The organism is Candidatus Pelagibacter communis, from assembly GCF_001179945.1.
Lineage (GTDB): Bacteria > Pseudomonadota > Alphaproteobacteria > Pelagibacterales > Pelagibacteraceae > Pelagilacustribacter > Pelagilacustribacter ubique_A.
The window spans coordinates 1-55,989 of record NZ_CVSG01000055.1; the positions used below are offsets into that span (position 1 = coordinate 1).

Below are 55,989 nucleotides of genomic sequence, written 5' to 3' on the forward strand. Positions count from 1 at the left end.
AGTTTACCATGATATTGGAAGAATTAAAAAGAGTTTTAAAAATAAAAAAAAACCAATTGTAATTGTGACAGGATGTGTAGCTCAAGCAGAGGGAGATATTCTTTTAGAAAGAGAAAAATATATCGATGCTGTCATTGGACCTCAATCTTTTCATAACTTTAATCAAATAATTAAAAACGTAGAGAAAAAAACCTTACAGGAAAACTCTACAGGTTTTGATGTTAAAGAAAAATTTGATACTTTAAATAACTATAAAAATTCTGACAGTAGTGTGTCATCCTTTTTAACAATTCAAGAGGGTTGCGATAAGTTTTGTAAGTTTTGTGTTGTTCCGTACACTAGAGGCGCAGAATATTCTAGACCTATTGATGAACTTATCAAAGAGGGTAAAAATTTAGCTAAAAACGGTGCAAAAGAAATTACTTTATTAGGTCAAAATGTTAATGCTTATAATTATAATCAAAAAAAACTTTCAACTCTTATTTCGAAAATGTCTGAGATAAAAGATATAAGAAGGATCAGATATTCTACATCGCACCCTAAAGACTTCACAGAAGATCTAATAAAAGCACATAGAAGTAATAATAAAAAGCTGATGCCATTAATTCACTTACCCGTTCAGAGTGGATCGAATAATATACTACAAGAAATGAACAGGAAACATACTGTACAAGATTATTTAGAAATAATCGATAAACTTAAAGCGGTAAATCCTAAAGTAAAGTTTTCTAGTGATTTTATTATTGGATATCCAGGGGAAACTGAAAATGATTTTAATGATACATTAAATTTACTAAACAAAATTGAATTTATAAATTGTTTTTCCTTTATATTTAGTCCTAGACCTGGAACTCCAGCATCTAACTTGACCGAAGTTGATTACAATGTATCAAAAAAAAGACTAATTATTTTTCAAAATGCCGCAGAAAAGATAAAATTAAAATATAAAAGAAGTCTTTTTAATAAAAGAGCTTTGGTATTATTCGAGAATAAACTAAAAAATAAAGATGGGTTTTTTGGTAGAGACGAATATTTGAATTCAGTAATTGTGAAAACGAAACAAAATTTAAGAGGAAAATTACAAGAAGTTAAAATCACAGGCGGTAATCAAAACACTTTATATGGTGAATTAGATCAAAAACTTAATGAAAGTAACTTTGCTGCATAACAATGTCTGAGATAAGTAAATTAGATCAAAATTTAGTAATTAAAAAAATAGATAACGAAACACTTAATCTACAAATAAATGATAATGAAATGCTAATGTCTCTTGTTGGACAATTTGATTTAAACTTAAAAGAACTTGCTAAACTTACCGAAACAAATGTATTTTTTAGAGGTAACTCAATAACGTGCAAAGGTAAAAACGAAAATATAAATGTTTTTTGTGAGGCAATTAAATTTCTTGCAGATAAATATTTTTTAACAAAAATTATCGAAAAGGAGGATATAATATTATCTGTGAAAAAAAATATTGAATTAGAAAAGTCTAATGTAAAATCATTTAAACAGTTGATTAAAACTCCAAGAAAATCTGTAATCGCAAGATCTGAAAAGCAATCGGATTACATCAAAGCTCTTAAAGAAAATGAAATTATTATGTCTTTAGGTCCTGCAGGAACAGGAAAAAGTTTCTTGGCTGTCTCAGTAGGTGTTTCAATGTTAATGGAAAAGAAAATTGAAAGAGTTATCTTGTCTCGACCTGCTGTAGAAGCTGGAGAGAAATTAGGTTTTTTACCTGGTGATATGAAGGAAAAAGTCGATCCTTACTTAAGGCCTTTATATGACGCTTTGTATGAACTTTTTGGAGCAGAAAAAATTGATAAAAAAATTGAAACAGGTGAAATTGAAATTGCACCCTTGGCATTTATGAGAGGGAGGACTTTGAAAAATTGTTTTGCAATATTGGATGAAGCTCAAAATGCAACAGAGACACAGATAAAAATGTTTTTAACCAGGATTGGCGAAAACTCAAAGCTAGTTGTAAATGGTGACCCTTCACAAATAGATTTAATAAACAAATCATCTTCAGGACTAATTAAATCCAAAAATATTCTTAAAGATTTGAAAGAAATAAAGATAATTGAATTCGATCACAATGATGTGGTGAGACATCCATTAGTGTCTAAGATTATTAGAGCATATCAGAAAAAAAGTATTGATGATAAAAATTAATACAATTTCCAATAATGAGACTTGGAAGAGGTATTTAAAAAATCCAAACATATTTATTGAAAATAAAATTCACAAGTTAAATAAAAATTTCAAAAAGTATAAAAAGATTAAAATATATTGCACGCTAGTCTTGACAGGTAACAATGAAATAAGAAAATTAAATAATAAATTTAGAAAAAAAAATAAAACTACTGATGTTTTATCTTTCCCTTTTTACACAAAAGATGAATTTAAAAAAAAAATTAAGAATGATAGAGAAATTTACTTGGGAGACATTGTAGTGAACTTAAACAAGATTAAGAATAAAAATGACAAAAATAATTTTATAGCAGAATTTAATAAACTTTGGATACATGGACTATTACATTTATTTGGATATGATCATAAAAAAGATTTAGATTTTCTAAAAATGACAAAAATAGAAAAAAAATTTATTTCATATTTAAATTAATTAATGGAAAGTTACCTTAATAATCGTTTTTATACATTATTTCTTTTCCCATTTGTTCTTGGAGCGGTTACAGTGTTTTCATTTCAGCCTTTTAATTTTAGCTTAATAAATTTTATAGTTCTCCCGATTTATTTTTACTTAGCTGTTTACATTAAAAAAAAATCAAAAAGTACTTACAGAAAAAAACCTTTTAGGAAAAATCTATTCATTTATGGAACAACTTTTGGCTTCGGGTATTTCATAAGTGGAATACATTGGATTACGCATTCTTTAACATTTGATGAAAGTTTTAAGATTTTAATTCCATTTGGATTAATATTCATTCCTTTATTTTTAAGCTTATTTTTTTCAATAATTACGTTACTCATTGGACCATTTTTGAAATTGAATTTTTTATCAATATTAATTTTTTCTGGAGGCCTAGCTTTTTCTGACTATCTTAGAGCAAAAATTCTAACGGGTTTTCCTTGGAATGTATGGATTTATAGTTTTTCATGGTCACCAGAGATAATTCAAATTTTAGATAAATTAGGTTTATTTGCTTTAAATCTAATTATTTTAACAATCTTTATGATTCCATCTGTATTATTTTTCAGGATTAGCCTAAGAAAGAAATTCCTTTATCTAAGTATTGCAGCTTTAATTATTTTTTCTTTTTTTATTTATGGCAACCATTCAATTAATAAAAATAATTTCTACTTAGAAAATATTGATAACAAATTTAATATAAAGGTCATCTCCCCCAACTTTAAACTAGAATACGGATTAAACGATAAAAAAATTGAGGAAAGATTGAATAGATTGATTAAAATTAGTGGATCAAGTAATGATCCCAAAACTTTATACATTTGGCCAGAAGGCGTTTTTAGTGGATACAGTTTTAACGAATTAAAACCGTTGAAAAAAATTATTTTTAAAAATTTCAAAAATGACCATTTAATTCTCTTTGGTGTTAATAGGTTTAATGTGCAAAAGAATGGATATTACAATAGTTTAGTAATTATCAATAATAGGATGGAAATAATAAAAGAGTATAACAAACAAAAACTAGTTCCTTTTGGGGAATTTTTACCGTTTCAGAACATATTGAATAATTTTGGATTAAAAAAGATAACCGAAGGTCATGGTTCTTTTTTAAAAGGAGAAAATCAAAAAAATTTGATATATGATAACCTAAATATTTTACCACTTATTTGTTACGAAATTATTTTTACAAAATTTGTTCAAAAGTCAGAATTAAACACCAATTTAATAGTAAATATTTCAGAAGATGGATGGTTTGGCGACTCAATTGGTCCATATCAGCATTTTGCAAAAACAATATTTAGAGCGATTGAGCAAAACTCCTTTTTGATAAGGTCAGCAAACAAAGGCATAACTGCTATTGTTGATAATAAAGGTAATGTTATAAAGAAATTAAACCCAAACGAAGCTGGAAATATTGAGTTAGAAGTCCCGCTAATTAAAAATGAGAAAAAAAATAAAAATGATTTGATATTTTTTGCTCTTTTAATTACATATATTTTAACTTTTCTAATATTGAAAAAAAATGACTACTAATAATTACTTATTTACAAGCGAGTCAGTTTCTGAGGGTCATCCAGACAAAGTAAGTGATAGAATTTCAGATATGGTTGTCGACACTTATCTCTCTATGGATCCAGTTTCACGAGTAGCTTGTGAAACTTTAACAACAACAAATAGAGTTGTGCTTGCTGGTGAGATTAGAGGGCCAAAAATAAATAATGAGGAACTCGAAAACAAAGTTAGAGATTGTATAAAAGATATAGGTTATGACCAAGAAGGCTTTAGTTGGAAAAATGCAAAAATTGAAAATCATCTACATGATCAGTCTAGTGATATTGCAATGGGAGTAGACTCAAAAGATAATAAAGACGAAGGAGCTGGTGACCAAGGACTAATGTTTGGTTACGCTTGTGATGAAACCGAGGATTTAATGCCAGCACCAATTCACTATTCACATAAAATATTAAGATTAATGGCTGAAGATAGGAAGAAAGGTAACTTAAAAGGAATTGAGCCCGACAATAAAAGTCAAGTAACGATGCTATACGAAAAAAATAAGCCAGTTAAAGTTACTTCAGTCGTTATTTCAACTCAGCATTCAAAAGATTTAAATCAGGAAAAAGTCAAAGAGTTAATAATTCCTTATATAAAAAAATCTATACCATCTAATTTTCTAGAAGGTTTAAAAACTAACGAAATATACATAAATCCTACAGGACAATTTATTATAGGTGGTCCAGATGGTGATACAGGGCTAACAGGTAGAAAAATAATTGTAGATACTTATGGAGGTTCAGCTCCTCATGGCGGAGGGGCCTTTTCAGGAAAAGATCCAACCAAAGTAGACAGATCAGCAGCATATGCAGCTAGATACTTAGCAAAAAATATAGTTTCATCTGGAGCTTCAAATAAATGTTTGATCCAAATAGCATACGCTATCGGTGTATCCAAACCGCTTTCTATTTTTGTAAAACTGGCCGAGGAAGACGAAGCAAAAGTGAAAAAGATTATGGAAATAATAAATAAGAACTTTGACTTGTCGCCAAGAGGTATCAGGGAAATGTTGAAATTAAATAATCCTATTTATCAAATCACATCTGCATATGGTCACTTTGGAAGAAAACCCACAAATAAAGGCGAGTTTACCTGGGAAAAAACAGATAAATCAAATTTATTCAAACTGTAATCTTGAAAAAAACCTAATTTTCTTCTAAAACTAGGAAAATTATTAATATTTCAAAATGGGCTTTAGCCCATTTTTTTTTAGGAGCATTAAAATGTTAAATAGAGGGCTAGATAAATTAGAACTTTTAAGGATTGTAGAGGCTGTTGCAAATGAAAAATCAATTGATAAAGAATTGGTAATAGACTCTATGGAAAGCGCTATTAAAAGAGCTGCGCTTACTAAATTTGGAAATGATAATAATATTGAAGTAAGCATCGACAGAGAAAGTGGTGATATAAAAATTCAAAAAGTCCTGGAAGTTGTGGAAACGGTTGAAGATAATGCAAGAGAAATCTCTTTAGAAGACGCTAAAAAGATAAACAAAAAAAAAGAATTAAAGGTTGGAGAAAAAATCTATGAAGAATTGCCTCAAATTGATTTTGGACGAATAGCCGCTCAAAGTGCCAAACAAGTTATTAGTAGCAGAGTAAGAGAGGCAGAGAAAAACAGACAATATGAAGATTTCATAGATAAACAAGGATTGATATTAAGCGGCATTATAAAAAGATTAGAATATGGAAATGTTATAATTGATCTTGGTAAAGCAGAAGGTGTAATTAAGAAAGATGAATTAATACCAAGAGAGATACTCAAAACTGGTGACAGAGTAAAGGCTTATTGTTACGAGGTAAAAAAAGAATTAAAAGGTCATCAAATTTTTTTATCAAGAGCTCACCCACAATTTTTAGCAAAACTATTTTTTCAGGAGGTTCCAGAAATTTATGAGGGAACTATTGAAATTAAATCCGTTGCTAGAGACCCTGGAAGTAGAGCAAAAATATGTGTTCATTCAAAGGACTCATCAATTGATCCAGTAGGGGCTTGTGTTGGGATGAGAGGTAGCAGAGTTCAGACTATAGTAAATGAACTACATGGTGAAAAAATAGACATTATAAAATGGACAGAAGATTTGCCGACATTAATTTCAGAGTCACTTTCTCCCGCAGAAATACAGCGTGTATTGATTGATCAAGAAAATAAGAGGATTGACATAATTTTGACTGAGGAAAATTTAAGCAAAGCTATAGGAAGAAGAGGACAAAACGTTAGATTAGCTTCAAAATTAACAAATTTTGAAATTGATATACTTACAGACAAAGAAGACTCTGAAAGACGCCAAGCAGAATTTAAAGATAGAACTGAAACTTTGATAAAAAATTTAGAGGTAGATGAAACATTAGGCCAGCTACTTGTTTCTGAAGGATTTATTTCTATTGAGGAAATAGCTCAATCAAAACCAGATGATATTTCTAAAATAGAAGCAATAGATGATGAAACTGCTGAAGAGTTAATAAACAGATCTAAAGAAACAATTATAAAAGAAAAAGAAGCTGTTTCACTAAAATTAAAAGAATTGGGTGTTGAAGAAAAACTTATAAATTTAAAAGGGATGACTCAGGGAATGTTAGTAATATTAGGTCAAAAAAATATAAAAAGATTAAGTGATTTCGCAGACCTTTCATCCGATGAGTTGATCGGAGGTTATGATGAAATTAAAGGAAAAAAAATAAGAATTGATGGCTATCTGGAAGAATTTTCTTTGTCTAGAAAAGAAGCTGATGAATTAATTATGTCAGCTAGGGAGATAGCTTACAAGTAATGTTATGGAAAAAGATAAAAAAAAAACACTCACTATTTCATCTAATTTAAAAAAAAAAATTGATACAAGTTCAATATCTTCATCTGGTAAAAAATCATTTTTTGTAGAAAAGAAAAAACCTTTTAAAACAGTCAAAGTAAATAGATCGAATAATCAAAACACTAATTTAAACCCTCAGAATAAAAAGAAAAATTTCGCTAGAAAATTTATTGAACAACAAGCAACAAAAGATTTTATCAAAAAAGACAATAAACCTGCTGGAAAAAGTAAACTAAAATTGAAGGGGCCGGTAGACAAAAGAGACTTTAAACTGACTGTTTCAAGAGCTTTAAATGTTGAGGAAATTGAAATAAAACAAAGAAGTTTAGCATCTGTCAAAAGAGCTAGATTGAAAGAGAAAAAAAATAAGCCTGAGGGAGAAGAAAAAAAAGAATTTAAAAAGGTTGTTAAAGAAGTAAAGATCCCAGAACAAATAACTATTCAAGAATTATCAAACCGAATGGCTGAGAAATCTAGTGAAATTTTAAAATTTCTTTTTAATATGAAAGTTGTGGCAACAATAAATCATAATATAGATAAAGATACTGCGGAATACATCGTAAAAGAATTTGGTCATAAACCAATTTTAGAGGACAAAACATTAGCTAAAACTGGAAAACAAAAAGAAAATATTTCAGGTGACGTAAAAAATAGACCCCCAGTTGTAACAATCATGGGCCACGTTGATCACGGTAAAACTTCACTATTAGACTCTTTACGCCAAAGTAATGTTGTTTCTGGAGAACATGGTGGGATTACTCAACATATCGGAGCTTACCAAGTGAAAACAAATGATGATAAGTTAATTACTTTTATTGATACGCCTGGTCATGCTGCATTTACTGAAATGAGAGCCAGAGGTTCAAAAATAACTGATATTGTAGTTTTAGTTGTAGCAGCTGATGACGGTATAAAACCACAAACTGTTGAAGCTATAAAACATGCTAAGGCTGCAAAAGTTCCAATCATAGTTGCAATTAACAAGTGTGATTTACCTGAAAAAAATATAAGTAAAATTAAAAATGAAATGATGCAATTTGAGTTAATAGCTGAAGAATTAAGTGGTGATACTCTTTTCGTAGAAGTGTCTGCGCTAAAAAAACAAAATTTGGATAAATTAAAAGAAAGCATTTTGCTTCAATCGGAAATACTTGACTTGAAAGCATCATACTCAGAAAAAGCGAGCGGTGTTGTAATAGAGTCAAAAATTGATAAAGGGAAAGGTCCAGTTTCAACTGTTTTAATTAGTAACGGTAAGTTAAAGAAAGGAGACTACTTTGTATGTGGTAATACATGGGGAAAAATAAGAGCAATGATTAATTACGAGGGAGCAATGATAGAAGAGGCTTTACCTTCGATGCCAGTTGAAATTTTAGGGATGAACAGTTCGGCATATGCTGGTGCTGAATTCTTAGTTACCCCAAATGAAGAAGCAGCAAAAGAAATTTCAAAAATTAAACAAGATGATAATTCTAAGAATAAACTTATAGCAAAAGACAAAACAACTCTTTTCGATAATATTAAAAGTAAAAATGAACTTAATATTATAATTAAGTCCGACGTCCAAGGCTCTAGTGAAGCCTTAAAAATGGCAATTGATAATATTAAACATGATGAAGTTGAGGCAAATATTATTTTATCGGATATTGGAATGATTAACGAGACAGATATTTCATTAGCAAAAGCCTCTAATGCCATCTTAGTTGGATTTAATGTTAAACCTAATAGAGAAGCAAAAAAATTAGCAGATAAAGAAAAGATAGAAATTAAATTTTTCAACATTATTTATGAGGCATTAGAATATATTGAAAAGTCTTTATCAGGTCTTCTAACTCCAGATATTAAAGAAACAGTGTTAGGCAGCGCGGAGATTCAAAAGGTTTTTAAAGTTTCAAGTGCCGGAAAGATAGCTGGCTCAAAAGTGATCAGCGGAGAAATTAAGAGTAAATCAAAAGCAAGAATAATTCGAGACGGTACGGTAGTATTCAGTGGTGAAATTTTAACTTTATTTAGAGAAAAAAATCAGGTTAAAGAAGTAGGAACTGGCTTAGAGTGTGGTATCAGTATAAAGGACTTTATTGATTTTAGAGAAAAAGATGTAATAGAATCCTACTTGTCTGAAAAAGTACAAAGGTCAATTTGATGGTTAATCAAACTTCTCAAAGGTCATTTAGTCAAAGACAACTAAGAGTGGGCGAGCTTGTAAAGCAAAACCTAGGTCAGTTATTTCTTAGAAATGAAGCTAAAATACCTTTAATCAATACTAAATTAATTACAGTAACAGAGGTCAGGATGACTCCAGACCTCAAAACAGCAAGAGTTTACGTAATTCCCTTAGGAGGAATAGACACGAAAGAGATTGTAAAAATCTTGACGGAATACTCGCATCTTGTTAGAAAAGCGCTATCTAAGAGGCTAGATATAAAGTTTCTTCCTAAGCTCACTTTTGTAGAAGATAACTCATTTGAATACGCTGAAAAGATCGAGAGAATAATTAAAGAGAATAAATATAATGATAAAGAAAAAAAAAGATATAATTAAATCATTAGCTACACACAAGAATGACGTCGGATCCACAGAAATTCAAATAGGATTGCTTACAGATAAGATCGCGAAACTTTCAGAACATTTTAAAAAATTCAAAAAGGATAAGCATTCTACTGTTGGCTTAACGAAATCAGTAAATAAAAGAAAAAAGCTTTTAGCATATTTAAAAAGGAAAAATACTGAGTCATACCAAAATGTTATAAAGCAACTTAACTTGAGGAAATAATGTTTAAAATACAGAAAGAAGAACTAGAGGTTAATGGTAAAAAATTAACTTTAGAGACTGGAAAAGTTGCACGTCAAGCGGATGGAGCGGTCATCGCAACTTTAGGTGAAACAGTAGTGATAGCAACAGCGGTTGGTGCTAAAAAAGTTGCAGAAGGCCAAGATTATTTTCCATTATCAGTAAACTATCAAGAAAAATACTATGCAGCGGGTAAAATACCAGGAGGGTATTTTAAAAGAGAGGCAAGGCCCACTGAAGCAGAAACTTTAATTTCAAGATTAATAGATAGACCGATAAGACCTTTGTTTCCATCTGGTTTTATGAATGAGGTGCAAGTGTTGCCCACAGTCTTATCTTACGACAATGAAAATCAGCCAGACATTTTATCAATTGTTGCATCTTCAGCTGCCTTGTCTATATCGGGTTTGCCATTTATGGGTCCCATAGCTGCGAGCAGAGTTGGATATAAAGATGGAAAGTTTTTGTTAAATCCATCAGTGGAACAACTCAGAGACTCCCAATTAGATTTAGTTGTTGCTGGAACTAAAAATGCAGTTTTAATGGTTGAATCTGAAACATCTGGTTTATCTGAAAAGGTAATGTTAGATGCAGTAAAATTTGGACATGAAAAATTTGTACCAATAATCGAAGCAATTGAAAAATTAGCAAAGAAAGTTGGAAAATCGAAGTGGGAGATTGAAGAAATAGATCATTCAGAAATTAAAAAGAAAATTTCAGTAAAATTTGAAAGCAATTTAAGAAGTGCTTTTAAAGAAATAGATAAGAAAAAAAGATCAACAGCTATTTCTGAAATAGAGAGCCAATGTAAAGAAATGTTTGTTGAAGATGAAAATATCACGGAAAATCAGGTAATGGGTCAGCTTAAATCTTTAGAAAAAGACATTGTAAGAACGGCAATTTTGAAAGAAAAGAAAAGAATAGATGGAAGAGGTTTAGCAGACGTAAGACAAATAAAATGTGAGGTCGGTGTTTTGCCAAGAACTCACGGGTCTGCCCTTTTTACTCGAGGAGAAACGCAAGCTCTAGTAGTAACCACGCTTGGAATGGCAGATGACGAACAAAGATTAGAAAGCCTTGAAGGCATGCAAAGATCAAATTTCATGCTGCACTATAATTTTCCACCATTTTCTGTTGGTGAATGTGGTAGGATTGGCACTGGCAGAAGAGAGATTGGGCACGGTAAACTGGCTTGGAGAGCAATAAATTCATCTTTACCATCTAAGGAAAATTTTCCATATACTCTTAGAGTAGTTTCAGAAATAACAGAGTCCAATGGATCCTCTTCTATGGCCACAGTTTGTGGTACTTCATTATCTTTAATGGATGCAGGCGTCCCAATAAAAGAACCAGTTGCTGGAATTGCCATGGGACTAATTAAGGAAGGCGAAGATTTTTCAGTACTTTCTGACATTTTAGGAGATGAAGATCATCTTGGTGATATGGATTTTAAAGTGGCCGGAACAAAAAATGGTATTACCTCACTTCAAATGGATATTAAAATTACAGGCATAACTTTTGAAATAATGGAAAAAGCTTTAGATCAAGCTAAAAAAGGAAGAGAACATATTTTAAGCGAGATGAATAAAGCTTTAAAAACTTCTAGAAAAGAGTTTTCAAAACACACCCCAAAAATGGAGACAATTAAAGTTGACAAGAAAGACATAGCCACAGTGATAGGCAAAGGCGGAGCTACAATTAGAGAGATTGTAGAGACCTCAGGAGCCAAAGTTGACGTTAAAGACACAGGCGAAGTGACAGTTGCTGCACCAGATGAAGCTTCAAGGAACAAAGCTATTGATTTCATCAAAAATTTAATTGCCAAACCAGAAATGGGTAAAATTTATAAGGGCAAAGTAGTGAAAATAATGGAATTTGGTGCTTTCGTTAACTTTTTAGGAAAACAAGATGGACTTGTACATATATCTGAACTTGCTGACAAACGTGTTGCAAAAGTTGGTGATGTTGTGAAAGAAGGAGATGAAGTTACTGTTAAAGTTGTTGGATTTGATAGAGGCAAAGTCAAACTATCAATGAAACAAGCGTCGGTATAATTTAAATAAAACCAATATCACTATCTATATATTGTATATTATCAAATTCATTAATTAAACGGTCAATAGAAGAGTCTTCTGAGTAGAAAGCAAAGTTAAGTTTTCTATTCCACGGAGTGTTAATATTAAATAATTTATTATTTTCTGAAATAAAACTTATAAAATTTATCTTATTTTTTTTAGCAAAGTTTAAAAAAAGGTTTGATAAATTTTTCTTTATTGGTTTTGAAACATAAATAATATTTAAAATTTTAAATCTATCTTTAATTTTAACCTCAGTAATAATATCTGTTCCTTTATAGCTGAAAATAAAAATATTCTTCTTTTCAGGATAATCCAACACACGCCATTTAAACCAGTTTTCATTTCTCACAATGCCTGATGATTTTTCTGATAATAATTTTTCACTCTCGTTTGCTATTCTAGAAATAGTTTGATTGTTTATATCTTCAAGTTTCAAATCTCCTAAATTATTAATATTTATCTCTGAAATCTTAGATCTTTTGAAAATTTGAACAAAATTAAGCAAGTTTGAAATTTTTATTTTTTTTAAAAATTTATTATTATAAGACCAACCCATTTTTTCAAAAATTTTTAAAGAAAGATCATTGCATAGTGTTATTTGAATTGGACAAATTTTCATCCATTCTTTCGTCAATAATTTTCCATATCCTAAAGATCTATATTTTTCTTTTACATAAAAATCTGTAAACCAGATACCAGTTTCTATTCTATCTTTGATTTTTAAATCATTTGCTATAAGACCTGCATGTCCACAAATCTCCTCATCAACTTCTAAAACGAGAGGTTCAAAACTTTTAAATCCAGGCCTATATCGCCAACTTAAAATATCTAGATTATTGTTTTTATAATTGAAAGACTCTTGGTAAAATTTAAATAATTTATTTTTGTCTATTTCAGATACTTTTTTTATATGAAATTTGCTCACTGTAAGATAAAATATAAATAATTATGTTTAATTCAATAAATAAAATTTTTTCTAAATATACCAGATTACTTATCCGAATGGACGATATATGCGAAAATATGAATTGGACATTAATGAATAAGTGTGAGCTACTATTTGATAAGTATAAAATTAAACCATTACTTGGTGTCATTCCAGCGAATAAAGATCCTGAACTATTAACTTATCCAAAAGAAGAATTATTTTGGGATAAAGTCACAAATTGGAAAAATAAGGGTTGGGAAATTACAATGCACGGATGCAATCATCTTTACACTCAAAAATCTGATAAAAATGATGTTTTCAATTATGGCGGTGACTCTGAATTTTATGGATTAGAATTTTCAAAACAATTGAGTAAAATTGAGTTAGGTTTATCTGAGTTTCAAAAAAGGCAAATAAAGATAAGAAGTTTTTTTGCTCCTAATCATATTTACGATCAAAATACGTTAGAGGCCTTAAAGAAAAAAGATATTAAAATAATTATAGACGGATATGGATTATTTCCTTTTTACAAAGATGATTTGCTTTTTATTCCTCAACTCTTTTACAGAGAAATATTTTTACCATTTGGCATTCAGTCTACTCAACTACATATTAATTATTGGGATGATAAAGACTTTGAAAGATTTAAAAATTTTATCATTAAACATCATAACAAAATAGTTGATTTGGATTATATAATAAATATTACAGACCCTAATCCTATTAAGAAAATAACAAATTTTATAGTTGAAAAATCTCTGAAAACAGTAAGATTGTTTAAGTAATATTTTTAGGATCTGGCATCCCTACTTTATTATATCCAGCGTCCACATAATGAATTTCACCAGTTACTCCTGCCGCTAAATTACTAAGTAGGTATAAAGCAGAATTACCTACATCGTGAATATCTACATTTCTTTTTAAAAATGAATGATCCTCATTCCATTTATATAAAAATTTTGCATCTCCAATAGCAGAAGCAGCTAAAGTTTTAATAGGGCCTGCACTAATCGCATTTACTCTAATTTTTTTTTTACCTAGATCTCTAGCTAAATATTTTACACTTGCCTCTAAAGCAGATTTACAAACTCCCATAACATTGTAATTTGGTATTGCCTTAGTGGACTCGTAGGTAAGTGTTAGTAGACTTCCTCCCTCTCTCATAATCTTTGCAGCCTCTTTAGATACTTCAGTGAATGAAAAACAAGAGATTAGCATACTTTTAAGAAAATTTTCTCTCGTGGTATTTAAATATTCACCGGATAACTCTGATTTATCTGAAAAGGCGACTGCGTGTACTACAAAATCTATTTCCCCCCATTTTGACTTAACATCTTCGAAAAGTTTAACAACTTCTTCTTTTTTTTCTACGTTGCAGCTGAAAGTTACATTTGAATTTAGTTTTTCTGCCAAAGGTATAACTCTTTTCTTTAATGCATCGCCTAGATATGTGAAAGCTAATTTTGCACCTGCCTCTGCAAGTTTTTGAGATATTCCCCAAGCTATTGACCGTTCATTGGCAACGCCCATTATAAGACCTTTCTTTCCTTCCATTAAACTCATTGTTTTACCTTTTCAAAAACCAATGTAGCATTTGTTCCACCAAAACCAAAACTATTAGACATTACTGCGTTTAGGTTTACGTCTCTTTCAACTTTAGTGATAATTGGATATTTTTTTGCAACGTCATCCATGTCGTTTATATTAGCAGATGCTGCAATAAAATTATTTTTCATCATAATTAAACTATAAATAGCTTCATGAGCTGAAGTAGCTCCAAGAGAATGCCCAGCAAGAGATTTAGTAGAGCTTATTTTAGGTTTGTAGTTGTTAAATACCTCACCAACAGCTTTTAATTCAGTTATATCTCCAACAGGTGTTGATGTTCCGTGAGTATTTATGTAATCAATTTTATTTTTTGCAGTACTCAATGCCATTTTCATACATCGGACCGCTCCTTCTCCTGATGGAGCAACCATATCATAACCGTCTGACGTAGCACCATAGCCTGTTAATTCTCCATAAATTTTTGCACCTCTTGATTTTGCATGTTCATATTCCTCTAAAACTAAAACACCACCACCACCTGAGATAACGAAACCATCTCGAGTTTTATCATAAGGCCTAGATGCTTTTTCAGGGGTATCATTATATTTTGATGATAAGGCTGTCATCGCATCAAACATCGCAGTCATTGCAAAATGAACTTCATCACTGCCACCCGCAAAAATAATTTTTTGTTTTCCTAGTTGAATTAATTCCATAGCGTTACCAATACAATGCCCGCTGGTTGCACACGCTGAGCTAATTGTATAATTAACTCCTTTTATTTTAAAAGGCACAGCAAGAGTTGCTGAGGCTGTACTAGACATTGTTCTTGGAACTACAAAAGGCCCCATTCTTTTTGGACTTTTTTCTCTAGTCTTGTCTGCTGCTAATATGACGTTTTCTATTGAAGGACCTCCTGATCCCATTATCATTCCGGTTGTTACATTGCTTACATCTTTTTCCTCAAGCCCAGAGTCTTTTACAGCTTCATTCATTGAAACATAATTATAAGCAGAGCCTGGCCCCATAAATCTTATAAATTTTCTGTCCACATGATCCTCTAGTTTAATATTTGGTTTTCCGTGAACATGACTTTTCAAATTATATTCCTTGTATTCCTCAGAAAATGTAATCCCTGATTTGGAATTTAGTAATGACTTATAAACTTCATCTTGATTATTTCCTAAACAAGAAACTACGCCTATTCCGGTAACTACAACTCTTTTCATGACTTGAATAATCCTACTTTAAGGTTTTCTGCAGTGTAAATTATTTTACCATCTGCACTCAAAATACCATTAGCTAATCCAACAGCAGTGCCTTCTTTTTTTAAAATTCTTTTCATATTTATTTCGTAGGTTGCCATTTTAATATTTTTTAATACCTCACCTGTGAATTTTACAGAATTTACTCCTAAAGCTCTACCTTTTCCTGGCTCACCTATCCAGCCTAAATAAAATCCAACTAACTGCCACATAGCGTCTAATCCAAGACAACCTGGCATAACTGGGTCTTTTTTAAAATGACAATCAAAAAACCATAGGTTGTCTTTAATATCAAGCTCCGCTTTAATAAAACCTTTTTTAAATTCACCTGTATCTTTTCTTATTTCTGTAATTCTATCAAACATCAACATTGGAGGTAATGGTAACTTAGCATTTCCCTCACCAAATAGTTTTCCTTCTCCACACGAAATTAACTCATCGTAATTGTAATTGTTTTTTTGCATGATTTAGAATTGTTTTACTTGATTTAGCAAAAGTTTCATATATATTTGTGTTTAGAATGATTATAAAGTAGATAAAAAAAGCGAACTAAAACGTGAAAACAATAGACATTTTAAAAAAATTAAGATCTTCTAGGTTAAGACCGACTAAACAAAGAGTTGAAATAGCTAAATTTTTATTTGAAAGAGAAAAGACGTTTCATTTTACAGTTGAAAGTTTAAATAAACTTTTAACAAAAAAATCGAATTCTAAAATCGCGCTAGCTACAATTTATAATACCGTCCACGCATTTAAAGCAGCAGGACATTTAAGTGAAGTTGAAGTAAGAGGAAACAAAACTTATTTTGACACTAATGTTTCAAACCACCACCATTTTTATGATAGCGAAACTTCAGAATTAATAGACATCGATGCGAATGATATAATCATTCAAAAACTTCCAAAAGCACCAAATGGCAAAAAAATTAAGAATGTTGAGGTATTTATAAATTTGAAAAATTGACAGTTTGTCGCTTGTTTTTCACTTTAGAATAATTATAAACTAGATTTATGAGTGTAGATTATAAAAAAAATAATAATGGTAAATGTCCAGTCATGCACGGTGGCGTTACTAAAGCAGGAGAGTCAAATACTGCCAGACTTTGGCCCAATAGTATAAATTTGGATATTTTACATCAACACGATACAAAAACGAATCCGCTTCCAGGATTCAATTATAAAAAAGAAGTTAAAAAATTAAATTTTAAAGCTTTAAAAAAAGATTTATTAAAGTTGATGACTGACAGCCAAGAGTGGTGGCCAGCAGATCTTGGAACTTACAGTGGATTAATGGTGAGACTAACTTGGCACCAGGTTGGTACTTATAGAGAATTCGACGGAAGACCTAATGTTGGATCACATAGATTCTCACCTCAAGATTCGTGGCCTGACAACACAAACTTGGATAAAGCTAGACGTCTTTTATGGCCGATTAAAAAAAAATACGGCAATAGATTAAGTTGGTCAGATTTAATGGTGCTAGCTGGTACTATGGCTTATGAGCATGCTGGATTTAAAACTTTTGGTTTTTCATTTGGTAGAGAGGATATTTGGGAGCCAGAAAAAGATGTTTACTGGGGAAAAGAAACAGTTCCATTAGCAGTTAACAGATACGGTGATCCACAAGATAGATCTTCATTGGAAGCACCTCTTGCAGCTTCTCATTTTCAATTAGTTTACGTGAATCCTCAAGGTGTTGAGGGGAAACCTGATCCGGTAAGAACCGCGATGGATGTCAGAGAAACCTTCGGAAGAATGGGAATGAATGATGTTGAGACTGCTGCACTTACAGTCGGAGGTCACTCTATTGGAAGAGCGCATGGTAATGGTAATCCTGACAATTTAGGGCCAGAACCTGCTGGAGCTGATATTCATGAACAAGGTTTTGGCTGGAACCAGGAAAATGGTACCGGAGCAAATCAAATTACATCAGGTCTCGAAGGGGCCTGGACAACAAATCCTGATAAGTGGGATCATCAATATTTAGATCTTTTACTTAATTATGAGTGGGAAAGTAAAAAAAGCCCTGCAGGCGCCTGGCAGTGGGAACCAATCAATCTTGAAGAGGAAAAAAAACCAAGAGACTTGGGAGATCCAAATAAAAAAGCCAGATTAATGTTTACTGACGCCGACATGGCAATGGCAATGGATCCAGAGTATAGAAAAATTTCAGAAAGATTTTATAAAGATCCTAAATTCTTTGAGGATTCCTTCGCACGAGCATGGTTCAAGTTAACTCATAGAACAATGGGAAATAAAGAAAACTATATTGGACCTTGGGCTCCTAAAGAAGATTTATATTGGCAAGGCAATGTTCCAAAACCTAAAAAGAAATATAACGTAGAGAGAGTAAAGAAAATGATTTCTTCATCAAAATTAAGTTCTAGTGATTTAATTACTACTGCCTGGGATAGTGCAAGAACATACAGAAGAACTGATAAAAGAGGTGGAGCTAATGGAGCAAGAATTCGTTTAGAACCAATGAACCAGTGGGAAGCAAACGAGCCAAAAAAACTCTCTAAAGTTTTAAAAGTGCTTGAGGGAATAGCTAAGAAAACTGGAGCGACAATTGCTGATACAATAGTATTAGCAGGAAATGTCGGCCTTGAAAAAGCTATTAAAAAAGCGGGTTCTAAAGCAAAAGTTCCATTTAACCCTGGAAGGGGTGATGCTTCACAAGATCATACTGAAATTAAAAGTTTCAAATGGTTAGAACCTCATCATGATGGTTTTAGAAACTATTTTAAAGGTGATTTTTCAGTAATGCCTGAGGAACTACTTTTAGAGAGAGCGTCTCTTATGGGTTTAACTGCACAGGAAATGACTTGTTTAGTAGGAGGAATGAGAGTGCTAGGAACAAATCATTCAACTGCCAAAGAAAAAGGTGTTATGACTGATAAAGTTGGAGCACTTACAAATGACTTTTTTGTAAATTTAGTTGACATGAAATATACTTGGAAACCAACTGGAAAAAACTCATACGATATAATTGACCGTAAAACTAATAAAGTTAAATTTACAGCCTCTAGAGCTGATTTAGTTCTAGGATCCAATTCTATTCTTAGATCCTATGCAGAAGTTTATGCACAAGACGACAATAAAGAAAAATTTATTAAAGATTTTATTAAAGTTTGGACAAAAATTATGAACGCAGATAGAGTTAACCTTAAAAAGTTAAATTAATATGGAAATTGTGAAAACACAAAACTTAGAAAAGTTAAATCAAAATATAAAAGATGATTTTTTTAAAGTTCCAAATTTAAAATTTGATATTGATAAATTAAAAGCTGATTTAAATATTGTATTAAAAAAAAAGAAATTCAACACTCTTGGAATTAAAAATTTTGGGGCCATTTCTATAAATCAAATTCCAGGTGATAAAAATTCTACAGAGGGTCACAATGTAAGAGGCACTTACTGGACTATACCTGATGAAAAAGGTAAAGAAGTAGAGAGAGACAAGGCTATTGATGAGTCAAAATATACAGAAATAGTTCCTGAGTTTAAAAATACATATTTTGAGGAAGTTTATAATACTTTAAGGAAACACTTTAAACTTGGAAGAGTAAGAATATTATTAAAAGAACCTAGATCAACTCTAAGTTGGCATAGAGATCCTGAGCCAAGACTCCATATTCCAATCATAACGAATAAAGGCTGCAGGATGGTCATCGAAGATGTTTGTAAGCACATGCCAGCAGATGGATCAGCAACTATTACAAACAACACTAAATATCACAACTTCTTTAATGGCGGTGAGCAAGATAGGATACATCTTGTAGCTTGTGTTTTAGAAAATCCGTTTAAAAATGGCAGAGTTCAATAAAGGAATATATCTTACTGTAAAAGATATTTATCAAAGCAACAAAGGATCCCTTTTACGAACCTTAATCTATACAATTGGACATTTTTTAATTGCCATAACAGTTTTAATGCTAATATCGAATGTTTCATTCATGATTGCTTTAACCGATGCAATAGTTGAACCGATTGCCAACGCGGTTTGGTATTTCGCGCTAGATAAAATCTGGTCAGCTAAGTACAAGAAATAACTTATAATAGACCCCACAAAATATCTTTTTTTACCCAACCTTTATATTTCTCTACACTTATCTTGCACCATTCATCTTTACATTTGTGAATCTTACATAATCTACCTTTTTTAAGAATTGCAAAAGGCTTGGAATAAATAGAAGGTTTATTAAAAATTAATTGATCGTCATCAATTGTAATAGCCGCTTTTTTTTTTGATAATTGTGAAATATGAATCCAACCAGTATTATTTTCATGATCTCTTATTTTCCTAAAATTCTCAGATTTCTCTAGGATTAAAACAGGTAAAAATTTTTTCTTATAAAATAGTTTGATAGGATATTCGAAAGACGGACCTTGTCTAAGATTTACTTTTTCATTTCTCAATGTTAAAAAATATTCATTTGCAAAAAGACTCTGAAATGAAAAATAAATAATAAAAAAAATATAAATAATTTTCAACATTTGTTTTTACATTTAGGATTGAAGGATAATTTTACTTTTCTTAAATTTATTTTAATTGAGTCAAAAATCATCATCTGGTTTTCTAAACCATTCTTTAATCCTATAATTGTTTTTAAAACTTCATTTGCTTGTAGTGAACCCAAAATTCCAGCTACAGGAGAGAAAATACCCTCTGTTTCACAATTTTTTTCTATAATAGGCTTATCTGGCATAAAGCACCTGTAACAGGATGTTTTTTTTTTAAAATTAAACTTATATAAATGACCGTCAAATTTACTGATTGCTGCAGAGATAAGTATTTTTTTTAATATTTTACATTCATCATTAATCAAGTATCTTGTTTCATAGTTGTCTGTTCCATCACAAATTATATCAAAACCTTTTATTACTGACTTTATATTTTTTGAAGTTATTTTTTTTTTAAATATTTTAATTCTTATTTTATTATTTATTCTATTAATACTAGATTTAGCCTGATCAACTTTGTACTTTCCTATATCATTAGAGGTAAATAACGTTTGTCTATTTAAATTACTAATTTCAACTTTATCTGGATCTACAATTCCTATCGTTCCAACTCCAGATGCCGCTAAATAGGTCAAAAGTGGACAACCTAAACCTCCAATACCGATTATTAATACTTTAGCGTTGAGTATTTTTTTTTGTCCAGCTAAACCAATATTTTTAAGAATTATTTGTTTCTCAAATCTTTTAAAATCTTTCAACCCTAATTGCATATATCATTTCAATCCAGTAGATCCAAATCCACCAGCACCTCTTTTTGTGTCGTCTAGATTATCTACTTCCTTAAACTTAGCTTTAACTATAGGGCACAATACCATCTGAGCGATACGTGCACCTTTCTCAATAACAAAAGTTTTATTACCCAAGTTTATTAATATCACTTTTAACTCACCTCTATAATCGGCGTCTATTGTCCCGGGTGAATTAAGAACAGATATCTGGCTTTTAGCAGCTAACCCTGATCTTGATCTAATTTGTATTTCAAAATTTTTAGGTATGGACACTGATATGCCAGTTGGAACAATTGATGTTTTTCCTGGTTCTATTTTTATCTGTTTTTCAATATTAGCTGAAAGATCCATACCTGATGAACCATTTGTCTCATATTTAGGTAACTCGATATTTTTTGAAAGTCTTTTAATTAAAACTTCTGTCATTAATTAAGAGTTTATCTAAGACTATTTCTGCTATTATATTGGCGATAAAACTTTTTCTACTTTTTTTTATAACTTTTATTTTTCCTGAATTGTCTATTATTGAAACTCTATTATAATCTGAATTAAGTCCGCTATCTTTTTTGGAAACATCGTTTGCAACTATAAGATCACAATTTTTTTGTCTTAATTTAGAAAATGCGTTTTTATTTAAATTTTCAGTTTCAGCCGCAAAACCTATTACTAGGCTTGGCCGGTGTTTGTTATTTTTACCTAAAAATTCAACTATATCTCTATTTTTCTCTAATTCAATTGATTTAAAATTAATTTTGCTTTTTTTAATTTTGATCTTACTTTTTTTAATTGGCTTAAAGTCTGCTACTGCAGCTGCACATACAGCAATATCTACTGGTAAACATTTTTTTACTTCTTCATACATCTCATTTGCTGTGATTATTTTTTTTGTTTTAATACCCTTTTTAGAAGAAAGATTTGAGGGCCCTGTAATTAAAGTTGTCTTTATACCTAACCTACTTAATGCCTCCGCTATTTCAAATCCTTGTTTACCACTTGACTCGTTTGAAATATACCTAACTGGATCCAAGTACTCCCTTGTTGGTCCAGCGGTTACTAAGGCTTTTAGATTTTTACTTTTAATAATATTTTTCTTATTAAAATATTTTTCAATAAAGGAGAAAATTTGTCTTGGACTCGACATTTTGCCCTCGCCATATTCTCCACAAGCCATCTCACCTTTTTCTGGTCCAATAAAAAGATAGCCATAATCTTTTAAAATTTTTACATTTTGTTGTGTCGCTTTGTGTATCCACATTCTCACATTCATAGCAGGGACTAATAAAATATCTTTATTTGATGCTAAAATTACTGTTGTTGCTAAATCTTCTGCTTTTCCGAGACACAACTTTGTCATAAAGTTTGCAGTTGTAGGTAATACAATTATTAAGTCGGCCCATCTTGATAATGAAATATGATCTATTTCTACCTCAGAGTCTTTGTCAAAAATATTCTCAAAAGTCTTACTTCTCGTAAGAGTAGAAACAGATAGAGGAGTGACAAATTCTTTACCACTTTTTGTTAGTATAGTTTTTACTTCATTGTTATTTTTTTTTAGCAATCTAATTAAATCTAATGATTTATAAGCCGCGATTCCTCCACCAATTATTATGAGTATTTTCTTATCTTTTATTTTCATAATTAATTAAAATACTAATAGAAAGACAATTACAACACCAAAAAAACTAATAACTATATTATTTCTAAAGTTTTTAATCTTCATTTGTTCTAATTCTAAATTTTTATTTGATCCAATTGCAAGATTTAATTTACCTTCAGACATTAATTTTAGAGCATAATCAGCTCTGTCCATTAATTCTGGCAGATCTGGAATTCGTTTGAGAATTTCAGAAGAGGTATTAATAGCAGTATCAATGGTAGACTTTGGACTTTTAATACTTTTAAGCCATTCCTCAAGAATAGGTCTTGATACCTCCCAAATATTTGTTTCAGGGTAAAGTTTTCTCGCAACTCCCTCTACAACAACCATTGTTTTTTGTAATAAAAGAAGAGAAGGTTGAGTAGGCATATTAAACTTCTCAGTAATTTCAAATAATTGAGCTAATAAGTTTCCACCAGAAATATCTTTAATAGATTGACCAAAAATTGGTTCACCTACGGATCTTAATGCTTGCGCAAACTCCTCTTTAGACGCATCTTGAGGAACAAGACCGGCTTGAAAATGGACTTCAGCAACTTTCACGTAGTCTCTTTTAATAAAACCGTACAAAATTTCTGCTAAAAATTTTCTATTGTTTTTATCTAAACGTCCCATTATTCCAAAATCTACAGGAATAACATTTCCTTTCGCGTCAACAAATAAATTTCCTTGATGCATATCACCGTGAAAAAAACCGTCTCTTACTGCCTGTGTTAAAAACAATTGTATTAAATTTTCTGCAAGTTTTTTAAGATCAACTCCAAGTTCGTTAATTTTTTTGATTTCCCTAATTGAAACACCTTCTACTTTATCTAAAGTCAATATTTTCTTAGTTGTATAATTCCAATAAATTTTTGGAACAATAAATCCTATATCATTTTTTGTGTTTTCATAGAGTTCATTAGCAGCAGCAGCTTCAAATCTTAAATCCATCTCGATATTTGTTATCTCTCTTAATAAATGAACCACCTCAATTAATTTTAATCTTTTTGCTTTGGGAAGTGTATTTTCAATTATATAAGCAAACAACATTAGAGCGTCTAATTCTTCATTAAATAATTTTTCTATTTCCGGCCTTAATATTTTTATGGCAACTTGTTTTTCCTTTCCTTCATAATTTATCCTAGCCAAATGCACTTGAGCAATTGAAGCGGCTGCAATTGGCTCACTTATTTCACTTATATCTTTAAAATAATTTTCACCAATTTCTTTTTTAATAATTTTCTTTGCGTCATATAGATCAAATGCGGGAACTTTATCTTGTAATTTTTCAAGATCTTTTGCTAATTCTTCACCAATAATATCTGGTCTAGTGGCTAGAAATTGTCCTAATTTTATAAAAGTTGTTCCCATTCCTTGAAGAGCAACGCAAAGCTTTTCACCAGAAGTTTTTTGCTTATCTTGTATTTCTGAATTCGTTCCTATAGATATTAAATTAAAAAATAAATTAATTACTGCTGGCAATTGATGTGTTTCATTAATTATGCCTACCGCTCCTGAAGTTGAAAATTTTCTAGCAATTTGAAATAATTTGAAGACTCTTTTAAACATTTATATTTTCCAACCTGAATGTATTGCCGAAACACCACAAGAGACATTTCTGTACTCTATGTTGGTAAATCCATTACATTTCATTAATTCAACTAGTTGTTCTTGGTTATAAAACTTTTTTATACTATCAACTAAATATTCGTATGGTTTTTCGGATCCCACAACAAATTTGCCAATTATAGGAATAGATTTTGAATATTGTTTGTAAAGAAAGTTTATTAGTTCATTATCTATTTTCGAAAATTCTAAACACATAAACCTGCCACCTGGTTTTAATACTCTTAAAGCTTCTTTTAAAGCAATATTTATATTCGATACATTTCTTAATCCATAACTTATCGAGTAATAATCAAAAGTATTATTTTTAACTGGAATTTTTTCAGCCTGTGAATTTATCCAATGAATTGTGCTATATCTTTTTAATTTAATCTTACCTTGTTCCAACATTTTTTTATTTGGCTCAACGCAAGTAATTTTTCCAGTTTCATTTGTTTTCTTAAAGAAAAGTTTAGCTATATCACCAGTTCCTGATGCAACATCAATTAATTTTGTATTGGGCTGTGGATTCATCCAATTAATGAACTTTTCTTTCCAAAGCCTATGTATACCCAGTGACATAATATCATTCATTAAGTCATATTTTTTATGAACATTAGAAAATACAGAATTGACTAATTTATTTTTATCTTGAATAGTACTTTTCATACCAGAATTATATGCCAGAATTACCTGAAGTTGAAGTTGTTAAAAGGTCCTTAAAGAAGAAAATCTTAAATTCGATTATTAAAAAGGTTCAAATCAAAGATCACAAATTAAGATATAAGGTAGAAAAAGAAATTGGCAACAAACTTGCAGGAAAAAAAATTAAGAGTATCAAAAGAAGATCTAAATTTTTAATTTTTGAAATTGATGAATCTTATTTAATGTTAGTCCATTTAGGTATGACTGGTAAGTTTTTTTTTATAGATCAAAACAAAGAAAAATTTAAAACTAGCTTTTATTATCTGCTTAACTATCAGAAGGATCAAAAACATAATCGGGTGATATTTTTTTTAAATAAAAATCGGAAACTAATTTATAATGATGTAAGAAAATTTGGATTTATAAAGTTATATGAGTTAAATAGAACAACAAGCATATCTCATTTGAATAATTTAGGGCCAGAACCACTTGAGAAAAAATGGAATTTTAAATATTTTAAAACTTATATCGCTAATAGAAAAAGAAATATTAAAAATATTTTAATGGACCAAAAATTTGTATCTGGATTAGGAAATATTTATGTAAATGAAATTTTATTTTTAAGTGGTGTAAGACCAAGTCGTGTAGTAAAAAAACTTAAGAATATTGAAATAGAAAGAATTATTAAATATTCAAAAATTATTTTAAAAGGCTCAATAAAACTTGGTGGCTCTACCATTAAAGATTTTTCTAGTGAAAATGGAAAAAAGGGGGTGTACCAACAATATTTTAAGATCTATGGAAGAAAAGATAAAAAATGTTCTAATATAGATTGTAACAACAGTGTAATTAAGACTAGTATTTCTAATAGGGCAACTTTTTTTTGTAAAAGATGTCAAAAATAATAAAGTTGACCGAAATAATTGAGACATATATATAATCGTGAAAATGCCTAATACAAAATCAGCTATCAGAAGAGTAAGAAGAGTCAAAAAGCAAGCTAAGACTAATAGGATTAGAAAAAGTAAGTATAAAAATGCAATCAAGCAAATGGAAACGCTGATTAAATCTAAAGACAAGGCTAAAATCAAAAATTACTTTCCGAATTTTCAATCAATTCTAATGCAGGTTGCTAAATCTGGAGTAGTAAACAAAAAAACTGCTTCAAGAAAAATTTCAAGAATATCAAAAAAAATTTAAACTACTTAAATTAAATTATTATTTAGTTTAAAAAACTATATTTATATTTTTTAGATTTTAAAAATCAAAATATAGTTTCATTTAAAAGTTGTAATTTTTTTTTTCTATTTAAACGATAAAGCTACAACCTAATTGGATTTAATTTTGATTTTTTAAAAAAAAATCTTGCAAATATTTTTAAAAGGGAGTTAAAACAGTCTCTCTACTTTTTTTATTTCAAATGGAAAAAAATAATAATATTAAAAAAAATCAAAATGTTTTTGTTTCAGAAGAAGAAAACACTTTAGATTGGCTGGAGGTTCAAAATGCATTTAAAAAGTCATTTGGTGGCGAAATTTATAACAGCTGGTTACAGAAAATCTCTTTAGTGAAAGAGTTCAATGATTATTTAATTTTAGGTGTCCCAACAAGATTTTTTAGGGATTGGATTGTTTCTAGATATTTAGACAAAATATTAGAACAGGTAAAAAGCTTCAAGTTAAGTTTAAACAGGATTGAATTTAAAATCATCGAGGAAGGCAAGAATTCGCAAGACATTATTAAGATTGATCAATTAAATAAAGTCACAGAAATAAAAGACTCGATACTAAACTACAATAGACTTAACCCAAATTTAAATTTTAACAGTTTTATCCAGGGAAAAAGTAATGACATCGCACTCTCATATTCAAAGAAAGTTTGTGAACATTTATCTAGATATAATCCACTTTATATCTGTGGAGGAGTAGGCCTAGGAAAAACTCATCTTTTAAATGCTATAGGATTAGAATTACAAGACGAAAATAACGTAATGTTTATCTCAGCTGAGAGGTTTATGTACCATTTTATTAAATCTATAAAAAAAAATGACATGGTAAATTTTAAAGATTTTTTTCGAAAATCATCAATTTTTATTATTGATGATATCCAATTTATAAGTGGAAAAGAAAGCCTTCAAGAAGAGTTTTTTCATACCTTCAATAGTTTGATGGACAAAGGCTCTCAAATAATTATATCAGCTGATAGAACTCCTATGAAACTTGATAGAGTTCAAGAAAGATTAAAATCAAGATTAGCTGGTGGACTAGTTGTAGATATAGAGTCTCCTGACTTAGAACTTAAACAGAAAATTATTAAGAAAAAAATTGAAGAAATTCAAAATCAATTTAAAGAAAATATTACATTAAATGACGAGGTTATAACGTACATTGCCTATGAAAGTAAAACAAACATAAGAGATCTGATTGGTATATTGAACAGAGTAGTAGCTTTCAGTAGGGTTCATAACAAAGTTTTAAATATTGCAGACTGTAAAAATATTTTAAAAGATGTATTCAATCAAATCAAAGTTATAACGGTTGATAAAATCCAAAACGTAGTATCTAATTATTTTAATATACCTTTAAGTGATATGTTATCACAGAGAAGATCGAGACCTTTAGCTAGACCGAGGCAAATAGCAATGTATCTTGCAAAAAAATTAACAACTAGATCATTACCCGAAATTGGCAGAAGGTTTGCAAATAGAGACCACACAACAGTTATTCATGCTGTTAAAACAATAACTAGATTATCAGAGCAAGATGATGAGATGAAAAAAAACATTAATCAAATTAAAAGTCTTTTGCTTGAGCAATAAAATGCAATTTTCTATTAAGAGAGATAAATTACTCAAATCTTTAAATATTGTTCAAGGCATAGTTGAAAAAAAAAATACACTACCAATATTGTCGAATGTTTTGATGCAATTAAAAGGTAAAAAGTTATCTATTGTAGCTACAGATCTTGATATTATTTTTCATGATGAAATAACTGATGTGAAAGTAATCAATGAAGGTAGTACCACTACTTCAGCAGCGATTCTCTACGATATATTAAGAAAAATATCGGCAGACTCAGAAATAAATTTCGACCTAAAATCAGAAAACAAGCTAAGTTTAAAGAGTGAAAATGCTGATTTTAACCTTAATTGTTTACCAACCGATAATTTCCCTACTTTCTCTGATGAATTTAATAGTAAAGAAATGTCCTTTGATAATCAGAGTTTTTTAAAACTATTAAACAAAACGAAAATTTCTATTTCTAATGATGATACTAGGCATTATTTGAATGGTGTTTTTTTTCACTTGACGGAGGGACACGGAAGATATTTTTTAACTGGGGTGGCAACAGATAGTCATCGACTATCTTCGAGTAGTCTGGAAATTAAAAATAATGATGAATTTCAACCCTTTATTTTGCCTAGAAAAACTGTCTTTCAATTATGCTCAATTCTTTCAGAAATAAATGAAAAGCTATTGATGCAGATATCAGAAAATAAAATAAAATTTATGATGGGAAATATGCAATTAATTTCAAAGGTAATTGACGGTAAATTTCCAGATTATAAAAAAGTCGTACCATCTGGTAATGATAAAGCTTTATTAGTTGGATCAAAAGATTTTATTAGTTCAATTGAAAGAGTAGCTAGTGTTTCACTGGATAGAAAAGAGGGTGTAAAAATGTCAATACAAAAGGACAATGTTCAACTTTCAGTAAATAGTGCTAATTCTGGAGAAGGAAATGAAAAAATCAAAGCTGAATTTAATTCAGAGAACTTGATTATAAGTTTTAATTCTAAATATTTACTTGATATCGCATCAGAGGTAGAAAATAAAAATTTAAAGTTAAATTTGAAAGACTCAACATCTCCAGTATTAATAGAGGATCTTTCAGACAAAAATAGTTTTTATGTTATTATGCCAATGAAAATTTGATTTTACCTAAAATCAAAACTTTTTTTATTTTTTGACCTAGAATCGTTGGTACTTAATAGTTCTAGATGCCTTATCATCTCTGGTGTTTCAAATTGAACAAAAAAAATGATACAATAACTAAATTCAAAATATACAAAAATGCCTAAAAATTCAGAATTAAATACAAATCCAAATTATGGTGCGGACTCAATCAAGGTCTTAAAAGGCTTAGAAGCTGTTAGAAAAAGACCAGGTATGTACATTGGCGATACCGACGATGGGTCTGGTTTACATCATATGGTTTTTGAAGTTGTTGACAATTCTATTGACGAAGCTTTAGCTGGATATTGTAAAAAAATCACTGTTACGATGAATGAAGATAATACAATTACCGTCGAAGACGACGGAAGAGGTATCCCTGTTGATATGCATAAAGGTGAAAAAATGTCAGCTGCAGAGGTAATAATGACACAATTACACGCTGGAGGTAAATTTGATCATGAGTCATACAAAGTTTCAGGAGGTCTGCACGGGGTAGGAGTTTCGGTTGTTAATGCACTGTCTGAAAAATTATCCCTTAACATTTATAGAGACGGAAAAGAGTATGAAATACTTTTTAAAAATGGAGAAACAATTAAACCTCTAAAAAAGAAAGGCTCCACCAAACAAAAAGGAACAAAGATTTGTTTTCTACCATCTAGGGAGGTCTTTTCATCTATAAAGTTTAGTGCTTCTATTTTAGAAAAAAGGATTAGGGAACTGGCATTTTTAAATAAAGGGGTTTCGATTATTTTAAATGACAAAACTGGAAAAAAAAACAAAGAAACTGTTCACAAGTATGACGGGGGTATAATCGAGTTTGTAAAATATATAAATAATAAAAAGCCTATTTTAGTAAATAAAAATGAGAAAGAAGTTTTCAAAAAACCTGTATACGTTACATCAATGAAAAACAATGTAGTTGTTGAGTGCTCATTTGAATGGAATGCAGGCTATTCCGAAGAGGTTTTAGCTTTTACAAATAATATTCCCCAAAAAGATGGAGGAACACATTTGTTAGGTTTTAGAAGCGCACTTACAAGAGTAATTAATAAGTATGCTTCAGATAAAAGTAAAAAAAATAAGGTTAGCTTGTCAGGTGATGACATTAAGGAAGGATTAACTTCCATACTTTCAATTAAAATGCCAGATCCAAAATTCTCCTCTCAAACAAAAGATAAATTAGTTTCTTCAGAAATTAGAAACATCGTAGAACATATTATCAGTGAAAAAGTTTCTACATGGTTTGATCAGAATCCTTCTGTAGCAAAAATTGTTATAGAAAAAATTACTCAAGCTGCAATGGCAAGAGAGGTAGCAAGGAAAGCAAGAGACAGTGTTAGAAGGAAAGGAACTTTTGAACTTTCTGGATTACCAGGTAAACTTGCTGATTGTCAAATTCAAAAGCGGGAAGGAACTGAACTATTTATTGTAGAGGGTGACTCTGCTGGTGGATCTGCTAAACAAGGAAGAGTAAGAGAATTTCAAGCAGTGCTTCCATTAAGAGGAAAAATTTTAAATACTTTTGTAAATGGGAAAAAAAATGGTGATGATCAATCCACAAAAGCTTTGTCAAAAATGATGTCTTCCTCTGAGATAGTTACTTTAATAAACGCCTTAGGGACAGGTTCTAAAGATTTTAATATTGATAATTTAAGATACGATAAAATTGTAATTATGACAGATGCTGACGTTGATGGGTCGCACATAAGAACATTGTTATTAACTTTTTTTAATAATTCCCCATTCAATCAATTAATTGAAAATGGTCATATTTATTTAGCTCAACCACCATTGTTTAAAGTTACTAAAGCCAATAAAAGTATTTATATAAAAGATGAAAAAAATTTAGAAAATTACATACTAGAAACATCAAAATTAAGCAAAAATATAAAGAGAGGATCATCAGATTACAAAAAATTCATACAGGAACAAAGAGAAAAACTTTCTATTCAAAGATTTAAAGGTTTAGGAGAAATGAATCCGGAGGAACTATGGGACACAACATTAAATCCTGATAATAGAACAATGTTAAGAGTTCAATATACTAAAGGAACAAAAGATAAATCTAAGGACGATCAGAAAATGATTGAGATTTTGATGGGTGACGAAGTCGCTCCTAGAAAGGATTTTATTACAAACAACGCCTTAGAAGTAGCTAATTTAGATATTTAATAAAGTAATGAATTTCTCCACTCTTTTCCGAACAAAAGAGAATTTAAGCTTAGATAAGAATACACTCACAATTTTAAGATATATAGCCATTTTTGGCCAGTTTTTAGCAATTGGTATTGTTTACTACCATCTAGATTTACCGTTTCCAATTTTAGAGTGTTATTTAATCATTTCACTTGGTTTGATCACAAATTTATATCTTCAATTTGGTATTAAAATTAATCAACTTAAAGATATTTATGCTGCTCCTTTTCTACTATTCGATCTAATACAGTTGAGTGCTCTTCTTTACTTAACAGGTGGAATATTTAATCCATTCTCTTTTTTATTAATTATTCCAGCTATAGTTTCTTCAACATTTTTAAGTATGGGAACAACAATAATTCTAGGTTTGATAACATCAATACTTTTATTAATTATCTCATTTTTTTATTTGCCATTGCCAGGTGAGGACATGAATTTATTACATTTCCCGAATTTTTATAAAATTGGAATTATTATATCTATTTTAATCGGTTTAATATTTCTTAGTTATTTTGGTATTCGATTTGCTGGAGAAAAAAAGAAAACAGAGGCAGCTTTTAAAAAACTTCAAGAAGTAATTTACAAAGAGTACGAATTGGAGTCTTTAGGAGGCCAAGCTGCTGCTGCTGCACATTCTCTTGGAACACCTTTAGCTACAATAAGTGTAGTAGCAAAAGAATTAAAGAAAGAAATCGGAGACAACGAGGACCTCTCTAAAGACATTGATCTGCTAATAAGTCAATCTAAGAGATGTAGTGAAATCTTAAAGAGAATTTCAAAAAAACAAATTGAGGAAGATAAATTTTTTAGTTCAACTAAATTAGAGAATTTACTTGAGGAAATAATAAATTCTTTTAAAGAAACATCTTCCAAGAATATAACTCTTGTATCCGATAAAGATAAAAACAAAATTGATATACAAAGATCTGCAGAAATGATCTATGGCTTAAGAAATTTTATCGGAAATGCGATTAAATTTTCAAAAAGTAAGGTTAATATTTTTTTGATTAGTAATGAAAAAGAAATTAAAATCGTAGTGAATGACGATGGCCCAGGTTTCCCCAAAGATATAATTGAAAAATTGGGAGAACCATATATTAAATCCAGATCATTAGAATTAAATTCAAATTCAGGCTTAGGCCTTGGAACTTTCTTAGGTAAAACTTTATTAGAGAGACAAAACGCCAAACTGTTATTTAAAGATGACAAAAATTTGGGCGGTGCTTCAGTAGTAATCAGTTGGTCACCAAAAAATATTTTACTTAACGCTTAAATTCAAAAGAGTAAGCAATAATCTTATAAGCTAATTTTGCTACTAAAAAATTATATGAATCAAATTTTTTTATTGGTGAAAGCTCATTAATATCTGCACCAACTATATTTGAAATTTGACAAACTTTCTTTATGATAAGCAAAACTTCGTCCCAAAACAACCCGCCTGGTTCTGGGGTTCCAGTTGCTGGCATGATACTTGCATCAAAAGCATCCACATCAAAAGTTATGTAAACTTGTTTGTTTTGAAATAAGTTATTTAATTTTTCAAGATCCCAATTTTTTTTATCTTTAGCCCAAAAAATCTCTATCCTACTTTTATTCTTATTATAAAAATCCATTTCAGATTTTGAAAGATTTCTGATACCAAAAGATACAACTTTTAAATTGTTAAAATCCAGGCATCTTTTAATTGCAGAAGCATGAGAAAATCTTTCTCCTTTATAACTTTCTCTTAGATCAGCATGAGCATCAAAATGAAGAAGGATTAATTCTTTGTGTCTTTTGGTAAATGGTTTAATAGATCCCGGAGTAATAGAGTGTTCACCTCCTAAGACTAATGGAAATTTCTTCTCAGAAAGTATCTTCTCATTTATTTCTGATAATTGATTTAAAGCATCATTTAATTTACTTTTAATTTTGAAAGGTTTTAAGGTTTGAATGCCTATTTCATCGTAGGGCTCTTTATCCAACTCTTCATCAAATAACTCTACTTGATGAGAGGCTTTAATTATTTCTTTTGGTCCATTCTTAGTTCCACTACCATAGCTTACGGTTTTTTCTAGACCAAATGGGACCACAACTACTTTCGACTTTGTTTTGTGATACGCATCAAATCCTAAAAAACCTTTTTTCTGATTTAAGTAGTTCATTTAAGACTCAAAAATTTGCGAAAAATTTCTTCTTGATCTCTTTTTCCAATTAGCTCTGTGATATGCATCACTTGCAATTAGTGGCAAAACACTCGTAGCCTCAGCAAATACCATTTGTTCTTTTGTAATATCAACTTTTCCCCAGGAGCTAGCTTCTTTTAACGTAGAGCTACTGCAGGCGCCATCTCTGGTGTCAGCAACAGTAATTTGTATAGCATATTTATGCATGTCAACCTTTTTGCCCAGTAATTCTGCACAAACTACTGTGTCTTGAATGAAATTTTTAGGCACCCCTCCACCAATCATCAACAGTCCTGATTGTTTTGATTGGAGTTTTATTTCAGTCAATTCTCTAAATTCCCTAATGGAGTCAATTGTAATATGTTTATGAGGGTTATTTTCTTGATGCATTACTAGTCCAAAACCAGCTGAACTGTCCGTGAAAGCTGGGCAAAATATCGGAACATTATTATCGTACGCTGTTTCTATTAATGAACTTTTTTTTTTAGAATTAGATTTAAGATATTTTCCTAACTCTAATATGAATTCTCTTGAAGTATAAGTTTTAGGTTTTAATGTATTAGCAATATCGCAAATAGTTTGATCACATGCTTGTAGCTCTTCTTCATCTATATAGGTATCATAGATTCTATCTATGTAGTTGTTTCTAAGCTCAGCATCATCTTGAAATTGAGAACCTTGATAATGTTTAAAGCCTAAAGCTTCAAAAAAATCCATATCAATAATAGAAGCCCCGGTAGCTACTATCGCATCAACCATGTTGTACTTTACTAAATCAGTATATAAATCCATACACCCACCAGCTGAGGTTGAACCTGCCAAAGTTAAAAAAATTGAACAATCCTTATCTGCAAGCATTTCATTGTATATAGATGCTGCTCTGGCTGTATCTCTAGAGGTGAAGGACATTTTACTCATCCCATCGATAATCTTACGAGCATCAAAAGATTTAATATCGATATGTTCAACTGGGGAATTAAGAAGAGATTTTTTGTTATGTCCGATGTTAGGACTATTTTTTTTATTCATTAAGCTACTAAAGAACCAACCTTATCATTTGTATTATCGTACATAGATATAATTGGTTTGTCACTTAATTCGTGAATTTCATTTGAATAAAAACCATTAAAGTTTGTTCTGAAAGTAAGACTGTAGGCTCCTAGCTGACCTAACTCTATATAGTCACCCTCTTTAATGTTATTTGGTAACAAAAAAGGACCTTTCATATAATCTAACCCATCACAAGTAGGTCCAAAAAAACTAAAAGCAGTAAGTTTTTTAGAGTGAGCCCTTCCGGATGTAATCATTTTTGAAGGTAAAACAAAATTTGGTGCTCCAGCATCAAATAAAGATCCATATGTTCCATCATTAATGTAAAGATTATTTTTTTTTCTTAAAATAACTTTAATAATTGTGGACCCACTTTCTGCGACTAGAGACCTTCCTGGCTCACAGATTATTTCAGGCAATTTATTAAGTTTTAAATTTTTTAATTCTTTTTTAATCTCGTCCATATAATTTATCAATGGCTCTGGATTAAGGTCTGGGTAAACAGAGGGAAAACCGCCTCCAACATTGATTGTGTCTGGAACTATCTTTGTCTTTTTTATAATATTTCCTATTTCACGTATGCCCTTAGAGTAAGAGATTTTATGCATGCATTGAGAACCTACATGAAAACTTATTCCAATTTTTCTTGAATGATCTTTACATAATCTCACTAATCCCAAAGCTTCAGATGGAAGAGCTCCAAATTTTCTAGATAAATCTATTTCTGCATGTTCATTTGAAATTGCAATTCTTACAAATAACTCTAAATCTTTTGCTCGGTTGGTAGCATCTAAAATTTTTCTTAATTCATCTTTACTATCCAGGGAGAAACTTTTTACACCGTAGTCGAAGTAAGCTGAAGAAATACTTTCTTTACTTTTAATCGTGTGCATAAAATGCAACTTTGAGTCTGATTTAATTTTTTTAATTAGTTTAATTTCATTTAAAGAGGCAACATCAAACTCATTGATACCGTTATTTATTATTTGTTTAATAATTTTTTCGTTTGGATTTGTTTTAACGGCGTATAGTATTTTCCCTGGAAAATTTTCTCTAAAAAATTTTACGGATTTTTTAATCTCGTTAAGCCGTATACAATATACGGGGTAATCTGGTTTCAGCGAGTTAACTAATTCGTTAACTGTCTTAAATTTTCCCATTTCATGTGTCCCTCGTTAAATTACACAAAGATTTTTTAAAAAATTTAATAAAAAAAACCTTATTTATTCCGCGTTTAAGGTTTTTTTTACTTTATGTAAAGAAAAAAAGGACATTTTTGTCGTGTTGAAATTTTGTCAACAGTACCCATATAGAGGCTGATGAGATCACAAAAAAATGTGCCTGAGCAGCTAAAATTGGACGACTTTGACGATAAATCATTGTTAATCCTGGATGATGACGATCCACTGAGAGGAAGGCTAGCTAGAGCCATGGAAAAGAAGGGTTTTCAGGTAAAAGAGGCAAAATCTGTAGCTGAGGGCTTAAATATAGCTAAGAGCTTCCCAACAGCATTTGCAGTGATAGATTTAAGACTTGAGGATGGTAATGGGCTTGATGTTGTTAAAGAACTCTTCAAAAATAAAAAAGAAAGTAGAATAGTGATGTTAACGGGATACGGGAATCTACCGACGGCTGTAGAGGCGGTAAAAGTTGGTGCCATAGACTATATCGCAAAACCAGTTGACGCTGATGACGTTGAAGCTGCACTTCTAGCATCTCCAGAGTCTAAAGCAAAGCCACCTGAAAATCCCATGTCAGCAGATAGAGTTAAATGGGAGCACATACACAGAGTATTTGAGTTATGCAATAGAAACGTGTCTGAAACAGCAAGAAGACTTAAGATGCATAGGAGAACATTGCAAAGAATCCTTTCTAAAAGATCTCCAAGATAATACTAGACGATTTTTCTTAACTTTTTAATTTGTTTAATAGCTAAAGTTGCAATTAGAATCTTTAATAGTTCAGCTAACAAGAAAGGTTGAGCGCCTAATTTAAATATTGGTTTATCCCATCCAATAAGATTTCCTAACCAAAGCATCCCAAATAAATAAATGAAACTTGTTGCAAAAGATAATTTAAAAAAAGTCTTAAATAAATTTTCATCGTATTTAAATTTTCCGGCTAAGTATACTGCAATAATAAATCCAACTAAGTAACCCATTGTAGGTCCTGTGAAATATACTATTCCTATTCCTTTTTCTGGAGTACCTGAAAAAACTGGCAAGCCTAAGATGCCTTCAAATAAATATAAAGAAATTGTGGCGAGGCCAAGCTTCCAACCAAAAGCAACTCCTATAAATAAAACAACAAATGTCTGCATTGTCATAGGTACCGGGTAAAAAGGAATTTTGATTTTTGATGATACTGCCAAAAGTATTGACCCCAGTAAGGCTATAAATAAATATTTTATTAGTTTGGTTTGTTTAAAACTTTTTACAAATTCCATAAATACAATTTAACTTTTTTTAATTTAAAATCTAGTGTTTTGTTAGTTGCACAAAAACATCTTCTAAATCACCATCTTCAGTAGAAATATCCTCAATTTTGATATTATTTTGATTTAAATAATTGGCTATTTCACCAAAATCTAATGAGTTTTTTTCATATGTAATTTCGATTGAATTTTTTGAGTTTATTTTGAAATTGATATCTTTCATCAATAGATTTTCATTTAAACTTATGTTTTTTACTTTTAAATTTATTTTTTTAGTCTTGATACGCTTTAATAAGTTCTCAGTAGTATCTAATGCAACTAAATTCCCTTTATCTATTATTGCAATTCGATCACACATCTGTTGGGCTTCAATGAGGTAATGTGTAGTCAATATTATTGTTACACCTTCTTTGTTAAGCTCTTTTACGTTTTCCCAAAGATTATTACGTAGTTCTACATCTACGCCTGCTGTAGGCTCATCTAAAACTAAAATTGGAGGTTGATGAACCATTGCTTTGGCTATAAGCAGTCTTCTTTTCATACCACCTGATAAATTTCTTGAGTAAGCGTTGGCTTTGTTTTCAAGGGCAACAATTTTAAGAATTAAATTAGTTATCCTATCTTTTTTTGCTATTCCATATAAACCAGCTTGAAGATCGAGAAGTTGCCTAGGACTAAAAAAAGCGTCTAAATTTACTTCTTGAGGAACAATGCCCACTGATGCTCTTACCTGGCGTGGATTTTTGTCTAAATCAAATCCCCATACATTCACTTTTCCACTCGTCTTAACAACTGTTCCACCTAGGATACTTAAAAATGTTGTTTTACCCGCTCCATTAGGTCCAAGAAGCCCGAATACCTCTCCTTGTCTAACTTCAAAATTCAATTCATTTAATGCTTTATTTGATTTTCCAGATTTAGTATTGGAATAAATTTTTGTAAGATTTTCAACAGATAGAGCAAATTTGTTCATACTTTTTTATAAATCGATTAGAATTCAATGTAATATGTATATATGACTTCTATAAAAAAAACAGATCATTTTTATCTAGTCGATGGCTCCGGATATATATTTAGAGCTTATTACGCTCTTCCCCCTCTCTCAAGAAAGAGCGATGGTCTTCCAACTGGAGCAGTGAGTGGTTTTTGCTCAATGCTTTTCAAATTATTAGAGGATGCAAGATCAGATGATACTAAGAACAAGCCTACTCATTTTGCAGTAATATTTGACTCAGCACGGAAAAATTTTAGAAATGAAATCTATAGTGAGTATAAAGCTAACAGAGCAGAAGCCCCTGATGATCTGGCTCCTCAATTTGAATATATAAGAAAATCAGTAGAAGCTTTTAATTTACCATCTGTAGAATTAATAAACTATGAGGCTGATGATCTCATTGCAACTTATGCAAAAAAAATTACAGAGCTTGGAGCTAAGGTTACTGTAATTTCATCAGATAAAGACTTAATGCAGTTAGTTTCTAGTAAAGTTAGATTGTTTGATCCTATGAAAAGTAAAGTGATAGGAGAAAAAGAAGTAATTGAAAAATTTGGAGTTAAACCAAATCAAGTAATAGATGTACAGTCTTTGGCTGGAGACAGCTCAGATAACATTCCAGGAGTTCCAGGCATAGGCATTAAGACAGCTGCTGAATTAATAAATAAGTATAAAACATTAGAAAATTTATTAAAAAAAGCTTCAGAAATACCTCAGAATAAAAGACGAGAAACGCTAATATCAAATAAAGATAAAGCTATGATTAGTAAACAATTAGTTACTTTAAAAAATGATGTTCCTTTAAAGCATGATGCTACTGATTTTATCATTAAGGCGATAAATAAAGATAAACTCTATAATTTTTTAAGAGATATGGAGTTTAATAGACTGCTCAGCCAAGCTATTAGTTTTTATGGTGAGTCAGGGAATAAAGATTTAAACGAAAAAACTCAAGCAAGAAAAAACGATAAGATAAATACCAAGAACTACAAAACTATTTCAAATGAAAAGCAGCTTGATGAATTAATACAAAAATTAAATGAAAAATCAGTTATAGCAGTTGATACTGAAACCTCATCGCTTAATCCACTGGAAGCAAACTTAGTTGGTATATCTTTATGTTATGATGCTAAACACTCTTATTATATTCCGCTAGAACACAAAGAAAAAACAGAACTAAAAAAAAATTTAGTTTTAAAAAAACTTAAATCAATTTTAGAGGACACAAGTATTAAAAAAGTTGGTCAAAATATAAAATATGATTTTATTATATTTAAAAATGAAAATATTGAATTAAACCCGATAGATGATACCATGTTGTTGTCGTATACATTAGATGCTGGAAATAATAGGCATAACATGGATACTTTATCTGAATTACACCTAGGACATAAATCTATATCTTATAAGGAAATAGTTGGAACAGGAAAAAAACAATTAAATTTTTCAGAAGTGGATCTGAAATCTGCTACAGAATATGCAGCTGAAGATGCAGATATAACTTTAAGGTTATATGAGCTTTTATCTGAGAGAATATTAAAGGAAAAGCTGGAAAAAATTTATGAAGTTTTTGAAAAACCAATGATAAAAATTCTAGCAAAGTTAGAAACTAGTGGAATAAAAGTAGACGACGTCTACTTAAAAAAGCTTTCAAAAAAGTTTGAAGAAAGATTAATAAAGATTGAAAAAGAAATTTATAAAATAACAGGTAAAAAATTTAATATTGGATCACCAAAACAATTAGGAGAAATTATTTATAACGAATTAAAGATAGCAAAATTAAAAAAAACAAAAAAAGGTAGTTTGGCTACTAGTGCTAAAATCTTAGAAGATTTGGCTATGACAGGACATAAATTTCCAAACTTAGTTTTAGAATGGCGTCAAGTTTCAAAATTAAAAAGTACCTACACAGATGCTTTGCAAGATCACATCAGTAAAAAAACAAAAAGAGTTCACACTTCTTTCTTATTAGCAGCTACTAATACCGGTAGGCTTGCTTCAAGTGATCCTAACTTACAAAACATTCCCATAAAAACTACAGATGGTAAAGAAATAAGAAAAGCCTTCGTTGCAGATAAAGATAGTTTACTTATCTCAGCAGATTATAATCAAATAGAGATGAGGATTCTTGCTGACATAGCCGATGTAAAAGAATTAAAGAAAGCTTTTAAAAACAATCAAGATATCCACTCTTTAACAGCTAGTCAGGTTTTTGATGTGCCAATTACTAAAGTGACAGATGATTTTAGACGAAAAGCAAAGGCAATTAATTTTGGAATTATTTATGGAATAACGCAATATGGTTTGGCAAAACAAATATCAGTTTCAAATGAAGAAGCTTTGAACTTTATTAATTCATACTTTAAAAAATTTCCTGAGATTAAAGATTATATGAATACAACGATTAAAACTTGTAGGAAACAGGGCTTTGTCACGAATATTTTTGGAAGAAGAATTCACTTAAGAGGAATTAATGATAAAAATTTTAGTGTACGAGCATTTCAGGAAAGAGCAGCAATTAATGCTCCAATACAAGGATCAGCTGCTGATATTATCAGGTTAGCAATGATAAAAATTGACAAAATTTTTGAAAAAAAGAAAAAGGCAAAAATGCTTTTACAAATACATGACGAACTTATTTTTGAGAGTTCAAAAAAAGATGAAACTGAAGTGAAAAAAATAGTTAAAGATGCGATGACATCAGTTTCAAGTTCAGAACATCATATGTTTTCAATACCATTAGAAGTTAGTATTAGTTCTGGAAACAATTGGGGAGAAGCCCATTAAACGCCTAAATTTTGACAATAAAATTAAGAAAATAAAATTATGACACATACAATTGCTTTAGTAGATGATGATAGAAACATACTCACTAGCATAAGTATGGCTTTAGAAAGAGAGGGATTTAAAGTTCAAACTTATATTGATGGTGAGACTGCTTTAATAGGATTAACTAGAAATCCACCTGACTTAGCGATATTAGACATCAAAATGCCTAGGATGGACGGAGAGGAGTTGCTTAAAAAACTCAAAAAAAAAATGTCAATTCCAATTATCTTTTTGACATCAAAAGATGATGAAGTTGATGAACTACTTGGCTTGAAGCTAGGAGCTGATGATTTTGTTAAAAAATCTGGAGGTTTTTCTACTAAAGTTTTAATTGAGAGAATAAGAGTTCAATTAAGAAAAAAAACTAACACTGTTGACGATACAAAAAATATTATTAGTCATGGAAAATTAAAACTGGATCCTGCCCAGCTAGAGTGTGAGTGGAATGGAAAAGCTTTGCCTGATAAGCTGACTACTACAGAATTTTTAATTGTCAAAGAATTGGCTAAAAGACCTGGCGTTATTAAAGAAAGAGCGCATTTAATGGATATAGCATATAAAGAGAATACAGAAATTGAAGATAGAACTATTGATAGTCATGTAAAAAGAATAAGAAAAAAGTTTAAAAAAGTAGATGAAAAGTTTTCTGCGATTGAAACTAGATATGGAAGTGGATATAGATGGAATGTTAGCTAATGAAACAAAAAAAATCAGCTTCTATTCTAAAGAAGTTTTTAATTATTAACCTTACAGTTTTTTCCGTTTTAGGACTTTTTACAATTATATATCTTGAAGCAATCCAACCAAATCTTGTAAAAGAAAGATCAGATAATCATAAAATAGTAATTAATAACACTAAAGATAATCTTGAGAGACTTAATATAGAGTACACTAAAGAGGGAATTAGAAATTTCTTGCTCTCTACTAGATTTTTATTTCAGAGTCTAGACCGTGTCCAATTTTATGATTTATCGGGAAATCTAATTGGCGATACAAACATTTTAGATTTGGATCAAAGTGTTTTTACAGGATCAGACATAATTTTTGAGGAAGCTTTAGGCAGTGAAACAATTAAGCCAGATATTGAAGAAAGACTTGAAGAAGAGGAAATAGATGAAATTAAAGATATTATTACAAATAAATATAATGATGAAATAATGACCGTATCAAACTACAAAAAAAATGATTTTTTTGTAAGTACGCTTAGTAAAATCAAATTTCAAAACAATGATATTGGCTATATTGTAGTCTCAGAGCAAGCAAATGATATCACCACCGCTGTGAAAGAGAGAAAAGCATTTATAATAAGAACTATGATTGCTGTTGCGATTGTGATTTTAATTTTTTCTCTATTTTTAAATAAATATATTCTTAAGCCAATTGGACTTTTGGTTAGGTTCAGTGATGGTGTCAAAAAAAAATCTAGTCAAACAATTGACATAAATAAAGTTTTTACCAGAAATGATGAAATTGGAAAACTCACACAATCAATTGATGAAATGACTAAAGAATTACAACAACGAACTAATAGAGCAGAAACATTTTCAAACGATCTAGCTCATGAAATAAGAAATCCACTCGCATCTTTAAAAAGTGCGTCAGAACTTTTAGACAAAACTACTGAAAAAAATGAGGGAGAAAAACTTCTTAAAATAATAAATCATGATGTTGAAAGAATAGAAAGATTAATAACAGATTACACTCAAATGTTAAAAGATGAAGCATCTTTATCTCGAGAAAAAATGAGTAAAATTAATTTAGTTGAAATTGTAAATAGTGTTGTGGAAGACTTTAACCAAGATCTTATAAATCAAAACAAAAAAATTAAGATAAATGTTTTTAATAAAATAAAAAATAAAAATGATTATTTTATATTCGGTATAAGCAATAGGTTAGAACAAGTTGTTGCTAATTTATTGGATAACTCAATCTCGTTTAGTAAAGATAACCAAAAAATTGAAATTGGTCTTGAAGAAACTTCTAGTAATTTACTAGTATCAGTTAAAGATGAGGGGCCTGGCTTTGCTGAAACTTCGCCTCAGAAAATTTTTAAACGTTTTTATAGCAATAGACCCGCGAGTTTTGGAAAACACTCAGGCTTAGGTTTAAATATTGTAAAAAATATTGTCCAATTACATAAAGGAACAATAGCAGCTTCAAATAGGATAAATACAAAAGGAGCTCAAGTTGAGGTTTTACTCCCTAAATTGTCCTAAGATTATTTCTTGCTAAGGTTTCTTTATGTTGATAATAACATCTTCAATATGGCTCAGGATTATAAAGTAAAAGATATTAATCAAGCAGATTTTGGAAGAAAAGAAATTTCTTTAGCAGAAACAGAAATGCCAGGACTAATGGCTCTCCGAAAGGAGTACAAAGGTAAAAAACCTCTAAAGGGCGCAAAAATCTTAGGCTGTCTTCATATGACAATACAAACTGCAGTTTTAATTGAGACTTTAGTTGAGTTAGGAGCAGAAGTTAGGTGGTCTTCATGTAATATTTTTTCAACGCAAGATCATGCAGCAGCCGCAATAGCCAAAGCGGGTATTCCTGTCTTTGCTTGGAAAGGTGAAACAGAAAAAGAATATTGGTGGTGCGTTAAGCAAACTATTGAAGGAAAAAAAGATTGGAAGCCAAATATGATTTTAGATGATGGTGGTGACCTTACATCTTTAATGCACAAAGAATATAAAGATTTATTAAAAGATGTTAAGGGTGTTTCAGAAGAAACTACAACAGGTGTTTTAGCACTTAAAAAGATGGAGACTAATAAAGAGCTACTAATTCCTGCCATAAATGTAAATGACTCAGTAACAAAATCTAAATTTGATAACCTCTATGGTTGTAGAGAAAGTTTAGTGGATGGAATTAAAAGAGCAACCGATGTAATGATGTCAGGTAAAGTAGCTATTGTCGCTGGGTTTGGAGATGTTGGCAAAGGAAGCGCTGCTTCTTTACGTCAAGCAGGCGCAAGAGTTATGGTAACCGAGACAGATCCGATCTGCGCGTTACAAGCTGCTATGGAAGGCTACGAAGTCGTTGTTATGGATGAAGCTATCAAGGATGCTGATATTGTTGTAACTGCAACAGGAAATAAAGATATAGTTACAGCTGATCATATGAGAGATATGAAAGATAGAGCAATACTTTGCAACATAGGTCACTTTGATAATGAAATTCAAGTTGAAGCATTAAAAAACTACAAATGGGATGAAATAAAACCTCAAGTGCATGAAATTGAATTACCTAGTAAGAAAAGAATCATTCTTTTAGCAGAAGGGAGATTGGTAAACTTGGGATGTGCTACAGGGCATCCTAGTTTTGTTATGAGCGCTTCATTTACAAATCAGGTAATTGCTCAAATAGAATTATGGAATAACTCAGATAAGTATGAGAAGAAAGTTTATGTACTTCCAAAACATCTCGATGAAAAAGTTGCAATGCTTCATTTAGAAAAAGTAGGTGCTAAATTAACTAAAATGTCAAAAGAACAAGCCGATTATATTAGCGTTAAACCATCAGGACCATTTAAACCAGATACTTACCGCTACTAAAATAGTAGCTAATGATTGTTAAATCTTTAGAACATCTAAATTCTTTATCACGAAAAATTGCGGACAAGCTAGCTAAAAACGATTGTATTTTTTTAATTGGTGAAATCGGTGTAGGAAAAACTACTTTTACAAGATATTTGATAAATTATTTACAAGAAAAAAGGGGGGAAAAGATTACCGAAGTACTTAGTCCCACTTTTAACTTACTCTACGAGTATGATCTGAAGGATATTAAGATTATGCATTATGATCTTTACAGAATAAGAGAAGAAAAAGAGTTAAAGCATTTAGGAATATTTTTAGATAAGCAAGATACAATTAAGATTATAGAATGGCCTCAACTCATTAATATTCCATTATCTGATAAGTTAGAAATATATATAGATTATGCTAAAAATGAAAAAGAGAGAGAGGTAAAATTTGTTGGCTCAGGAAAATGGAAAATTTTAAATGAATTATAAGCTTAAAAAAATTTCAGGAGATGCATCATTTAGAGAATTTTACAGATTACAGAAAGGTAAGAATACATCAATTATTGTTCAAGCAAATAAAGAAAAATTTAAAAATTTAATTACCTATATTGCTGTAAACAAGATTTTAACAAAATACAAAATATATGCACCTAAGTTAATTTCTAATCACTATGAACACAATATTATTGAAATCTCTGACTTGGGACAAAAATCATTTTACAATTCAATTATTAAAAAAAAAAATAAATTTAAAGATTACAAAGATTTAATTAAGATTCTTATAAAACTACAAAATATAAAGTTACAACGAAATTACCGTTTAGGAAAATTCAAAATTAATTTTCAAAATTATTCTATTAAGAATCTTCATAAGGAGTCTGATTTATTTTTTGATTGGTACTTAAAGTATTGTTTCAAAATTTCAAAACCAAAAAAAATTAAAGGTATTATTAAAAATGAATTAACAAAAATATATAAAAAACTTTATTTTCAAAATAATACTTTTGTACATAGAGATTTTCATGCATCAAATATAATGATAAATAAAAACAAACTAGGTTTAATAGATAGCCAGGATGCGATAATTGGAAATCCATTATATGATGTAGCTTCATTAATTGATGATGTGCGAATAAAATTACCTTCAAATTTACAGGAGAAATTATTAAATTTTTATTATAACAAATCCAAACTTAAAAAAGAGAAATACAAAAATTTAAAAAACGATTTTGAAATATTATCTGTTCAAAGAAATTTAAAAATTCTAGGAATATTCGTAAGACTTTTTAAAAGAGATGGCAAGCCAAATTATTTGAAATATTTACCTTACACTTGGAGTTTAATTGAGAGACGTCTCAAAAATCCTATTTTCAAAAAGCTTAACTTATTATTTAATAAACATTTAAAAATTAAAAAACTAAAAAAAATAAATAATTTATGAAAATAAAACATGGGATGATATTGACCGCCGGCCTAGGTAAGAGAATGCAACCTCTTACCAATAAAAAACCAAAACCATTATTAGAAGTAGGAGGTAGTACTCTTCTTGAAAGAGCAATTAATCTTCTAATCAATCATGGTGTAGAAGAGATAACAGTTAATACTCACCATCTTGCTGATCAAATAGAAAAATTTATCTCAGATTTTACATCAGAGGTTAAATTTAAAATATCAAATGAAAAAGATTTATTATTAGATACTGGTGGTGGTGTAAAAAAGGGAGCAAAAGAATTTAAGGATAATCCCTTTTTTGTAATAAATCCAGACACACTTTGGAGCAATAAATATTCTGAAGAAGTACAATCTTTAGAAAAAGAGTATTTTTCAAACAAAAGACCGTGTTTACTACTGGTAAAAAAGGAACTATCTTTGGATAATTCCTTTAAGGGTGACTTTAATTTAAACAATAATTTAATTTCTAAAGATGATCAGAACCAATATATTTTTACTGGTCTTCAAATAATGAAAAATGATCATTTAACCCTTTTTAATAAAAATATTTTTTCTATGAATGAAGTTTGGACAAAATTAATAAGTGAAAACAATCTGGGTGGATTCGAAAGTAATCAAAAATTTTACCATCTAAATACTGTAGAAATGTTTGAAAAAATATCTTCTTTAAGTCCTATTGATTAAAAATAATATTTTTTGCTCTAGTATCATCTAGATAATAATATTTTATAATTTTTAATTGATTATCAAATTCTATTATTAGTGGATTTCCTGTTGGAATTTCTAGTTCGTTAATCTTCGAATCTGAAATCCTAAAAAGATATTTACACAATGCTCTTAATGAATTTCCATGAGCCGATATCAAAATATTTTTTCCATTTTTCAAATTCTTATTTATTTCAATATCATAATAAGGGACCACTCTGTCGTAAGTATTCTTTAAAGACTCGGTTAAAGGAATTTTATTCTGAGGAATTCCACCGTTTAAAGGACTAAAATTTTCAAGGTATTTGCTATCTTTAGCCATAGGCGGAGGTGCTATGTCCCAAGATCTCCTGTAGCTTTTAAACTGTTCTTCACCAATTTTCTTTTTGGTTTCTTCTTTGTTCAGGCCTGTCAAAGATCCATAATGTCTTTCATTTAATTCCCAAGCAGTATTAAACTTCATTGATAAACCTATTGATTTTAAGATAATAGTAAGTGTTTCAATTGCTCTTTTAAGATAAGAGGTATAGCTAATATCAATTTTAATGTTTAATTTATTTAACAACTCACCTGATTTTTTTGCCTCTTCCCTGCCTTTATCTGAAAGATCAACATCGACCCATCCAGTAAACTTATTGTCTGCATTCCAGACGCTTTGACCGTGTCTTGTTAAAATAAGTTTACTCATATAAATTAAATAATGTAATTTGTACTATATTAAAATCTAAATGAAAAATAATATCTTCTTTTTTATAAAATATCTGTTCTATTTTTCATTTATAATTCTATTTATTTTATATTTATTCCCAGGAAGCCTAATCGGTTTTTTTCTTTATGGTGACTTAGGAAGGCAACCAGATCTTATTTCAAACCCGTTAGGAACATCTATAAATCATTTAATATTCTTTTTTTATCTTAGTATTTTAGGATTATTATTGAGAAACTATAATAAAAAAATTATTTACAGTTTCTCTTTTTTATTTTTGATTTCAATAATTTTAGAATTATTACATTATTTTATTCCTAATAGAGCATTTGAACTAAACGACTTATATGCAAATAGTTTAGGAGTATTGATGGCATATTTCATATTTAAAATTTTGAAAAAACTTAAAGATTAGATGTTCATACGTTTTATAATTATATTTTTAATTTTTGTTTCCAAAGCTACTGCTGAAGAAATATCAGGAATACCAAAAATTATAGATGGAGATACAGTCCACATAAATAACTATAAATTTAGATTAGAAGGTATAGATGCTCCGGAAATGAAACAACAATGTAAAAAAGAGTCTTTAAAAATTTCATCCACAATTGGTTTTTCAATCTACAAAGATTATAGCTGCGGGCAAGTTTCAAAAGCAAAATTAAAATCTAAAATAAATGGTTCTAAAATCAAATGTATATTTACATCAAAAGATAGGTACAAAAGATATATAGCAACTTGTTTTAAAGGAGAAATAAACTTAAATCAGTGGATGGTAAGAAATGGATACGCGATAGCATATAGAAGATACTCAGAAAAATATGTGTCAGATGAAGATTTTGCTAAAGAAAAAAAATTAGGATTATGGCAGGGGAAGTTTATGAATCCAGAAAAATGGAGAAAGCTTAACTAATTTTTAGTATAAATTACTTAGTGATTCATTTTCAAAAAATTATATTAATATTAATATCTTTTATTTTAGTTGCCTGTTCGTCAATTCCTAAAAATACTCAAAATAGTTGCGCTATCTTTGAGGAAAGATATTTGTGGTACAAACATTCTAAGGCTTCCTATGAAAAATGGGGAGCACCTATTCATTTACAACTAGCTTTTGTAAAAAAAGAAAGCGATTTTAATTGGCTTGCAAAACCTCCAAGAACTAAATTATTTAAAGTAATACCATTTAAAAGACCTTCATCTTCATTTGGATATTCTCAGGCTGTGAAGGGAACTTGGGAACAGTATAAAAGAGAAACAAACAATCCTTTAGCTACAAGAGCAAGGTTTAAAGACTCAGTAGATTTTATAGGTTGGTATATTTATAAAACAAATAAAATATTAAAAATTTCAAAAAAAGACCCTTATCGGCAATATTTAGCGTATTATAAGGGTTGGGGAGATTATAAAAATTATTCAAAAGATAAAAAAGCTATAATATATGCAAAGTCCGTGAAAGATATGGCAAGTAAATATAGAAAACAATTAACTCTCTGCAAAAAAAATCTAGATAAAAACAAATATATTATTTTTTAAGCTGTTTTTGTAACTCAATTTCAACAGCATCAATCCTCTTGGTTCCTCTTCCAACAATTGTGTAAACAGTAGGGATTACATAGAGAGTAAAAAATGTTGAGAATAACATTCCGCCAAATATTGTTATACCAACAGTTAATCGACTTGCAGCACCAGGCCCAGTTCCAAGAATAAGTGGTAAAACTCCTATAATTGTTGAGATACTTGTCATGAGAATAGGTCGGAGCCTAATAGCGGCAGCTTCAAATACAGCAACTTCTAAATTTTTTCCTTCCTTCCTCAACTGATTTGCAAATTCTACAATTAGGATACCGTTTTTTGCTGAGAGACCAATCAAAATTATTAATGCTATTTGACTATAAACATTCAATGAGGACCCAACTACAAGTAAACCAATTAATCCACCAAGGATAGCCATTGGCACAGTTAACATAATTGTCAATGGATGCCTCCAGCTTTCAAACTGAGCACTCATAGCAAGGTATGCAGTAATTAATGCTAAAGCAAATATTACATAAAGTTCAGTATTAGTTTTTTTATACTCTTCACTTTCACCTTTATAAGCAATTTTTGCTTGAGGTGTATTTTGTTCTACTACACCTACTAAAAACTTTAGAGCCTCATCAAGCGAATAGTCTCCTACAAGTCTTGCTGAGATAGTAACTGCTTTTTGTCTATTGTATCTTGCTAAGAATGGAGATTGTCCCTCTTCATCGTATGCAACTAAGTTTGACACAGAAACAAGCTTTCCATTATTTTTAGATCTTACAAAAACTTTACTTATACTATCTGGCTCTTGTCTATCTTTGATATCACCTTGCAAAATTATAGAATATTCCTTTCCATCCCTTGTAAAGTTTGTAACTCTTTTTGAACCAAAAATTGTTTCTATAGTTTTTCCAATATCTTCTGTTGAAACTCCTAAATCAGCGGCTTTTTTTTGATCTATCTTTACATTTAATTGAGGTTTGTTCAGATCAAAGTCATCTTGAATAGAAGTAAGACCAGGATTTTTTCTTGCCTCTTTTTTAATTATTTCCTTCCACTCAATCAATTGTTCATATGTATTACCTAAAACAACAAATTGTACTGGACTTTCTATTCCACCAGTCCTTATCCCTTGAGGCATTATTGGAAAAGCCAAAACACCCGGCACTCTAGTTATTTTTCCAAAGGACTCTCTCATTATCTCAACACCATGACGATCTCTTTTAGCCCAAGGTTCTAGAAGAACAATTATAAAACCGCTATTAACTTGTTTTGCCGACTTTCCAAAACCTGGAACTCGCATTATTAATTTTCTGTATTCACCTTTACCTACGCTTGGCAGTAACAATTCCTCAATTTCTTCTGCTCTATCTTTAGTAAAGTTAAAACCAGAACCTTGTGGAGCTTTTACAATAACAAAAAATGCCCCTCTGTCTTCAGGAGCAATTAATTCTTTTTTAGCAAAATTAAAAAAGAATATTGTTAATGCAAGAGTACCCAATAAAAAAATAGTTATTGTTTTTCTTTTCTTAATCCAATTTAATAGTGAAACTTTATAAAGATAAGTGAGATCTTTTAAATATTTCTCAAATTTTAAAACAATTTTTGATTTTTGCATATCTTTTTGCAAAAATTTGCTAGCTAACATTGGACTTAACGACAACGCAACAAAGCTAGAAATAATCACAGCTGATGCAAGAGTAATTGCTGTTTGAGTAAAAAGAACTCCTGTAATTCCTTTAATAAAAATTAAAGGAACAAAAACTGCTACCAATACAACAGTTGTGGCTATTATTGCGAAGGATACCTGCTTAGCACCTTTGTAAGCTGCAACTAAAGGTGTATCTCCTAACTCAATTCTTCTTACTATATTTTCAAGCATCACAATAGCATCATCAACTACAATACCGATAGCTAGTACTAAGGCCATCAAAGTAAAAAGGTTAATTGAAAAATCAAAAATATAAATTGATAAAAAAGTTGAGATTAATGAAACAGGCAAAGCTATTAAAGGGACAACCAAAGCTCTTAGGTTGCCTAAAAATAGATAAATAATAATCGTTACCAATATCAATGCAATGATCAGCGTTTTATAAACTTCTTTAATAGCAGATTTAATATAATTACTTCTATCAAACGAAACTTCTAAAGTAGTGCCTGGTGGTAAACTTGGTTTCAGCTCTTTTATCTTATTTTTGATCCCATTAGCTACAGCAATAGTGTTAGCGTCAGATTGTTGATATATCCCTATTCCAACAACTTGTTTTCCGTTACCTTTAAAAAGAGTTCTTGTTGACTCAGCTCCTAATTCGATTCTTGAAACATCTGACAAAGTTATGATTGAACCGTCCTTTGCTCTTTTTAGAGGTAGATTTTTATAATTCTCAACTTCTTTATAAGCTTTATCAAGTTTTATAGTTAGATCGATATCCCTCGACTCAATTCGCCCAGCTGGAAATTCTGTATTTTCACTTCTTAGGACCGCTTCGACTTCTTGAGTGGTTAGATCTCTTGCAGCTAAAGCGATTGGATCTAGCCAAACTCTCAGTGAAAGTTCTCTTTGACCACCAAGACGAACTCTTCCCACGCCATCAACAGTTGAAAAAGTGTCAGTTAAATATCTATCAGCATAATCAGTCAACTCTAAATCAGTCATTGTTTCAGAATTAAAAGATAACCACATAGTAGTCCTCATCCCTGCGCTTTGTTTAAAAATTTCAGGCTGTTCTGCTCCCTCCGGTAAATTATCTAAAACTCTTGATACTGAACTTCTTACATCGTTAGCAACATCATCTAAATCTAGACTAGTTTCAAAAGTGAGTGTAATTCTTGAGCTTTCATCCTCACTAAAAGAGTCAATCGTTTCTAAACCTGGTGTTCCTCCAACAAAATCTTCGATTTTTTGAGTTATTTGAGTGTCAACTATCTCTGCTGAGGCTCCCCTGTAATCAGTTTGAATAGTTACAACAGGAGGCTGGACATCTGGAAGCTCGTCAGTGGGAATTTCTTGAAAAGTGACAAGACCAAATATCACTAGTACTAAGCTCATTACTGATGCTACTACAGGTCTTTTTATAGATAAGTCTGTTAAAAACATTTAATTTTTAGGATTAATAATTTTTATTTTGGCATTATTTCTTACTTTTGAGACACCTTCTGCAATTACAAAGTCGCCTTCATTTATTCCGGAAATAACTGAAACCTTACCAAAATTTCTTTTACCTATTTTAATTTCTTTTTTTTCAGCAGTATCATTTTTTACTGTATAAACAAAAGCTGTGCTTCCTTGGATCGTTACAGCACTTTCAGGAACACCGATTTGATTTATTTCATCATATATAACTTTTACAGTCATTAATTGCCCTGGGATGATCTCGAAGCTTGAATTATCTACTAAAACTCTAGACAAAATTGATCTTGTGGAAGGATCTATCCTTGAACTGATTGTCTCAATTTCCCCTTTAAAAATTTTTTTAAATGCCGAACTCGTAATATCAACCCTCAGTCCCTTTTTAAGTATGCTTACATAATTTTCTGGAACTTTAATATCTATTACTATCTTTTTTAAATCGTCTAAAGTCACAATTAAACTTTCTGAGCCTAAAACACCTTGAGCAATTTCTCGTTTACCTAATTTTCCTTCAAAGTCAGCAATTATTTCTTCACCACTTTTAAGCCTTAAAATTACTTCACCTTTTTTTACGAATCTATTTTCAATATTCAATTTTCCAGAAATTTCACTTTCTTTTATTCTATAAGTCTTTGAATTTTGAGCAATGGCAGTTCCAAATGTTTCAATACTTTTATAAAACAAAGATTTTTCAACTTGTTCAACAATTACTCCTGGAGCAGGTCTTACACTAAATTTTTTCTTAAAGTGTAAACCTATAAAATGTCTTGCAGCTATAATTGTGAAAATAGCTATAAAAAAGATGATTAAAAAAACTTTTAATTTTGAAAATGTTTTCATTTTTTCTCTAGTCCGTACTCTGACCATGAGCCGTCATAGATAGTTGGTTTTTTACCACTTATGATAGAATTAGCTAGTCCTAAAATACATGCAGTAACACCAGATCCACATGTAAAAGCTATTTCTTTATCGTTATCTATTTCATTTTTGTCAAAAACATTGATCAACTCATCTCTTTTTTTAAAAGTACGATCTTCGTTTAATAGCAATTGGAAAGGCAAATTTTTAGAACCCTGAACATGACCACTTCTCAACCCTTGTCTTGGTTCCGGCTGTAGACCTAAAAATCTTTGTTTACTTCTAGCGTCTATTAGCTGAAATTTTTTTCTTATTATATTATCTTCAACTTGTTTTTTATCTATAACAATAGATCTGTCCTCTTTAGCTTTATAGTTTGTCCTAGAAATTTTTGTTGCCTCTTTTGAAGTTGGTCTTTTTTTCTTTTAACCACTTTTTAAAATCTCCATCTAACACTGAAACGAGATTGGTATCATGACCAAAGTAAATAAAGGTATACCAAACTCTACATGAACTGTAGACATCAGAATTGTTATAAATAATTATACGGTCAGAGTTTTTTAAACCTAGATTGGAAACAATTTCTTCCCATTTTTGTATTGACGGTAGCATATGAGGTATCGAAGTGTTTTGATCTGAATTCTTGTCAATATCAAAAAAAATTGAATTTTTTATATGATTTAACTTAAATTCCTCTTCAGCATTTCTATTTGAATTGGGCAAGCACCAGGTAGCATCTAGTATTTTTACTTGATTAATATTTTTTTCTAACCACTCTGTAGTAACAAGTTGTTTCATTATCTATTCTTTTCAAAATATTTTTGATGGTATTCTTCTGCTCTACAATAATTTTTGAGTTGAGAAATATTTGTTTGAATTTTTCCATTAAGCTCTTTATTAAAAATTTCTAGAACTTCTTTAGCTTCTTTTTTTTGATCTTCGTCTTCATAAAAAATTTCACTTCGATATTGAGTCCCAATATCAGGAAATTGCATATCTTTTTGAGTAGGATCGTGCATCTTGAAAAACAAATCTAAAATTTTTTTGAAAGAAATTACTTTCTCGTCAAAAGTTAATCTTACAACCTCAGCATGACCAGTATTTCCCTTGCAAACTTCTTCGTAGGATACTACAGGATTATGTCCACCAGCATAGCCTACCTCAGTATCAATAATACCTGGTTTGTTTTTAAAGTTTTCCTCAGGGCCCCAGAAGCACCCTAGTCCGAGTGTACATTTCTTCATAAGTTAATTATACAGTTAAAGAGGATATTAAATTGTTTACACGAAATCAATTAGGCGTATTGTACGGTATTGCATCAGTCGCGTGTTTTGCGATGATGGATGCAAGTGTAAAATGGTTAGATATGTTTCCTGTAGGTCAAGTTTTGTTTTCAAGATTCTTTTTTGGCTTAATACCAATTTTGATGCTTGTTCCTCGAAGTGAATTTAAAACGTTTTATAAAACAAGTAGACCTAAGTTACATGCCTTTAGAGCAATTACTGGCACGTTAGCAATTATTGCTTTATTTATAGCACTTCGAGAAATACCTTTAGCTGATGTTGTAAGCTTAACTTTTGGTGGCCCTATTTTCGTTACGTTAGGATCAATATTTTTTTTATCAGAAAAAGTTGGAATTAAAAGATGGCTTGCAGTGTTAATTGGATTTTTTGGAATGCTTCTTATTGTAAAACCTGCTTATGAAGAATTAAATATATATTATATTTTTCCAATAATATTTTGTATTTTTTTTGCTTGTGTCGCTTTAAGCATAAGAAGTCTTTCTTCAACAGAACCAAATTACAGAATAGCACTGTATTTCTCACTTTTAAGTATGATCGTGGGATTATTAACTTTACCATTTGGATGGGTAATGCCGAATAAATTTGAATTATTTCTTTTAATTTTTACAGGACTTGTTGGCTCAGTGGCTAATATACTTTTAACTGTTTCTTTAAGGTATGCCGAAGCTTCACTAGTAACTCCAACTAAATATTTAAATTTAGTTTTCGCGATTTTATTAGGTTATTTTATATGGAGTGAAATACCAAAACTTTTAACAATAGTTGGTGCTGGATTAATAATTATAAGTTCTGTGATTATTTTTATGAGAGAGTCTGAACTTAAAAAGAAGGTTGTAAGTTCTAGACCGTGAGAAATTATCCAAGTTATTGGTTAAAAGCTATTAAGATTTTATCAAGAAAAGATAAAGTTTTAAAAAATCTCATACTCAGATATGATGACAAGTTCTTAACAACTAGAAAAGATATCTTTTATTCTCTTTGCAAAAGTATAGTTGGTCAACAAATAAGTGTTTCGGCAGCAAATTCAGTATTTAAAAAGTTTCAGATAAAATCTAAAAAAATTAATCCAGTTAATGTATCTAAGTTGTCTTTATCTCAACTGAAATCTTGTGGTTTAAGTAGACAAAAAGCTTTGGGCATAAAAGAACTGTCAATTAAATTAATTAAAAAAGAATTTGATCCAAAATTGATTAATAAAATGAGTGATGAAGATGCAATAATTTATTTATCAAATCTTAGACAGATCGGAAGGTGGAGTGCTGAAATGATATTATTATTTACTTATAATCGATCAAATATATGGCCGTTGCAGGATATCGGTCTACTTAGAGCAATTTCTAATAACTATAAAAAGAAATATTATCCTCCAAAAAGTTTTTTGAATAAACTTTATAAAAAATTTACTCCTTATTGTTCAGTTGCCACATGGTACCTTTGGCGTAGTATTGATGATGAACCAATTCAGTATTAAGTCCCTTCAACTGTTTGGTGTTGTCGGTCTGCAAAACCCTTAAGAATCGAATGCGCAGCTTGGTATTCTTTTGAGTTATAAAAGTTATTCGCTTCATCATAGGATGGGAACTCAATTATAACTGTTCTTGGAGATTTATCCCCTTCATTAGATGTCGATCTACCGCCCCTAATTAGAAATTTACCTTTATATTTTTCAACTGCTGCTCTAGCTTTGACTGCATATTCTCTCAACTTTTCTTCATTATTTATATTTTTATAAACACACACTACATATCCTTTCATTTACAACTCCTTTAAAATAAATTAGCTTTCTACATGGCAGATAAACTTATCATTGATTGGAAAGAGTACAATCAAATCGTAGAGAAATTGGCCATACAAATTCATAAAAGTGGCTTTAAGCCTAATTTACTCATTGGAATTATGAGGGGCGGTGCTCCGATCATTGATGTATTGAGTCGTGTTTTTAAACTAAAATGTGCTTATTTAGCAGTAGAGTCCTATTCTGGTGAGGGCATTGAAGATCAGCAAGGAGATTTAGTTTTTTCAAGGGAAATGAGTTCAACCGTTCAAGAAATGAGTGGAAATATTCTATTATGTGATGATTTATCTGATACTGGAATTACATTAAATAGAAGTATCGATTGGTTAAAAAAATATCCACCTTTGATAGGGAAAATAAAAGAAATTAAAACAGCTGTTTTGTGGAAAAAAAAGGACTCAATTTTTGAACCTGATTTTTGCTCACAAAGATTAGAAAGCAATCCCTGGATTGTCCAACCGTTTGAGCATTATGAGGAGATTAAAGTTGAGGACTTAATAGAGAAACATCAGAAGAATTAAGGGCCAGAGTTACCCGGCCCTAAACTTTTAAGCTACGTAGAAACTTACTACGCTGAATACTGCAATTACCCAAATAGCT

General features: G+C 30.3%; 57 protein-coding genes. 35 read left to right on the plus strand and 22 right to left on the minus strand.

What is annotated here, in order from left to right; all coding sequences use genetic code 11:
* The 10 genes from miaB to pnp all read left to right on the plus strand — a co-directional run.
* Positions 1-1,168: tRNA (N6-isopentenyl adenosine(37)-C2)-methylthiotransferase MiaB (gene miaB, locus AMN78_RS01225; RefSeq protein WP_075533792.1), on the plus strand; the 1,168-nt coding region annotated here is incomplete at its 5' end.
* Positions 1,169-1,170: 2 nt separating this feature from the next.
* Positions 1,171-2,175, plus strand: a complete 1,005-nt coding sequence (locus AMN78_RS01230; protein ID WP_075533793.1) for a PhoH family protein — start codon at positions 1,171-1,173, stop codon at positions 2,173-2,175.
* Complete coding sequence (ybeY, locus tag AMN78_RS01235; protein ID WP_075533794.1) at positions 2,162-2,626, plus strand: rRNA maturation RNase YbeY; 465 nt, start codon at positions 2,162-2,164, stop codon at positions 2,624-2,626. The genes AMN78_RS01230 and ybeY overlap by 14 nt, the downstream gene beginning before the upstream one ends.
* A gap of 3 nt (positions 2,627-2,629) precedes the next feature.
* Positions 2,630-4,186, plus strand: coding sequence for an apolipoprotein N-acyltransferase (gene lnt / locus AMN78_RS01240; protein WP_075533795.1), 1,557 nt, complete (start codon positions 2,630-2,632; stop codon positions 4,184-4,186).
* Entirely contained in the window at positions 4,176-5,339 is a 1,164-nt protein-coding gene (gene metK, locus AMN78_RS01245) for a methionine adenosyltransferase (RefSeq protein WP_075533796.1), read from the plus strand. Before lnt ends, metK begins: the two co-directional genes overlap by 11 nt.
* A gap of 91 nt (positions 5,340-5,430) precedes the next feature.
* A complete protein-coding gene (gene nusA, locus AMN78_RS01250) occupies positions 5,431-6,978 on the plus strand; it encodes a transcription termination factor NusA (protein ID WP_075533797.1) in 1,548 nt (515 codons plus the stop codon).
* Between the two features lie 4 nt (positions 6,979-6,982).
* Complete coding sequence (infB, locus tag AMN78_RS01255) at positions 6,983-9,160, plus strand: translation initiation factor IF-2 (protein ID WP_075533798.1); 2,178 nt, start codon at positions 6,983-6,985, stop codon at positions 9,158-9,160.
* Positions 9,160-9,558, plus strand: a complete 399-nt coding sequence (gene rbfA, locus AMN78_RS01260) for a 30S ribosome-binding factor RbfA (RefSeq protein ID WP_075533799.1) — start codon at positions 9,160-9,162, stop codon at positions 9,556-9,558. The genes infB and rbfA overlap by 1 nt, the downstream gene beginning before the upstream one ends.
* The gene (gene rpsO, locus AMN78_RS01265; protein WP_075533800.1) at positions 9,530-9,790 is read left to right on the plus strand and encodes a 30S ribosomal protein S15; all 261 of its coding nucleotides are present in this window, start codon (positions 9,530-9,532) and stop codon (positions 9,788-9,790) included. The genes rbfA and rpsO overlap by 29 nt, the downstream gene beginning before the upstream one ends.
* Positions 9,790-11,862 carry a polyribonucleotide nucleotidyltransferase gene (gene pnp / locus AMN78_RS01270; protein ID WP_075533801.1) on the plus strand — a complete coding sequence of 691 codons (2,073 nt, stop codon included), beginning with the start codon at positions 9,790-9,792 and terminating at the stop codon, positions 11,860-11,862. Before rpsO ends, pnp begins: the two co-directional genes overlap by 1 nt.
* Position 11,863: 1 nt before the next feature.
* On the opposite strand, the gene AMN78_RS01275 is transcribed toward pnp, so the two are convergent.
* Positions 11,864-12,811: a GNAT family N-acetyltransferase gene (locus AMN78_RS01275; protein WP_075533802.1), complete on the minus strand. Its 948-nt coding sequence runs from the start codon at positions 12,809-12,811 to the stop codon at positions 11,864-11,866.
* A gap of 23 nt (positions 12,812-12,834) precedes the next feature.
* Here AMN78_RS01275 and AMN78_RS01280 point away from each other — a divergent pair, with 23 nt between their 5' ends.
* Positions 12,835-13,599, plus strand: coding sequence for a DUF2334 domain-containing protein (locus tag AMN78_RS01280; protein WP_082254517.1), 765 nt, complete (start codon positions 12,835-12,837; stop codon positions 13,597-13,599).
* On the opposite strand, the gene AMN78_RS01285 is transcribed toward AMN78_RS01280, so the two are convergent.
* The 3 genes from AMN78_RS01285 to fabA are packed head-to-tail and all read right to left on the minus strand — an operon-like array spanning position 13,592 to position 16,091.
* Positions 13,592-14,377, minus strand: coding sequence for an enoyl-ACP reductase FabI (locus AMN78_RS01285; protein WP_075533804.1), 786 nt, complete (start codon positions 14,375-14,377; stop codon positions 13,592-13,594). The two genes, AMN78_RS01280 and AMN78_RS01285, sit on opposite strands and share 8 nt — an antisense overlap.
* On the minus strand, positions 14,374-15,591 hold the full coding sequence (fabB, locus tag AMN78_RS01290; RefSeq protein ID WP_075533805.1) for a beta-ketoacyl-ACP synthase I: 1,218 nt from the start codon (positions 15,589-15,591) through the stop codon (positions 14,374-14,376). The genes AMN78_RS01285 and fabB overlap by 4 nt, the downstream gene beginning before the upstream one ends.
* On the minus strand, positions 15,588-16,091 hold the full coding sequence (gene fabA / locus AMN78_RS01295; RefSeq protein WP_075533806.1) for a bifunctional 3-hydroxydecanoyl-ACP dehydratase/trans-2-decenoyl-ACP isomerase: 504 nt from the start codon (positions 16,089-16,091) through the stop codon (positions 15,588-15,590). Before fabA ends, fabB begins: the two co-directional genes overlap by 4 nt.
* A 92-nt stretch (positions 16,092-16,183) precedes the next feature.
* On the opposite strand from fabA, the gene AMN78_RS01300 reads away from it, so the two are divergent.
* The 4 genes from AMN78_RS01300 to AMN78_RS04275 are packed head-to-tail and all read left to right on the plus strand — an operon-like array spanning position 16,184 to position 19,679.
* Positions 16,184-16,591, plus strand: coding sequence for a Fur family transcriptional regulator (locus AMN78_RS01300; RefSeq protein ID WP_075533807.1), 408 nt, complete (start codon positions 16,184-16,186; stop codon positions 16,589-16,591).
* A gap of 47 nt (positions 16,592-16,638) precedes the next feature.
* Positions 16,639-18,810, plus strand: a complete 2,172-nt coding sequence (katG, locus tag AMN78_RS01305) for a catalase/peroxidase HPI (RefSeq protein ID WP_075533808.1) — start codon at positions 16,639-16,641, stop codon at positions 18,808-18,810.
* Between the two features lie 10 nt (positions 18,811-18,820).
* On the plus strand, positions 18,821-19,453 hold the full coding sequence (locus tag AMN78_RS01310; RefSeq protein ID WP_256997683.1) for an aspartyl/asparaginyl beta-hydroxylase domain-containing protein: 633 nt from the start codon (positions 18,821-18,823) through the stop codon (positions 19,451-19,453).
* Entirely contained in the window at positions 19,437-19,679 is a 243-nt protein-coding gene (locus tag AMN78_RS04275) for a DUF2061 domain-containing protein (protein ID WP_075533810.1), read from the plus strand. The genes AMN78_RS01310 and AMN78_RS04275 overlap by 17 nt, the downstream gene beginning before the upstream one ends.
* Position 19,680: 1 nt before the next feature.
* Here the strand turns inward: AMN78_RS04275 and AMN78_RS01320 are convergent, their stop codons facing one another.
* The 6 genes from AMN78_RS01320 to ubiE all read right to left on the minus strand — a co-directional run bounded on the left by AMN78_RS01320 (position 19,681) and on the right by ubiE (position 24,792).
* Positions 19,681-20,046: an SH3 domain-containing protein gene (locus AMN78_RS01320; RefSeq protein WP_218836537.1), complete on the minus strand. Its 366-nt coding sequence runs from the start codon at positions 20,044-20,046 to the stop codon at positions 19,681-19,683.
* Between the two features lie 71 nt (positions 20,047-20,117).
* A complete protein-coding gene (locus AMN78_RS01325) occupies positions 20,118-20,861 on the minus strand; it encodes a HesA/MoeB/ThiF family protein (protein ID WP_075533812.1) in 744 nt (247 codons plus the stop codon).
* Positions 20,862-20,864: 3 nt separating this feature from the next.
* Positions 20,865-21,305 carry a dUTP diphosphatase gene (dut, locus tag AMN78_RS01330; protein WP_075533813.1) on the minus strand — a complete coding sequence of 147 codons (441 nt, stop codon included), beginning with the start codon at positions 21,303-21,305 and terminating at the stop codon, positions 20,865-20,867.
* Entirely contained in the window at positions 21,286-22,515 is a 1,230-nt protein-coding gene (coaBC, locus tag AMN78_RS01335; RefSeq protein WP_075533814.1) for a bifunctional phosphopantothenoylcysteine decarboxylase/phosphopantothenate--cysteine ligase CoaBC, read from the minus strand. Before coaBC ends, dut begins: the two co-directional genes overlap by 20 nt.
* Before the next feature lie 6 nt (positions 22,516-22,521).
* Positions 22,522-24,087: a 2-polyprenylphenol 6-hydroxylase gene (ubiB, locus tag AMN78_RS01340; protein WP_075533815.1), complete on the minus strand. Its 1,566-nt coding sequence runs from the start codon at positions 24,085-24,087 to the stop codon at positions 22,522-22,524.
* A complete protein-coding gene (ubiE, locus tag AMN78_RS01345; protein ID WP_075533816.1) occupies positions 24,088-24,792 on the minus strand; it encodes a bifunctional demethylmenaquinone methyltransferase/2-methoxy-6-polyprenyl-1,4-benzoquinol methylase UbiE in 705 nt (234 codons plus the stop codon).
* An 11-nt stretch (positions 24,793-24,803) separates the two neighbouring features.
* Between ubiE and mutM the strand changes: the two genes are divergently transcribed.
* From mutM to AMN78_RS01375, 6 genes are all read left to right on the plus strand, one after another.
* Entirely contained in the window at positions 24,804-25,673 is an 870-nt protein-coding gene (mutM, locus tag AMN78_RS01350) for a bifunctional DNA-formamidopyrimidine glycosylase/DNA-(apurinic or apyrimidinic site) lyase (RefSeq protein ID WP_075533817.1), read from the plus strand.
* Between the two features lie 43 nt (positions 25,674-25,716).
* On the plus strand, positions 25,717-25,968 hold the full coding sequence (gene rpsT / locus AMN78_RS01355; RefSeq protein WP_075533846.1) for a 30S ribosomal protein S20: 252 nt from the start codon (positions 25,717-25,719) through the stop codon (positions 25,966-25,968).
* A 220-nt stretch (positions 25,969-26,188) separates the two neighbouring features.
* A complete protein-coding gene (dnaA, locus tag AMN78_RS01360; RefSeq protein ID WP_075533818.1) occupies positions 26,189-27,586 on the plus strand; it encodes a chromosomal replication initiator protein DnaA in 1,398 nt (465 codons plus the stop codon).
* 1 nt (position 27,587) lies between these two features.
* Positions 27,588-28,703: a DNA polymerase III subunit beta gene (dnaN, locus tag AMN78_RS01365; protein ID WP_075533819.1), complete on the plus strand. Its 1,116-nt coding sequence runs from the start codon at positions 27,588-27,590 to the stop codon at positions 28,701-28,703.
* A 138-nt stretch (positions 28,704-28,841) separates the two neighbouring features.
* On the plus strand, positions 28,842-30,896 hold the full coding sequence (locus tag AMN78_RS01370) for a DNA gyrase subunit B (RefSeq protein WP_075533820.1): 2,055 nt from the start codon (positions 28,842-28,844) through the stop codon (positions 30,894-30,896).
* 7 nt (positions 30,897-30,903) lie between these two features.
* Positions 30,904-32,193: an ActS/PrrB/RegB family redox-sensitive histidine kinase gene (locus tag AMN78_RS01375; protein WP_075533821.1), complete on the plus strand. Its 1,290-nt coding sequence runs from the start codon at positions 30,904-30,906 to the stop codon at positions 32,191-32,193.
* On the opposite strand, the gene speB is transcribed toward AMN78_RS01375, so the two are convergent.
* From speB to AMN78_RS01390, 3 genes are read right to left on the minus strand one after another with little or no spacing between them, the layout of a single operon-like run.
* On the minus strand, positions 32,183-33,064 hold the full coding sequence (gene speB, locus AMN78_RS01380; protein WP_075533822.1) for an agmatinase: 882 nt from the start codon (positions 33,062-33,064) through the stop codon (positions 32,183-32,185). The genes AMN78_RS01375 and speB overlap by 11 nt on opposite strands.
* On the minus strand, positions 33,065-34,114 hold the full coding sequence (locus AMN78_RS01385; protein ID WP_075533823.1) for a 1,9-bis(guanidino)-5-aza-nonane synthase: 1,050 nt from the start codon (positions 34,112-34,114) through the stop codon (positions 33,065-33,067).
* Entirely contained in the window at positions 34,114-35,295 is a 1,182-nt protein-coding gene (locus AMN78_RS01390) for a type III PLP-dependent enzyme (protein WP_075533824.1), read from the minus strand. The genes AMN78_RS01385 and AMN78_RS01390 overlap by 1 nt, the downstream gene beginning before the upstream one ends.
* A 159-nt stretch (positions 35,296-35,454) precedes the next feature.
* On the opposite strand from AMN78_RS01390, the gene AMN78_RS01395 reads away from it, so the two are divergent.
* On the plus strand, positions 35,455-36,027 hold the full coding sequence (locus AMN78_RS01395; RefSeq protein WP_075533825.1) for an ActR/PrrA/RegA family redox response regulator transcription factor: 573 nt from the start codon (positions 35,455-35,457) through the stop codon (positions 36,025-36,027).
* Positions 36,028-36,029: 2 nt separating this feature from the next.
* Here the strand turns inward: AMN78_RS01395 and AMN78_RS01400 are convergent, their stop codons facing one another.
* Both AMN78_RS01400 and AMN78_RS01405 read right to left on the minus strand, forming a co-directional pair.
* Positions 36,030-36,581, minus strand: coding sequence for a biotin transporter BioY (locus tag AMN78_RS01400; RefSeq protein WP_075533826.1), 552 nt, complete (start codon positions 36,579-36,581; stop codon positions 36,030-36,032).
* Positions 36,582-36,612: 31 nt separating this feature from the next.
* Positions 36,613-37,542, minus strand: a complete 930-nt coding sequence (locus AMN78_RS01405) for an ABC transporter ATP-binding protein (RefSeq protein WP_075533827.1) — start codon at positions 37,540-37,542, stop codon at positions 36,613-36,615.
* A gap of 42 nt (positions 37,543-37,584) precedes the next feature.
* On the opposite strand from AMN78_RS01405, the gene polA reads away from it, so the two are divergent.
* From polA to AMN78_RS01440, 7 genes are read left to right on the plus strand one after another with little or no spacing between them, the layout of a single operon-like run.
* Complete coding sequence (polA, locus tag AMN78_RS01410) at positions 37,585-40,350, plus strand: DNA polymerase I (RefSeq protein ID WP_075533828.1); 2,766 nt, start codon at positions 37,585-37,587, stop codon at positions 40,348-40,350.
* 39 nt (positions 40,351-40,389) lie between these two features.
* Entirely contained in the window at positions 40,390-41,088 is a 699-nt protein-coding gene (locus AMN78_RS01415) for a response regulator transcription factor (RefSeq protein WP_075533829.1), read from the plus strand.
* Entirely contained in the window at positions 41,088-42,608 is a 1,521-nt protein-coding gene (locus AMN78_RS01420) for a sensor histidine kinase (RefSeq protein ID WP_075533830.1), read from the plus strand. The genes AMN78_RS01415 and AMN78_RS01420 overlap by 1 nt, the downstream gene beginning before the upstream one ends.
* Positions 42,609-42,656: 48 nt before the next feature.
* Complete coding sequence (gene ahcY / locus AMN78_RS01425) at positions 42,657-43,946, plus strand: adenosylhomocysteinase (RefSeq protein ID WP_075533831.1); 1,290 nt, start codon at positions 42,657-42,659, stop codon at positions 43,944-43,946.
* Between the two features lie 11 nt (positions 43,947-43,957).
* Complete coding sequence (gene tsaE, locus AMN78_RS01430) at positions 43,958-44,407, plus strand: tRNA (adenosine(37)-N6)-threonylcarbamoyltransferase complex ATPase subunit type 1 TsaE (RefSeq protein WP_075533832.1); 450 nt, start codon at positions 43,958-43,960, stop codon at positions 44,405-44,407.
* Positions 44,397-45,359, plus strand: a complete 963-nt coding sequence (locus AMN78_RS01435) for an aminoglycoside phosphotransferase family protein (RefSeq protein ID WP_075533833.1) — start codon at positions 44,397-44,399, stop codon at positions 45,357-45,359. Before tsaE ends, AMN78_RS01435 begins: the two co-directional genes overlap by 11 nt.
* Positions 45,356-46,054 carry a sugar phosphate nucleotidyltransferase gene (locus AMN78_RS01440; protein ID WP_075533834.1) on the plus strand — a complete coding sequence of 233 codons (699 nt, stop codon included), beginning with the start codon at positions 45,356-45,358 and terminating at the stop codon, positions 46,052-46,054. The genes AMN78_RS01435 and AMN78_RS01440 overlap by 4 nt, the downstream gene beginning before the upstream one ends.
* Here the strand turns inward: AMN78_RS01440 and AMN78_RS01445 are convergent.
* A complete protein-coding gene (locus AMN78_RS01445) occupies positions 46,044-46,763 on the minus strand; it encodes a 2,3-bisphosphoglycerate-dependent phosphoglycerate mutase (protein WP_075533835.1) in 720 nt (239 codons plus the stop codon). The two genes, AMN78_RS01440 and AMN78_RS01445, sit on opposite strands and share 11 nt — an antisense overlap.
* 40 nt (positions 46,764-46,803) lie before the next feature.
* Here AMN78_RS01445 and AMN78_RS01450 point away from each other — a divergent pair, with 40 nt between their 5' ends.
* The 3 genes from AMN78_RS01450 to AMN78_RS01460 are packed head-to-tail and all read left to right on the plus strand — an operon-like array spanning position 46,804 to position 48,314.
* Positions 46,804-47,196, plus strand: a complete 393-nt coding sequence (locus AMN78_RS01450) for a VanZ family protein (protein ID WP_075533836.1) — start codon at positions 46,804-46,806, stop codon at positions 47,194-47,196.
* Positions 47,197-47,694: a thermonuclease family protein gene (locus AMN78_RS01455; protein WP_075533837.1), complete on the plus strand. Its 498-nt coding sequence runs from the start codon at positions 47,197-47,199 to the stop codon at positions 47,692-47,694.
* Between the two features lie 20 nt (positions 47,695-47,714).
* Entirely contained in the window at positions 47,715-48,314 is a 600-nt protein-coding gene (locus AMN78_RS01460; RefSeq protein ID WP_102133223.1) for a transglycosylase SLT domain-containing protein, read from the plus strand.
* On the opposite strand, the gene AMN78_RS01465 is transcribed toward AMN78_RS01460, so the two are convergent.
* Genes AMN78_RS01465 through msrA form a run of 5 tightly spaced genes read right to left on the minus strand, consistent with a single transcriptional unit; the run spans position 48,304 to position 53,534 of the window.
* Entirely contained in the window at positions 48,304-51,399 is a 3,096-nt protein-coding gene (locus tag AMN78_RS01465; RefSeq protein ID WP_075533839.1) for an efflux RND transporter permease subunit, read from the minus strand. The two genes, AMN78_RS01460 and AMN78_RS01465, sit on opposite strands and share 11 nt — an antisense overlap.
* The gene (locus tag AMN78_RS01470) at positions 51,400-52,272 is read right to left on the minus strand and encodes an efflux RND transporter periplasmic adaptor subunit (RefSeq protein ID WP_075533840.1); all 873 of its coding nucleotides are present in this window, start codon (positions 52,270-52,272) and stop codon (positions 51,400-51,402) included.
* Positions 52,269-52,679: a rhodanese-like domain-containing protein gene (locus tag AMN78_RS04230; RefSeq protein WP_306452607.1), complete on the minus strand. Its 411-nt coding sequence runs from the start codon at positions 52,677-52,679 to the stop codon at positions 52,269-52,271. Before AMN78_RS04230 ends, AMN78_RS01470 begins: the two co-directional genes overlap by 4 nt.
* Positions 52,672-53,088 carry a rhodanese-like domain-containing protein gene (locus tag AMN78_RS04235; protein ID WP_256997684.1) on the minus strand — a complete coding sequence of 139 codons (417 nt, stop codon included), beginning with the start codon at positions 53,086-53,088 and terminating at the stop codon, positions 52,672-52,674. The genes AMN78_RS04230 and AMN78_RS04235 overlap by 8 nt, the downstream gene beginning before the upstream one ends.
* Positions 53,088-53,534, minus strand: coding sequence for a peptide-methionine (S)-S-oxide reductase MsrA (gene msrA, locus AMN78_RS01480; RefSeq protein ID WP_075533841.1), 447 nt, complete (start codon positions 53,532-53,534; stop codon positions 53,088-53,090). The genes AMN78_RS04235 and msrA overlap by 1 nt, the downstream gene beginning before the upstream one ends.
* 32 nt (positions 53,535-53,566) lie before the next feature.
* Between msrA and AMN78_RS01485 the strand changes: the two genes are divergently transcribed.
* Both AMN78_RS01485 and AMN78_RS01490 read left to right on the plus strand, forming a co-directional pair.
* The gene (locus tag AMN78_RS01485) at positions 53,567-54,445 is read left to right on the plus strand and encodes a DMT family transporter (protein WP_075533842.1); all 879 of its coding nucleotides are present in this window, start codon (positions 53,567-53,569) and stop codon (positions 54,443-54,445) included.
* Positions 54,442-55,065 carry a DNA-3-methyladenine glycosylase family protein gene (locus tag AMN78_RS01490; protein WP_075533843.1) on the plus strand — a complete coding sequence of 208 codons (624 nt, stop codon included), beginning with the start codon at positions 54,442-54,444 and terminating at the stop codon, positions 55,063-55,065. Before AMN78_RS01485 ends, AMN78_RS01490 begins: the two co-directional genes overlap by 4 nt.
* Here the strand turns inward: AMN78_RS01490 and AMN78_RS01495 are convergent.
* Positions 55,062-55,349: a DUF1330 domain-containing protein gene (locus AMN78_RS01495; protein ID WP_075533844.1), complete on the minus strand. Its 288-nt coding sequence runs from the start codon at positions 55,347-55,349 to the stop codon at positions 55,062-55,064. The two genes, AMN78_RS01490 and AMN78_RS01495, sit on opposite strands and share 4 nt — an antisense overlap.
* 33 nt (positions 55,350-55,382) lie before the next feature.
* On the opposite strand from AMN78_RS01495, the gene AMN78_RS01500 reads away from it, so the two are divergent.
* Positions 55,383-55,910, plus strand: a complete 528-nt coding sequence (locus AMN78_RS01500; RefSeq protein ID WP_075533845.1) for a phosphoribosyltransferase — start codon at positions 55,383-55,385, stop codon at positions 55,908-55,910.
* Positions 55,911-55,989: the final 79 nt, after the last annotated feature.

What these genes read in the sequence shown, in the direction of transcription:
- AMN78_RS01230 (WP_075533793.1), top strand. Translation starts at nt 1,171, where the DNA reads ATGTCTGAGATAAGTAAATTAGATCAAAATTTAGTAATTAAAAAAATA.
- ybeY (WP_075533794.1), top strand. Translation starts at nt 2,162, where the DNA reads ATGATAAAAATTAATACAATTTCCAATAATGAGACTTGGAAGAGGTAT.
- lnt (WP_075533795.1), top strand. Translation starts at nt 2,630, where the DNA reads ATGGAAAGTTACCTTAATAATCGTTTTTATACATTATTTCTTTTCCCA.
- metK (WP_075533796.1), top strand. Translation starts at nt 4,176, where the DNA reads ATGACTACTAATAATTACTTATTTACAAGCGAGTCAGTTTCTGAGGGT.
- nusA (WP_075533797.1), top strand. Translation starts at nt 5,431, where the DNA reads ATGTTAAATAGAGGGCTAGATAAATTAGAACTTTTAAGGATTGTAGAG.
- infB (WP_075533798.1), top strand. Translation starts at nt 6,983, where the DNA reads ATGGAAAAAGATAAAAAAAAAACACTCACTATTTCATCTAATTTAAAA.
- rbfA (WP_075533799.1), top strand. Translation starts at nt 9,160, where the DNA reads ATGGTTAATCAAACTTCTCAAAGGTCATTTAGTCAAAGACAACTAAGA.
- rpsO (WP_075533800.1), top strand. Translation starts at nt 9,530, where the DNA reads ATGATAAAGAAAAAAAAAGATATAATTAAATCATTAGCTACACACAAG.
- pnp (WP_075533801.1), top strand. Translation starts at nt 9,790, where the DNA reads ATGTTTAAAATACAGAAAGAAGAACTAGAGGTTAATGGTAAAAAATTA.
- AMN78_RS01280 (WP_082254517.1), top strand. Translation starts at nt 12,835, where the DNA reads ATGTTTAATTCAATAAATAAAATTTTTTCTAAATATACCAGATTACTT.
- AMN78_RS01285 (WP_075533804.1), bottom strand. Translation starts at nt 14,377, where the DNA reads ATGAGTTTAATGGAAGGAAAGAAAGGTCTTATAATGGGCGTTGCCAAT.
- fabB (WP_075533805.1), bottom strand. Translation starts at nt 15,591, where the DNA reads ATGAAAAGAGTTGTAGTTACCGGAATAGGCGTAGTTTCTTGTTTAGGA.
- fabA (WP_075533806.1), bottom strand. Translation starts at nt 16,091, where the DNA reads ATGCAAAAAAACAATTACAATTACGATGAGTTAATTTCGTGTGGAGAA.
- katG (WP_075533808.1), top strand. Translation starts at nt 16,639, where the DNA reads ATGAGTGTAGATTATAAAAAAAATAATAATGGTAAATGTCCAGTCATG.
- AMN78_RS04275 (WP_075533810.1), top strand. Translation starts at nt 19,437, where the DNA reads ATGGCAGAGTTCAATAAAGGAATATATCTTACTGTAAAAGATATTTAT.
- AMN78_RS01325 (WP_075533812.1), bottom strand. Translation starts at nt 20,861, where the DNA reads ATGCAATTAGGGTTGAAAGATTTTAAAAGATTTGAGAAACAAATAATT.
- dut (WP_075533813.1), bottom strand. Translation starts at nt 21,305, where the DNA reads ATGACAGAAGTTTTAATTAAAAGACTTTCAAAAAATATCGAGTTACCT.
- coaBC (WP_075533814.1), bottom strand. Translation starts at nt 22,515, where the DNA reads ATGAAAATAAAAGATAAGAAAATACTCATAATAATTGGTGGAGGAATC.
- ubiB (WP_075533815.1), bottom strand. Translation starts at nt 24,087, where the DNA reads ATGTTTAAAAGAGTCTTCAAATTATTTCAAATTGCTAGAAAATTTTCA.
- ubiE (WP_075533816.1), bottom strand. Translation starts at nt 24,792, where the DNA reads ATGAAAAGTACTATTCAAGATAAAAATAAATTAGTCAATTCTGTATTT.
- mutM (WP_075533817.1), top strand. Translation starts at nt 24,804, where the DNA reads ATGCCAGAATTACCTGAAGTTGAAGTTGTTAAAAGGTCCTTAAAGAAG.
- rpsT (WP_075533846.1), top strand. Translation starts at nt 25,717, where the DNA reads ATGCCTAATACAAAATCAGCTATCAGAAGAGTAAGAAGAGTCAAAAAG.
- dnaA (WP_075533818.1), top strand. Translation starts at nt 26,189, where the DNA reads ATGGAAAAAAATAATAATATTAAAAAAAATCAAAATGTTTTTGTTTCA.
- dnaN (WP_075533819.1), top strand. Translation starts at nt 27,588, where the DNA reads ATGCAATTTTCTATTAAGAGAGATAAATTACTCAAATCTTTAAATATT.
- AMN78_RS01370 (WP_075533820.1), top strand. Translation starts at nt 28,842, where the DNA reads ATGCCTAAAAATTCAGAATTAAATACAAATCCAAATTATGGTGCGGAC.
- AMN78_RS01375 (WP_075533821.1), top strand. Translation starts at nt 30,904, where the DNA reads ATGAATTTCTCCACTCTTTTCCGAACAAAAGAGAATTTAAGCTTAGAT.
- speB (WP_075533822.1), bottom strand. Translation starts at nt 33,064, where the DNA reads ATGAACTACTTAAATCAGAAAAAAGGTTTTTTAGGATTTGATGCGTAT.
- AMN78_RS01385 (WP_075533823.1), bottom strand. Translation starts at nt 34,114, where the DNA reads ATGAATAAAAAAAATAGTCCTAACATCGGACATAACAAAAAATCTCTT.
- AMN78_RS01390 (WP_075533824.1), bottom strand. Translation starts at nt 35,295, where the DNA reads ATGGGAAAATTTAAGACAGTTAACGAATTAGTTAACTCGCTGAAACCA.
- AMN78_RS01395 (WP_075533825.1), top strand. Translation starts at nt 35,455, where the DNA reads ATGAGATCACAAAAAAATGTGCCTGAGCAGCTAAAATTGGACGACTTT.
- AMN78_RS01400 (WP_075533826.1), bottom strand. Translation starts at nt 36,581, where the DNA reads ATGGAATTTGTAAAAAGTTTTAAACAAACCAAACTAATAAAATATTTA.
- AMN78_RS01405 (WP_075533827.1), bottom strand. Translation starts at nt 37,542, where the DNA reads ATGAACAAATTTGCTCTATCTGTTGAAAATCTTACAAAAATTTATTCC.
- polA (WP_075533828.1), top strand. Translation starts at nt 37,585, where the DNA reads ATGACTTCTATAAAAAAAACAGATCATTTTTATCTAGTCGATGGCTCC.
- AMN78_RS01415 (WP_075533829.1), top strand. Translation starts at nt 40,390, where the DNA reads ATGACACATACAATTGCTTTAGTAGATGATGATAGAAACATACTCACT.
- AMN78_RS01420 (WP_075533830.1), top strand. Translation starts at nt 41,088, where the DNA reads ATGAAACAAAAAAAATCAGCTTCTATTCTAAAGAAGTTTTTAATTATT.
- ahcY (WP_075533831.1), top strand. Translation starts at nt 42,657, where the DNA reads ATGGCTCAGGATTATAAAGTAAAAGATATTAATCAAGCAGATTTTGGA.
- tsaE (WP_075533832.1), top strand. Translation starts at nt 43,958, where the DNA reads ATGATTGTTAAATCTTTAGAACATCTAAATTCTTTATCACGAAAAATT.
- AMN78_RS01435 (WP_075533833.1), top strand. Translation starts at nt 44,397, where the DNA reads ATGAATTATAAGCTTAAAAAAATTTCAGGAGATGCATCATTTAGAGAA.
- AMN78_RS01440 (WP_075533834.1), top strand. Translation starts at nt 45,356, where the DNA reads ATGAAAATAAAACATGGGATGATATTGACCGCCGGCCTAGGTAAGAGA.
- AMN78_RS01445 (WP_075533835.1), bottom strand. Translation starts at nt 46,763, where the DNA reads ATGAGTAAACTTATTTTAACAAGACACGGTCAAAGCGTCTGGAATGCA.
- AMN78_RS01450 (WP_075533836.1), top strand. Translation starts at nt 46,804, where the DNA reads ATGAAAAATAATATCTTCTTTTTTATAAAATATCTGTTCTATTTTTCA.
- AMN78_RS01455 (WP_075533837.1), top strand. Translation starts at nt 47,197, where the DNA reads ATGTTCATACGTTTTATAATTATATTTTTAATTTTTGTTTCCAAAGCT.
- AMN78_RS01465 (WP_075533839.1), bottom strand. Translation starts at nt 51,399, where the DNA reads ATGTTTTTAACAGACTTATCTATAAAAAGACCTGTAGTAGCATCAGTA.
- AMN78_RS01470 (WP_075533840.1), bottom strand. Translation starts at nt 52,272, where the DNA reads ATGAAAACATTTTCAAAATTAAAAGTTTTTTTAATCATCTTTTTTATA.
- AMN78_RS04235 (WP_256997684.1), bottom strand. Translation starts at nt 53,088, where the DNA reads ATGAAACAACTTGTTACTACAGAGTGGTTAGAAAAAAATATTAATCAA.
- msrA (WP_075533841.1), bottom strand. Translation starts at nt 53,534, where the DNA reads ATGAAGAAATGTACACTCGGACTAGGGTGCTTCTGGGGCCCTGAGGAA.
- AMN78_RS01495 (WP_075533844.1), bottom strand. Translation starts at nt 55,349, where the DNA reads ATGAAAGGATATGTAGTGTGTGTTTATAAAAATATAAATAATGAAGAA.
- AMN78_RS01500 (WP_075533845.1), top strand. Translation starts at nt 55,383, where the DNA reads ATGGCAGATAAACTTATCATTGATTGGAAAGAGTACAATCAAATCGTA.